At 68.1% G+C, this 54524-nt stretch carries 56 protein-coding genes (1 of these 56 running past the window's edge); 22 read left to right on the top strand and 34 right to left on the bottom strand.

All coding sequences use genetic code 11. The features are described 5' to 3' along the window. From ABIS05_RS28005 to ABIS05_RS27995, 3 genes are all read left to right on the top strand, one after another. Positions 1–172 carry the 3' portion of a DUF4136 domain-containing protein gene (locus ABIS05_RS28005; RefSeq protein WP_348012793.1) on the top strand. Its footprint begins 455 nt before the window's first position, so only the last 172 of its 627 coding nucleotides appear in the window; its start codon lies off the left edge, out of view; its stop codon occupies positions 170–172. 66 nt (positions 173–238) lie between these two features. Then, complete coding sequence (gene glmU / locus ABIS05_RS28000; protein ID WP_348012792.1) at positions 239–1618, top strand: bifunctional UDP-N-acetylglucosamine diphosphorylase/glucosamine-1-phosphate N-acetyltransferase GlmU; 1380 nt, start codon at positions 239–241, stop codon at positions 1616–1618. A gap of 118 nt (positions 1619–1736) precedes the next feature. Beyond that, positions 1737–2156: a hypothetical protein gene (locus ABIS05_RS27995; RefSeq protein ID WP_348012791.1), complete on the top strand. Its 420-nt coding sequence runs from the start codon at positions 1737–1739 to the stop codon at positions 2154–2156. A gap of 64 nt (positions 2157–2220) precedes the next feature. Here the strand turns inward: ABIS05_RS27995 and ABIS05_RS27990 are convergent, their stop codons facing one another. Together ABIS05_RS27990 and ABIS05_RS27985 are read right to left on the bottom strand one after the other, a co-directional pair. After that, positions 2221–3258, bottom strand: a complete 1038-nt coding sequence (locus tag ABIS05_RS27990; RefSeq protein WP_348012790.1) for a BON domain-containing protein — start codon at positions 3256–3258, stop codon at positions 2221–2223. A 286-nt stretch (positions 3259–3544) separates the two neighbouring features. Then, complete coding sequence (locus tag ABIS05_RS27985; protein WP_348063382.1) at positions 3545–4390, bottom strand: phytanoyl-CoA dioxygenase family protein; 846 nt, start codon at positions 4388–4390, stop codon at positions 3545–3547. Between the two features lie 95 nt (positions 4391–4485). Between ABIS05_RS27985 and ABIS05_RS27980 the strand changes: the two genes are divergently transcribed. Beyond that, positions 4486–5013, top strand: a complete 528-nt coding sequence (locus tag ABIS05_RS27980) for an SRPBCC family protein (RefSeq protein WP_348012788.1) — start codon at positions 4486–4488, stop codon at positions 5011–5013. 144 nt (positions 5014–5157) lie between these two features. On the opposite strand, the gene ABIS05_RS27975 is transcribed toward ABIS05_RS27980, so the two are convergent. Next, the gene (locus ABIS05_RS27975) at positions 5158–5856 is read right to left on the bottom strand and encodes a hypothetical protein (RefSeq protein ID WP_348012787.1); all 699 of its coding nucleotides are present in this window, start codon (positions 5854–5856) and stop codon (positions 5158–5160) included. A gap of 228 nt (positions 5857–6084) precedes the next feature. Here ABIS05_RS27975 and ABIS05_RS27970 point away from each other — a divergent pair, with 228 nt between their 5' ends. From ABIS05_RS27970 to ABIS05_RS27955, 4 genes are all read left to right on the top strand, one after another. Next, the gene (locus ABIS05_RS27970; RefSeq protein WP_348012786.1) at positions 6085–6600 is read left to right on the top strand and encodes a hypothetical protein; all 516 of its coding nucleotides are present in this window, start codon (positions 6085–6087) and stop codon (positions 6598–6600) included. Continuing rightward, positions 6597–7295, top strand: coding sequence for a DUF4386 domain-containing protein (locus tag ABIS05_RS27965; protein ID WP_348012785.1), 699 nt, complete (start codon positions 6597–6599; stop codon positions 7293–7295). Before ABIS05_RS27970 ends, ABIS05_RS27965 begins: the two co-directional genes overlap by 4 nt. A 62-nt stretch (positions 7296–7357) precedes the next feature. Next, entirely contained in the window at positions 7358–7738 is a 381-nt protein-coding gene (locus ABIS05_RS27960) for a hypothetical protein (RefSeq protein WP_348063380.1), read from the top strand. A gap of 105 nt (positions 7739–7843) precedes the next feature. After that, positions 7844–8314 carry a group II truncated hemoglobin gene (locus tag ABIS05_RS27955; RefSeq protein WP_348012783.1) on the top strand — a complete coding sequence of 157 codons (471 nt, stop codon included), beginning with the start codon at positions 7844–7846 and terminating at the stop codon, positions 8312–8314. Positions 8315–8327: 13 nt separating this feature from the next. On the opposite strand, the gene ABIS05_RS27950 is transcribed toward ABIS05_RS27955, so the two are convergent. Continuing rightward, positions 8328–10547 carry a PBP1A family penicillin-binding protein gene (locus ABIS05_RS27950; RefSeq protein WP_348012782.1) on the bottom strand — a complete coding sequence of 740 codons (2220 nt, stop codon included), beginning with the start codon at positions 10545–10547 and terminating at the stop codon, positions 8328–8330. Between the two features lie 63 nt (positions 10548–10610). Then, on the bottom strand, positions 10611–11456 hold the full coding sequence (locus ABIS05_RS27945; protein WP_348012781.1) for a transposase: 846 nt from the start codon (positions 11454–11456) through the stop codon (positions 10611–10613). Between the two features lie 44 nt (positions 11457–11500). Between ABIS05_RS27945 and ABIS05_RS27940 the strand changes: the two genes are divergently transcribed. The 3 genes from ABIS05_RS27940 to ABIS05_RS27930 all read left to right on the top strand — a co-directional run bounded on the left by ABIS05_RS27940 (position 11501) and on the right by ABIS05_RS27930 (position 12774). Further along, a complete protein-coding gene (locus ABIS05_RS27940; RefSeq protein ID WP_348012780.1) occupies positions 11501–11740 on the top strand; it encodes a hypothetical protein in 240 nt (79 codons plus the stop codon). Positions 11741–11763: 23 nt separating this feature from the next. After that, on the top strand, positions 11764–12393 hold the full coding sequence (locus ABIS05_RS27935) for a UPF0149 family protein (RefSeq protein ID WP_348012779.1): 630 nt from the start codon (positions 11764–11766) through the stop codon (positions 12391–12393). 63 nt (positions 12394–12456) lie between these two features. Beyond that, the gene (locus ABIS05_RS27930; protein WP_348012778.1) at positions 12457–12774 is read left to right on the top strand and encodes a hypothetical protein; all 318 of its coding nucleotides are present in this window, start codon (positions 12457–12459) and stop codon (positions 12772–12774) included. 6 nt (positions 12775–12780) lie between these two features. Here the strand turns inward: ABIS05_RS27930 and ABIS05_RS27925 are convergent, their stop codons facing one another. Next, positions 12781–14592: an ABC transporter ATP-binding protein/permease gene (locus ABIS05_RS27925; protein WP_348012777.1), complete on the bottom strand. Its 1812-nt coding sequence runs from the start codon at positions 14590–14592 to the stop codon at positions 12781–12783. Between the two features lie 296 nt (positions 14593–14888). On the opposite strand from ABIS05_RS27925, the gene ABIS05_RS27920 reads away from it, so the two are divergent. After that, the gene (locus ABIS05_RS27920) at positions 14889–15290 is read left to right on the top strand and encodes an acyl-CoA thioesterase (RefSeq protein WP_348012776.1); all 402 of its coding nucleotides are present in this window, start codon (positions 14889–14891) and stop codon (positions 15288–15290) included. Between the two features lie 150 nt (positions 15291–15440). Further along, positions 15441–15602, top strand: coding sequence for a DUF1328 domain-containing protein (locus ABIS05_RS27915; RefSeq protein WP_293800107.1), 162 nt, complete (start codon positions 15441–15443; stop codon positions 15600–15602). Positions 15603–15608: 6 nt separating this feature from the next. Here ABIS05_RS27915 and ABIS05_RS27910 read toward each other — a convergent pair whose 3' ends face one another. From ABIS05_RS27910 to ABIS05_RS27875, 8 genes are all read right to left on the bottom strand, one after another. Continuing rightward, positions 15609–16373 carry an enoyl-CoA hydratase gene (locus tag ABIS05_RS27910; protein ID WP_348012775.1) on the bottom strand — a complete coding sequence of 255 codons (765 nt, stop codon included), beginning with the start codon at positions 16371–16373 and terminating at the stop codon, positions 15609–15611. Between the two features lie 9 nt (positions 16374–16382). Further along, positions 16383–16916 (bottom strand): DUF1569 domain-containing protein, encoded by a 534-nt coding sequence (locus ABIS05_RS27905; protein WP_348012774.1) that lies wholly within the window; start codon positions 16914–16916, stop codon positions 16383–16385. Positions 16917–16919: 3 nt separating this feature from the next. Beyond that, positions 16920–18134, bottom strand: a complete 1215-nt coding sequence (locus ABIS05_RS27900) for an acetyl-CoA C-acyltransferase (RefSeq protein WP_348012773.1) — start codon at positions 18132–18134, stop codon at positions 16920–16922. 122 nt (positions 18135–18256) lie between these two features. Next, positions 18257–20659, bottom strand: a complete 2403-nt coding sequence (locus tag ABIS05_RS27895) for a 3-hydroxyacyl-CoA dehydrogenase/enoyl-CoA hydratase family protein (protein ID WP_348012772.1) — start codon at positions 20657–20659, stop codon at positions 18257–18259. A gap of 32 nt (positions 20660–20691) precedes the next feature. Next, positions 20692–21552, bottom strand: a complete 861-nt coding sequence (locus ABIS05_RS27890; RefSeq protein ID WP_348012771.1) for a serine aminopeptidase domain-containing protein — start codon at positions 21550–21552, stop codon at positions 20692–20694. A 6-nt stretch (positions 21553–21558) separates the two neighbouring features. Continuing rightward, a complete protein-coding gene (locus ABIS05_RS27885) occupies positions 21559–21984 on the bottom strand; it encodes a DUF2147 domain-containing protein (RefSeq protein ID WP_348012770.1) in 426 nt (141 codons plus the stop codon). Positions 21985–22010: 26 nt separating this feature from the next. Then, the gene (locus ABIS05_RS27880) at positions 22011–23801 is read right to left on the bottom strand and encodes an acyl-CoA dehydrogenase C-terminal domain-containing protein (protein WP_348012769.1); all 1791 of its coding nucleotides are present in this window, start codon (positions 23799–23801) and stop codon (positions 22011–22013) included. 37 nt (positions 23802–23838) lie between these two features. After that, complete coding sequence (locus ABIS05_RS27875) at positions 23839–24552, bottom strand: TetR/AcrR family transcriptional regulator (RefSeq protein ID WP_348012797.1); 714 nt, start codon at positions 24550–24552, stop codon at positions 23839–23841. 410 nt (positions 24553–24962) lie between these two features. Between ABIS05_RS27875 and ABIS05_RS27870 the strand changes: the two genes are divergently transcribed. The 5 genes from ABIS05_RS27870 (at position 24963) to ABIS05_RS27850 (ending at position 27453) form a co-directional block, all read left to right on the top strand. Then, positions 24963–25520, top strand: coding sequence for an HNH endonuclease (locus tag ABIS05_RS27870; protein WP_348012768.1), 558 nt, complete (start codon positions 24963–24965; stop codon positions 25518–25520). Between the two features lie 121 nt (positions 25521–25641). Then, positions 25642–26112, top strand: coding sequence for a glycine zipper domain-containing protein (locus ABIS05_RS27865; protein WP_348012767.1), 471 nt, complete (start codon positions 25642–25644; stop codon positions 26110–26112). Positions 26113–26157: 45 nt separating this feature from the next. Then, positions 26158–26433 (top strand): hypothetical protein, encoded by a 276-nt coding sequence (locus ABIS05_RS27860; RefSeq protein WP_348012766.1) that lies wholly within the window; start codon positions 26158–26160, stop codon positions 26431–26433. Further along, positions 26430–26912: a hypothetical protein gene (locus ABIS05_RS27855; RefSeq protein WP_348012765.1), complete on the top strand. Its 483-nt coding sequence runs from the start codon at positions 26430–26432 to the stop codon at positions 26910–26912. Before ABIS05_RS27860 ends, ABIS05_RS27855 begins: the two co-directional genes overlap by 4 nt. 82 nt (positions 26913–26994) lie before the next feature. Beyond that, a complete protein-coding gene (locus tag ABIS05_RS27850) occupies positions 26995–27453 on the top strand; it encodes a DUF1203 domain-containing protein (protein WP_348012764.1) in 459 nt (152 codons plus the stop codon). A 6-nt stretch (positions 27454–27459) separates the two neighbouring features. Here ABIS05_RS27850 and ABIS05_RS27845 read toward each other — a convergent pair whose 3' ends face one another. The 7 genes from ABIS05_RS27845 to ABIS05_RS27815 form a co-directional block, all read right to left on the bottom strand. Next, entirely contained in the window at positions 27460–28218 is a 759-nt protein-coding gene (locus ABIS05_RS27845) for a nitrilase-related carbon-nitrogen hydrolase (protein ID WP_348012763.1), read from the bottom strand. Next, positions 28215–29444, bottom strand: coding sequence for a saccharopine dehydrogenase NADP-binding domain-containing protein (locus tag ABIS05_RS27840; protein WP_348012762.1), 1230 nt, complete (start codon positions 29442–29444; stop codon positions 28215–28217). Before ABIS05_RS27840 ends, ABIS05_RS27845 begins: the two co-directional genes overlap by 4 nt. Next, on the bottom strand, positions 29441–29983 hold the full coding sequence (locus ABIS05_RS27835) for a GNAT family protein (protein WP_348012761.1): 543 nt from the start codon (positions 29981–29983) through the stop codon (positions 29441–29443). Before ABIS05_RS27835 ends, ABIS05_RS27840 begins: the two co-directional genes overlap by 4 nt. A gap of 154 nt (positions 29984–30137) precedes the next feature. Continuing rightward, positions 30138–30731 carry a hypothetical protein gene (locus ABIS05_RS27830; RefSeq protein WP_348012760.1) on the bottom strand — a complete coding sequence of 198 codons (594 nt, stop codon included), beginning with the start codon at positions 30729–30731 and terminating at the stop codon, positions 30138–30140. Positions 30732–30739: 8 nt separating this feature from the next. Next, positions 30740–32047 carry a lipase family protein gene (locus ABIS05_RS27825; RefSeq protein ID WP_348012759.1) on the bottom strand — a complete coding sequence of 436 codons (1308 nt, stop codon included), beginning with the start codon at positions 32045–32047 and terminating at the stop codon, positions 30740–30742. Between the two features lie 43 nt (positions 32048–32090). Then, a complete protein-coding gene (locus ABIS05_RS27820; protein ID WP_348012758.1) occupies positions 32091–33038 on the bottom strand; it encodes a hypothetical protein in 948 nt (315 codons plus the stop codon). Positions 33039–33241: 203 nt separating this feature from the next. Then, positions 33242–35236, bottom strand: a complete 1995-nt coding sequence (locus ABIS05_RS27815; protein WP_348012757.1) for an SDR family oxidoreductase — start codon at positions 35234–35236, stop codon at positions 33242–33244. Between the two features lie 223 nt (positions 35237–35459). On the opposite strand from ABIS05_RS27815, the gene ABIS05_RS27810 reads away from it, so the two are divergent. Next, complete coding sequence (locus ABIS05_RS27810) at positions 35460–36101, top strand: phasin family protein (RefSeq protein WP_348012756.1); 642 nt, start codon at positions 35460–35462, stop codon at positions 36099–36101. Between the two features lie 22 nt (positions 36102–36123). After that, positions 36124–37365, top strand: a complete 1242-nt coding sequence (locus ABIS05_RS27805) for a patatin-like phospholipase family protein (RefSeq protein WP_348012755.1) — start codon at positions 36124–36126, stop codon at positions 37363–37365. Here ABIS05_RS27805 and ABIS05_RS27800 read toward each other — a convergent pair. From ABIS05_RS27800 to ABIS05_RS27785, 4 genes are all read right to left on the bottom strand, one after another. Next, on the bottom strand, positions 37362–39122 hold the full coding sequence (locus ABIS05_RS27800; RefSeq protein WP_348012754.1) for an ABC transporter ATP-binding protein: 1761 nt from the start codon (positions 39120–39122) through the stop codon (positions 37362–37364). The genes ABIS05_RS27805 and ABIS05_RS27800 overlap by 4 nt on opposite strands. Positions 39123–39218: 96 nt before the next feature. Further along, positions 39219–40994, bottom strand: coding sequence for an ABC transporter transmembrane domain-containing protein (locus tag ABIS05_RS27795; protein ID WP_348012753.1), 1776 nt, complete (start codon positions 40992–40994; stop codon positions 39219–39221). Between the two features lie 52 nt (positions 40995–41046). Continuing rightward, on the bottom strand, positions 41047–41379 hold the full coding sequence (locus tag ABIS05_RS27790) for a hypothetical protein (protein WP_348012752.1): 333 nt from the start codon (positions 41377–41379) through the stop codon (positions 41047–41049). Then, the gene (locus tag ABIS05_RS27785) at positions 41376–42809 is read right to left on the bottom strand and encodes a sodium:solute symporter (RefSeq protein ID WP_348063379.1); all 1434 of its coding nucleotides are present in this window, start codon (positions 42807–42809) and stop codon (positions 41376–41378) included. The genes ABIS05_RS27790 and ABIS05_RS27785 overlap by 4 nt, the downstream gene beginning before the upstream one ends. Positions 42810–42914: 105 nt before the next feature. Here ABIS05_RS27785 and ABIS05_RS27780 point away from each other — a divergent pair, with 105 nt between their 5' ends. Together ABIS05_RS27780 and ABIS05_RS27775 are read left to right on the top strand one after the other, a co-directional pair. Continuing rightward, positions 42915–45935 (top strand): ExeM/NucH family extracellular endonuclease, encoded by a 3021-nt coding sequence (locus ABIS05_RS27780; RefSeq protein WP_348012750.1) that lies wholly within the window; start codon positions 42915–42917, stop codon positions 45933–45935. A gap of 20 nt (positions 45936–45955) precedes the next feature. Next, positions 45956–46453, top strand: a complete 498-nt coding sequence (locus tag ABIS05_RS27775) for a PEP-CTERM sorting domain-containing protein (protein ID WP_348012749.1) — start codon at positions 45956–45958, stop codon at positions 46451–46453. 47 nt (positions 46454–46500) lie between these two features. Here the strand turns inward: ABIS05_RS27775 and ruvC are convergent, their stop codons facing one another. The 9 genes from ruvC to ABIS05_RS27730 all read right to left on the bottom strand — a co-directional run bounded on the left by ruvC (position 46501) and on the right by ABIS05_RS27730 (position 54307). Further along, a complete protein-coding gene (ruvC, locus tag ABIS05_RS27770; protein ID WP_348012748.1) occupies positions 46501–47049 on the bottom strand; it encodes a crossover junction endodeoxyribonuclease RuvC in 549 nt (182 codons plus the stop codon). Between the two features lie 167 nt (positions 47050–47216). Next, positions 47217–48200, bottom strand: a complete 984-nt coding sequence (locus tag ABIS05_RS27765) for a phosphatidate cytidylyltransferase (RefSeq protein ID WP_348012747.1) — start codon at positions 48198–48200, stop codon at positions 47217–47219. Further along, complete coding sequence (locus ABIS05_RS27760) at positions 48200–48850, bottom strand: lysophospholipid acyltransferase family protein (protein ID WP_348012746.1); 651 nt, start codon at positions 48848–48850, stop codon at positions 48200–48202. Before ABIS05_RS27760 ends, ABIS05_RS27765 begins: the two co-directional genes overlap by 1 nt. Positions 48851–49015: 165 nt before the next feature. Beyond that, a complete protein-coding gene (locus ABIS05_RS27755; RefSeq protein WP_348012745.1) occupies positions 49016–49927 on the bottom strand; it encodes a tetratricopeptide repeat protein in 912 nt (303 codons plus the stop codon). Between the two features lie 108 nt (positions 49928–50035). Next, the gene (locus tag ABIS05_RS27750) at positions 50036–50425 is read right to left on the bottom strand and encodes a GFA family protein (protein ID WP_348012744.1); all 390 of its coding nucleotides are present in this window, start codon (positions 50423–50425) and stop codon (positions 50036–50038) included. Positions 50426–50441: 16 nt separating this feature from the next. Next, positions 50442–50957 (bottom strand): hypothetical protein, encoded by a 516-nt coding sequence (locus ABIS05_RS27745; protein ID WP_348012743.1) that lies wholly within the window; start codon positions 50955–50957, stop codon positions 50442–50444. A 19-nt stretch (positions 50958–50976) separates the two neighbouring features. Further along, the gene (locus tag ABIS05_RS27740) at positions 50977–51288 is read right to left on the bottom strand and encodes an antibiotic biosynthesis monooxygenase (protein WP_348012742.1); all 312 of its coding nucleotides are present in this window, start codon (positions 51286–51288) and stop codon (positions 50977–50979) included. Further along, positions 51285–52898: a GMC family oxidoreductase N-terminal domain-containing protein gene (locus ABIS05_RS27735; RefSeq protein ID WP_348012741.1), complete on the bottom strand. Its 1614-nt coding sequence runs from the start codon at positions 52896–52898 to the stop codon at positions 51285–51287. Before ABIS05_RS27735 ends, ABIS05_RS27740 begins: the two co-directional genes overlap by 4 nt. Continuing rightward, positions 52898–54307: a coniferyl aldehyde dehydrogenase gene (locus ABIS05_RS27730; RefSeq protein WP_348012740.1), complete on the bottom strand. Its 1410-nt coding sequence runs from the start codon at positions 54305–54307 to the stop codon at positions 52898–52900. Before ABIS05_RS27730 ends, ABIS05_RS27735 begins: the two co-directional genes overlap by 1 nt. Positions 54308–54524 lie beyond the last annotated feature (217 nt).

The raw sequence follows: 54524 nt of genomic DNA, 5'->3' as shown, positions 1-54524 counted from the left end.
CGTGCTGCTGCGCGACCGTGCCAGCGGCGAGGCGCTGTACGAGACGCATGCCAGCAACGAGGGCATCTCTGCCGGTGATGCGCTGCTGACGCCGCTGTTCGACGCGGCGCTGGCCGAGTTCCCCGCCGTCAACCCGAAATCGCATCGCGTGTCGGTGCAGGCGATTCGATAGCGGGAGCCCTCGCCCTGCCTGACCATAATCGCGACTTCGTTAAAACGCAGTCGCAACAAGGCAGGCATGGCGCTCAACATCGTGATCATGGCGGCGGGCAAGGGCACCCGCATGAAGTCCGCAACGCCCAAGGTGTTGCACAAGCTCGCGGGCCGCTCGCTGCTGGCCCATGTGCTCAAGAGCGGTGAGCCGTTGGCCGCCGAGGCGCGCATCGTCATCACCGGCCACGGCGCCGAGCAGGTCGAGGCCGCCGTCGCGGCGCCGGGCCTGTCATTCGTGCGCCAGATGCCCCAGCTCGGCACCGGCCACGCCATCCAGCAGGTCGTGCCCGTGCTCGCGGGCGAAGGCACCACGCTGATCCTCAATGGCGACGTGCCCCTGATCGCGACGGCCACCGCCAAGGCCCTCATCGACACCTGCGCCGGCCACGCTCTCGTGCTGCTGACGGTGGACCTCGCCGACCCGAGTGGCTACGGCCGCATCATTCGCAACCCCGATGACGGCGGCGTGCTCGCCATCGTCGAGCACAAGGACGCCACGCCGGCGCAGCGCCTCATCCACGAGGGTTACAGCGGCATGATGGCCGCGCCCACCGGCGCGCTCAAGCGCTGGGTCGGCCAGCTCAGCAACAACAACGCCCAGGGCGAGTACTACCTGACCGACATCGTCGCGATGGCCGTGGCCGAAGGCCTGCCCGTGCTGGGCATCAAGGCCGGCAGCGAGACCGAGGTGCTGGGCGTCAACGACCCCGTGCAGCTCGCGCAGCTGGAGCGTGCCTTCCAGGCCCAGCAGGCTGTTGAACTGATGCGCGCGGGCGTGCGCCTCGCCGACCCCGCCCGCTTCGACCTGCGCGGCACGCTGACGCACGGCCAGGATGTCGAGATCGACGTGAACTGCGTCTTCGAAGGCCATGTGACCCTCGGCGACGGCGTGCGCATCGGCGCCAACTGCGTCATCCGCAACGTGACGATCGGCGACGGCGTGCGCATCCACGAGTTCACGCACATCGACGGCGAGGCGGCCGGCGCCAGCGTCGGCGCGGGCTCGCTGATCGGGCCTTTCGCCCGCCTACGCCCCGGCGCGCAACTGGGCTCGGACGTCCACATCGGCAACTTCGTCGAGGTCAAGAATTCGACGCTCGCCAACGGCGCCAAGGCCAACCACCTTGCCTACCTGGGCGACGCGACGGTGGGCGAGCGCGTCAACTTCGGCGCGGGCAGCATCACCGCCAACTACGACGGCGCCAACAAGCACCGCACCACCATCGGCGACGACGTGCATGTGGGCTCCAACTGCGTGCTGGTGGCCCCGGTCACGCTGGGCAACGGTGCCACCATCGGTGGCGGGTCCACGATCACCAAAAGCGTTGCATCTGGTGACCTCGCCGTGGCCCGTGGCAAACAAGTTGCATTGCCTGGCTGGACCCGTCCGACCAAGAAGCGTTGAACAGGTGGGTCGTCGTGACTTAGTTCCGGCGATTGCTTCACGCCGCCCCAGGTAAGGGTGCACTCACCGTACCGGCCCGCCGTTAGGATGGCTCTGCCTCGCAACACCGCAGTACCTTATGGCCCACACACTCGACTTTGCCGCGCTCTCGCTTGACGATGCCGTCCCGGTTGACCTGGGCGCGTTCGAAGCGGTCCAGGCCCGGGATGAAGCAGACGCCCGCAACCGCGCGCTGGAACTCAAGGCCCAGGCCTGCGACAACGCGGCCGAAGCCTGCTGGTACCTGGCACGCAGCCTCGGCGCCGCGCGTGACCTGCCACAGGACGGCGAAGCCAGCCTGGAGCTGCTGTTCCAACTGATCGGCGCGCTGGCCGACCTGCCCGCCGACATCGCCGCTGCACCGCTGCCCGAAGTGGCGGGCGGCCGCGACGACGGCATCACCGAGCTCTGCCTGCAGCTCGAAGCTGCGCGCGACGTGACGGAAGAAGCACTGATCAAGGCCGAGCTGGCACCGGCCCGCAGCCAGTTCCGCCACTGACTTTCCACGCTTCCAAAACAAAAGGCGCCGTCTCAGGCGCCTTTTGCATTTCAGGGTTGTGCGATCAGAGGCCGCTCGGCGCCTGGCTCAGCAGCGGAGCCGGCGGCAGCGTCAGGCGGTTGTCGACGGCCTTGACGCCAGCGGCAGCCGAGGCCACCACCGTGGCGCGCTCACGCGTGGGGGCATCGGGCGCCTGGCCTTCGAGCTTCACGACGCCATGGTCGGTGCTGACGGCGATGGGCACCGCGGCCAGCGTCGAGTCAGACGCCAGGGCGCTGCGCACCTGCACCGTGATGCCGCTGTCTTCAGCCGACGGCATGGGGGCCTGGGCCAGCGGCGGCGTGCCGGGCGAGGTCGACAACGGCGCGGCGCTGTCGGTCGGCGCTGCGGCGACGGGCGGCGTGACCGGCTGCGGCGTCACTGCAGCCACTGTGGGCTGCTGCGGCATCGTCGTGGCGGCAGGGCCGGCGGCGGTGGGCGGCAGATTGATCGGCGCATTCCCCGGCGTCACCGCCAGCGGCTGCGTTTCCGCCACCGGAGCGGCCGGTGCGGCGGCGGCGATGGTGGTCGACGGCTGCAGGTACGGTGTCCGCTCGGGCGTTTCGCTGCGCGGGTTGGCGCGCACCACCAGGTCAGGGCGCGGTGCGGGCGCGGGGGCCTGCGCCACCACCTTGGGCGACTCAGCGGCCGGCTTCACCGTCGTGACCGGCAGGCCCAGATGGGCCGGCTCGGCGGCTTCGGGCGTCGCCGCAGGCGCGGCGGCCGTGGTGTCGTCGCGGTCGGCCGCCGGAGGCGGCTCGGGCGTGGCGGCGGCCACCTGGGTCGGTGCCTCGGTGCTACCAACAATGACGGCGGGTGATGTGCTCGGCGCTTGCGACGGCCGGTTCATCGACCACATGGCGACGGCGGCGATGACGGCGGCACCAGCACCGGCGGCAATCATCCAGCTCAGCTGGTTCTGGCGCTGCGGCGGCAGGGCAGCGGCGCGGTGCTGCGAGCGATCAGCGGCCGAACTTGAAGCCACGCGCGGTGTAGAAGTGGGCGCATCCACAGCGATGGGCGGGATCGTGCCCAGCGACGGCGAGACAGGTTCGTCATTCATGCGGATGTCGCTTGCATGAATCTTGGCGCCCCGCAGGGGGGATGCAGCGGATGCGGACTTGGGCGTAGCGGGCAGGGCACCCGGAGTCGTGTCGATGTGATCGCCCCAACCTTCGGCGTGAACTGATTTGGGAAACTTCATGTTGGCCTCCTGTCGTCGTTGCCGACGTTTACGATGAGCCAACTTTGCTCTCAACGGGGCCTGCGGCCTGCCGGTGCAAGGGCCCTCTCCCTGTAGGACACAGGGCGGGATGCGTATGCAGTTGTGAGCGCTGTGAGGAAGATGTTTAAAACCCGCGCACGGGCAACGTCTCGTCACGCTGCAGCCAGTTGCGCGGTGAGTAGCGGCTGCTCGCATCGGTCACATGCAGCGTGTAGGCATGGCGCGATTTCTCGGAGCGGTTGGCGGCCGAGTAGTGCGGCAGCAGCCCGTGGAAGACGACCAGCGAGCCCGCCGCCACTTCGAGCGGAATGGCTTCGCGCGAATCGGCGGCGGGCCAGGCCGTGGCGTCGACGGGCTCCATCCAGGCCTTGCCGCCCTCGCGCACAAAGCGCTCACGCAGCACGCCACGCGCGCCGCGGTGGCCGCCGGGCTCGGTCCACAGGCAGCCGTTCTGCAAGGTCGCGTCTTCCAGTGCGAACCAGAAGGTCGTCACGGTGAGGGGGTCGCTCTCGAAGAAGCTGGCGTCCTGGTGCCAGCGCACCTCGCCGCCGATGCCGGGCTGCTTGAAGATGAACATGCTCTGCCAGACCTGCGGCCGCGCCAGGCCCAGCTCGGCCGCGACGCCGCGCAGCGCGTCGCCCTTGGAGAAGGCGCTGAAGACCGGGTCCAGGTCATGCATGGCGTGGCCGATCTTGTTGATGGCCAGCGCCTTGTCGACACGCAGGCGGCCTTGATCGTCGAAGGCTTCCTCCTCGAAGAAGCAGCGCACCTGATCACCGCTGTCGAGGAAGTAGTCATCCACATGGCGCTGCTGCTCCTCGGTGGTGAAGACGGGGCGCTGCTCGCCGGGGTCGAAGGCGTCGACGATCTCGAGCGCGCGGGCACGCAGCGCGGCGATGTCGGCGGCGGGCTTGAAGCCGGGGATGACGAGGAAGCCTTGTTCGGCGTAGCGCGTGGCGTCAACAGTCATGAGGATGAGATTGATCTGCAAGGGAGTTGTGCGGATTGTGTGGCGACCAAGGCGTGCCCCACAGTCCCGCGCACACCACTTCCTGGAGAGACCCGATGAAAGCGCTGAAGATCCTGCTGATCGCCATCGTCGTGCTGCTGGCCCTGCTCATCGGCGGCGGGTTGCTGCTGTCGCCCAAGTTCAGCCTGTCGCGCACCGTGACCATCAACGCCGCGCCCGAGAAGATCTACGCCCTCATCGCCGACCCGCGCGGCTGGAAAGCCTGGAGCGCCTGGAACCAGCGCGACCCGGCCATGGCCATTGAGTACAGCGGCCCGGCCTCGGGCCCCGGCGCCGTCTGGGCCTGGAAGAGCAAGAGCCAGGGCGACGGCAAGATGACCTTCACCACCGCCGACGCGCCCACCCGCCTGGGCTACGAACTCTTCTTCCCCGACTTCGGCACCACGTCGACCGGTGAGTTCCGTCTCGACGCGAACGGTGGTGGCACCCAGGTCACGTGGACGATGGACGGCGACATGGGCGCCAACCCCGTCTACCGCTGGATGGGCCTGTTCATGGACAAGATGGTGGGGCCGGACTTCGACGCCGGCCTGGCCAATCTGAAGGCGCTGGCAGAAATTTGAAGCCCCTCGCCTGGCCCTGCCGCGCTGAACGCGGCCAGGCCCAGTCGGTCCCCCTGGGGGACGGCGATGCTTGCGGCATCGAGCCGCAAGCACATCGCCCAAGGCGGGCCGGCTTGGGAGCGGCCCGGCGCTCGGCCCGCAAGTTCAACCTGGGTCAGAGACAAGCGCCAGCGCCAGCGCCGCCTCGGTGACGGCGCGGCCCAGTGGTGTGGCCGGGTCGGGGCGGCGCAGACGCGGCACGGGGCCGCTCAGGTCCAGGCTGCCGACCACCGTGCCCTGGTGCAGCATCTCGTAGCCCACCGCTGTCGTCTGTGGCTGCGCGTTGCCGTCGAGCAGATGCGCCGAGCGCAGCCCCAGCGTCAGCTCGCCACGGCGATAGGCGCCTTCGCGGCTGAGCTTGCCGCGTTGCATCTGGCCCTCGCCGATCTGCAGCATGGCTGCGGGCGCGCTGCCCCAGCGGCAGCTCAGCACCCAGGGCTTGCTGTCGGTCAGGCGGCCGTTGGCGCTGGCCTCGGGCGTCCAGGATTCGCAGACGGCCGCGCTGTCGCCCGCAGGGCCGGCCCAGTTGAAGCGCAGCGGCGCGCGCACATTCACCGGCAGGGCCTCGAAGAGCGCCAGCCTGTCGGCCCCGCGCTCGTAGCGCACGCGCTGGGCGTGCAGCGTGAACTCGCCCTGCCGCCCCCAGGCCGGCTTGCCGAAGCTCTCCTGCGCAACGCCGGCCACGGAGGGCGCCTCGGCCATGCGCCGGTCGGCCCCTCGCGGCTCCCGCACGCTGGTGGCACAGCCGGCCAGCAGGGCCAGCAACAGAGACGAGACGACAGCGAGCGAAACGGGGCGGCGCATGGGCGAAGGCGAGGTCGTGGCAGAGAACCCGACTCTAGAGGCGGCTGGCGCCGTTAGCTGCCGTCATCTGTTACCCGGCGTAGCTTTCGTGTACCGCCGCACCGGTGGTCGAACGACGCTGCGGCTGATCGCCCCGAAACTCCCGCTGGTCGCAGCCCCGTCGCCGCCACGCGCCGGCTCCGGCAAGCTGCGAAGCTCCTCCTCTTGCGTACGTTGCGTGCCCACCCGATGCCCAGCCCATTCACATCGCGACTCATCCTCGTGTCCCTGGCCCTGCTGGCCGAAGCCTGTCACCTCGGCTGGGAGGCCCTGCACGGCGGCATCGTCAGCCACCACCTGATGCAAAGCGACGCCCTGCCCGGCCTGTCCAACGCCTGGGGCGTGCTCATCGTGCCGGCGCTGGCCGCCTGGGCCGCGGGCCGGCTGCTGCGGCCGGGCGTTGCGGCGCGCAACTGGTTGCCCGTGACGCTCGGCTTCGCGCTGCCGCTGCTGCTGGGCGCCGCGCTGTCGCTGGCCTTCCAGCTGAAGTTGCAGGCGCTGACCGAGGCCATCTTCTTCGGCCTGCTGTTGCTGGCGCTGCTGGTGCCCGCGCACCGGCCGGAAAGCCTGCTGGGCTTCGTGCTCGGCATGAGCTGGACCTTCGGCGCGGTCATCCCAACGCTGGTCGGCGGCGTCATCGCTGGCCTGTCGTGGCTGCTGCGCGGTGTCGCCCGCCAGGCGTGGCGGCTGGCGAGGCCGGCATGAGCGCCGTCACCCCACGCGAGCTGCGCCTCGCCGGCCTGTGCTACCTGGCCATCATTGCGCTGGGCCTGTGGACAGAAGTCTTCGTGCGCGGCAGCCTCGTCGTTGCCGGCGACGCGGCTGCCACGGCGCAGAACATCGCCGCCCAGCCGCAGCTCTGGCGCCTGGGCCTGGCGGCCGACCTGCTCATGCAGGTGCTGGACATCCCCGTCATCGTCGTGCTGTGGCGGCTGCTGCGGCCGGTGAACGAGACGCTGGCGCTCACGGCCACCGGCCTCAACCTCGTGCAGACGGCCGTGCTGGTGGCCAACCGCGTACAGTTGCTCGCGGCGCTGGAGTTCGCGACCGCACCGGCCTTCGGCGTCGCATTCCTGCCCGGCCAGCGCGAGGCGCTGGCGATGCTGGCCGTGCAACTGCACAGCCAGGGCTTTGGCATCGGCCTCATCTTCTTCGGCTTCGCCTGCGTCATCCGCGGCGCACTGATCGCGGCGAGCGGCGTGCTGCCGCGCCTGCTGGGCTGGGGGCTGGTGGCGGCGGGGCTGGCCTATCTCGTCAACAGCTTCGCGCTGCTGCTGGCGCCGTCGTTCGCGAAGTTGCTGTTCCCTGTCGTGCTGTTGCCGGCCTTCGTCGGCGAGTTGGCGTTTGCGCTGTGGTTGGTGCTGCGCCCCCGGTGGTCGCCTTCACAAGCGCAATACTAACTACCAGAATACGGGCCATGTCGCGCCACGCACGTTTCGCTGCAGTCCTGTCTTGGGTCGCCTTGTCCGGCACACCCGCGCTCGCCTTTGGCACGCTGGGTACGGACGATCTACTGCCGCTGCTGCAACAACGGCCCAAGCAGATGGCGGAAGTGCGGGCCGCATACGAGCTGTCGGATTCAGCGTTTGCCGAAACGCGCCTGGGATCGCATTTCCGGCACTTGAGCGGAGCGCGGATCGGCCCGTACACCGTGCAGCTACATCGCCGGGCAGCGCTGGAGCCGCGTGAGCGCCAGTTGCTGATCTGCACCAAGACGCGCTTCCTCGACCGCAAAGGCCGCGAGCTGCGGCAAGACGCAATTTTCGACGCCGTGCGAGTAAAGGAAGAGATCACGACCATGCTGATCCAGGACACCAGCGAGCCGGCGCGCTGCCCGACCTGACCCACCTGAGCCGACCGGCTCATCGGGCAAATACCGACGGCTGCGGCCTCTTGCCACCAGCGCGGCCAGCCCCATCTCTGATCCGCCATCACTTGGGCCCACGCCATGACCGACGTTGCCGTCCCCACCCTCTACGACTGGCTCGGCGGCATCGCTGCGCTGCAGCGGCTGACCGAGCGCTTCTACGAGCGTGTGAAAGACGACGTGCTGCTCGCACCCGTTTTCGCCCACATGAGCGGCGAGCACCCGGCGCACGTCGCCGCCTTTCTCGCCGAGGTGCTGGGCGGGCCGGCCGACTATTCGGCGCAGCACGGCGGCCACCTGCACATGATTCGCCAGCATCTCAACCGGCACCTGGGCCAGGACCAGCGCCGTGCCTGGGTGGCGCTGCTGCTGGACACGGCCGACGAGCTGGGCATGCCCGACGACCCGGAGTTCCGCTCCGCGCTGGTGGGCTATCTGGAATGGGGTTCGCGGCTGGCCGTCATCAACTCGCAGGCCGGCGCCGAGGTAAACGCCGATGCGCCCATGCCCAAGTGGGGCTGGGGCGAGGTCAAGGGGCCGTACAAAGGCTGAACCCTCGGTCGACTCAGGGCTGCTGCGGCTCGGAGGCGGCGTCCTCCGGCTGCGCCGCCGGCTCCGCCACGCCGATGCGGGCAATCGCCATGTCGCCGGCGTACTCGCTGTAGAACCAGTTGCCGTCCTGCTGCACCAGGCCATCGGTGGGCGGCGCGAGCTGGGTGTTGGGCTGGCCCTTCAGCGCCACGGCCATGGTCGCGGCCCAGACGGGCAGGGCCAGGCCGCCGCCGGTCTCGCGCTCGCCGAGCGATTTGGGCTGCGGGTAGCCAATCCACACCGCGCCCACGCGCGTGGCCTGGAAGCCGCAGAACCAGGCGTCGATGGCGTCGTTGGTCGTGCCCGTCTTGCCGTGCAGGTCCCAGCGGCCCAGCAGTGAGCTGGCCCGCGCGCCGGTGCCCTCGCGCGCCACGGCGGCGAGCAGTTGCGAGGTCATGAAGGCATTGCGTGCACTGATGGCCTGGCGAGGTTTGGGCGGGTCGGCCTGCCAGAGGGTGGCGCCCTGGGCGTCTTGCACGCGCTGGATCAGCCAGCCGGTGTTGAGCTGGCCGCCGTTGGCGAACACGCCGTAGGCCTGGGCCATCTGCAGCGGCGTGACGGCGCCCGTGCCCAGGGCGATGGTCAGGTTCAGCGGCTGGCGCTCTTCGTCCAGGCCGAACTTGCCGGCCCAGGCGCGCACGCGCTGGGGGCCCATGGCCTCCACCAAGCGGATGGTGACCATGTTCTTGGAGCGAGCCAGGGCCTGGCGCAGCGTCAGCGCCTCCTCGTACTGGCCGTCATAGTTGCGCGGCGACCAGTCGCCCACCGTGATGGGCTCATCGCTGACCAGAGTACCGGCCCAACCGCCCTGCTCGATGAGGGCCGAATAAACGAAGGGCTTGAAGGCCGAGCCGGGCTGCCGGAAGGCCTGGGTGGCGGAGTTGAACTGGTTGCGCGTGAAGTCGAAGCCGCCCACCAGCGCGCGGATGGCGCCGGTGGCCGGGTCCAGTGTGACGACGGCGCCCTCGGCCTGCGGCGTCTGGCTGAGCACCCATTGCTTGCCCGACTCCAGCACGCGCAACACGGCGCCGCGCTTGAGCGCCTGCAGTGGCCGCAGCGCCGCGCCCTTGAGCGTGATGCTTTCGCCATCGGCCAGCACGAGTTTGGCGGCGTTCTTATCCTGCGCCAGCAGCACGGCGGTGCGCAGCTCGCCGAGGTCGGGGTGGGCGTCGAAGGCGGCGTCCAATGCGTCGTCGGCGCCCTCTCCCTCGGGCAGATCGACAGTGGCCTCCGGCCCGCGGAAGGGCTGGCGGCGCTCAAGCTCGAACAGCGCGTGGCGCAGCGACTCCTGGGCCGCCGCCTGCTCGGCATAGAGCAGTGTCGTCGTCACCGTGAGGCCACGCGTGTAGGCCTCTTCGCCAAAGCGGGTCAGCATCTCCTGGCGCACCTGCTCGGCGGCGTGGTCGGCCACGCCTGACAGCCGGCGCGGCCGATGGATGTCGAGCGACTGCTCGCGGGCGGCCTTGGCCTGCTCGGGCGTCACCAGGCCCACAGCCGCCAGTCGCTCCAGCACGACGGCCTGGCGGCGCTTGGCGCGCTCGGGGTAGACGGCAGGGTTCAGTTTGTTGGGATCTTTCGGCAGGCCGATCAGCAGGGCGATCTCGCCGGTGTTGAGCTTGTCCAGCGTCTTGCCAAAGTAGCGTTCAGCCGCCGCCGCAAAGCCGTAGGCGCGGTTGCCGAGATAGATCTGGTTCATGTAGATCTCGAGGCTCTGCTCCTTGTTCAACGCGCGCTCGATCTTGAGGGCGAGCAGGCCTTCGACGACCTTGCGCGTCCAGCGCTGCTCCTTGGTGAGATAGGTGTCGCGCGCGAGCTGCTGCGTGATGGTGGACGCGCCATGCAACGGGCCGCGGTGGGTGAGGTTGCGCAGGAAGGCGCGCGCGATGCCGCCGAGGTCGATGCCCGAGTGGGTCCAGAAATCGCTGTCTTCCACGGCCAGCAGCGCGTCCTGCATGGGCTTGGGGATGTCCTTGAGCGGCACGAAACGACGCCGCTCGGCCCCGAACTCGCCGATCAACTGGCCGTCGGCGCTCAGCACGCGCAGCGGCTGGTGGGGCTGGTAGTCGGTCAGCGTGTCGAGCTCGGGCAGTTGCACCCAGACGATGGCCGCCACGATGGCGCCGAGCAACATGGCCGCCAGCGGCAACCCCACAAGCGCACCCAGCCAGGGGCGTTGGACGAAGAACTTGAACATGGCGCGCATCCTAGTGTGGTGTTGCGCGCTGTCCGTCAAGCACGCAACACCACGCCAGGGGCCTCACACCGCGCGCTCGGCCGCCGCGATGAGGCGGCTGATGCGCGACACCGACAGGCCGAGTTGCGCGGCCAGGTCGGTCATCGCCACACCGCCATCGGTGTGGGCCAGCCACAGGGCCTGCTCGCGGATGCCGCCGGCGCGCTTCAACCACGCGGGCCAACTCGTGCGGGGCGCGCGCCGGGGCACTGCGGCCGCAGCGCGCATGCGGGCGGCGAACTCGGCGTCACCGAGAAAGATCTGCTCGCGCAGCCGGCCCGGCCACAGCTCAAGGCCAGGCTCCGACGCGACAAGGCGGGCATAGCGGTCGCCCGCCAGCCGGTGCTGGGCCGCCGTGATGGCCGGGCGCTTCAGCAGGTGGCTGTGCAGGCCGTCCACGTCCAGCCACTCGGGCGCAGCCTCCAGCCCGGCCAGCGCGCGGAAGCTGGAGCCCGACCAGCCCGCCGCGCCACGCGCCAGACCCTCACGCACCGGGCCGAGGTCGACCCAGCGGCAGGCGTCCAGCAGATGGCGCTCACGGTCCACCAGCACGGCGTGGAAGCGGCCCTGGAACAGCGGCCCGCTGAAGCCGTCGCGGCGTTGGCGGTGCTGGGTGTAGACGCCGTTGATGTGCCGCATCAGCGCGGACAGATTGGCCCGGCGCGTGAACAGCAGCAGGTCGTAGTGGTCGGGCAACAACGCGTAGGCCAGCGCCTGGGCGTCGAAGCGGTGCAGCCCTTTAGCCAGCAGCGCGCGCATCTCGGCGCGGTCCAATTCGTCGGCAAAGGCAGGCCGGCCGCTCTCGAACGGGCAGTGGGCGCCGATCAGGTAGACCGCACCGGCAATCTCGAGTCGAGCGGGCCGAGCCATGCGCGGACCTTAGGGCCAGCGGCCAGGAATGGCAAGATGGCGGGATGAAGACGCATCAAGTCGAAATCCAGAAACTCAAGGCCGCGTCCACCAACCAGTACGGCCAGCTCATGTTCAAGGTGGACGCGCTGGTCACGGCCAAGACGCCGGTTGACGGCATCGAGCCGAGCAGCTTCATCGTCATGACCGAAGCCAACGCGCGCGTGCTGATGGCGCTGCTGAAGGCGCAGTTCACCGAAATCGACAGCAAGAAACCCAAGAGCCGCCACGGCCGCCCCGGCTGAACTCGGGCCAAAGAACGACACCTATGCAATACCCCAACTACAACCCTGCCTCCGACAACCGCCCGCTGTCCGACGACGAGCTGAACGACCTCGACGAGCTGCTGTCCATCCTGCCCACGGATGGCGCGCTGAACATCGAGGCGCTCGACGGCTACCTGGCTGGCCTGCTGCTGACGCCCGACCGCTCACTGGCCGATGTGCCCGGTGAAGCCTGGCTACCCGTCATCTGGGGCGGCGACGGCGCGGTGGACCCGGCACCCTTCGTCAGCGGCAAGCAGCGCAAGAAGGTCACCCTGCTGGTGCTGCGCCACCTCCAGTCCATCGCCACCGCCTGGACGAATCACCCCAAGGCCTGGGAGCCGATCTTCAGTTTTGCGGACGGCGACAGCGAGACCGCGGATGAAGACGAGGCGCCCGAATACGCCGACGCCGAGGACTGGGCCGCCGGCTTTCTGCTGGCCGTGAACCTGACGCCCGACGCCTGGGAGCCGCTGTTCGACAGCACCGAGACCGGCCCGTTGCTGGCGCCGCTCGCCGCACTGGGCGCCGAGGACGGCCCGCTCGCCGACGCCAGCGCCGAAGCGCGCGACGAGGCCAGCCGGACCATCCCTGACGCCATGCTGGCGCTGTGGGCGCTGCAACAGAAAGCCTGAGCGCCGGTCTTTATCCCCTCATCACAGGTGGCTGCCGGCGCAGCTTTGGTTCACACTCGCCCCATGCTTCACACCGTGCTCGCAGCCCTCGGCCTCGCTACCTGCATCGCGCTGGCCGTTCACATGGCCCTGCCCTACCGGGCGCGCAGTTCGGTGGACGCGGCGGTGGCCCGCCTGGGCGCCTGGCTGCAGGCGCAGTTCGACAGCGCCGTGGGCTGGCGCCGCCGCCAGCGCCAAACCCGCGCCGCCGCGCTGGAGGCCCAGCGTGCCATTCGTCGTGCACGGGAGTCGTCATCCAATGGCGACGGGCGGCCGGAAGGCGAATGGGACGGCAACGTGTACCGGCCCAAGAGCTTCGAGAAGCCCAAGAAGCCTCACTGACCCGGTTCAGTCCGCCGACTGCTGCAGCCGCCACATCTCGGCGTAGCGCCCACTGCGGGCCAGCAGCGTGTCGTGCCGGCCGCGCTCGATGATGCGGCCCTGCTCCAGCACCAGGATCTCGTGCGCGTCCACCACCGTCGACAGCCGGTGCGCGATGACGAGCACGGTCTTGTTCTGGCCGACCGCCTCCAGCTCGGCCTGGATGGCGCGCTCGTTGGTCGAGTCCAGCGCCGACGTGGCCTCATCAAAGATGAGGATGGGCGGGTTCTTCAGCAGCGTGCGAGCAATGGCCACGCGCTGCTTCTCGCCGCCCGACAGCTTCAGCCCACGCTCGCCCACCATCGTGTCGTAGCCCAGCGGCGTAGCACTGATGAAGCCGTGGATGTGCGCGGCGCGTGCGGCGCCCTCCACCTCGCCCTTGCCCGCGCCGGGCCGGCCGTAGGCGATGTTGTAGGCCACCGTGTCGTTGAACAGCACGGTGTCCTGCGGCACGATGCCGATGGACTTGCGCAGGCTGGACTGCGTCACCGCGCGGATGTCCTGGCCGTCGATGCGGATCTGGCCGCCGTCGATGTCGTAGAAGCGGTAGAGCAGGCGCGCCAGCGTGCTCTTGCCCGAGCCGCTGGGGCCGACGATGGCCACCTTCTTGCCGGCCGGGATCTCGAAGCTGACGCCGTGCAGGATGGGCCGCGCCGGGTCGTAGGCAAAGCGCACGTCGTCGAAGACAACGCTGGCACCACCCACCTGCAGTTCCGCCGCGCCGGGCGCATCGGCCACCTCGCGGTCGCGATCCAGCAGGACGAACAGCTTCTCGATGTCCGTGGTCGCCTGCTTGATCTCGCGGTAGATGACACCGAGGAAGTTCAGCGGGATGTACAGCTGGATCATGAAGGCGTTGACCATCACCAGGTCACCCAGGCTCATGCGCCCGTCCACCACGCCCTGCGTGGCCCGCCACAGCATCAGCACCAGCGCCGTGGCGATGATGAGCTGCTGGCCGGTGTTAAGCGCAGACAGCGTGCGCTGGCTCTTGAGCTGGGCCTTGCGCAGCTTCTCCAGGCTCTCGTCGTAGCGCGACGCCTCGAAGCCCTCGTTGTTGAAGTACTTGACCGTCTCGTAGTTCAGCAGCGAGTCGATGGCACGGCTGTGGGCCACCGAGTCCAGCTCGTTGAGCACCTTGCGGAACTGGGTGCGCCACTCGGTGACGACAATGGTGAAGCCGATGTAGACGGTCAATGCCGCAATGGTGATGCCGGCAAACCAGACGTCGTACCTGACGCCCAGCAGTGTGAGCACCAGCACGACCTCGATCAGTGTCGGCACGATGCTGTAGAGCGAGTAGCTGATGAGGGAATGCACGGCGCGCGTGCCGCGCTCGATGTCGCGCGTCATGCCACCGGTCTGCCGCTCCAGGTGAAAGCGCAGCGACAGGTCGTGCAGATGCCGGAACACCTGCAGCGAGATGCTGCGCGCCGTGCCCTCGGTGGCCTTGGCGAAGATCAGCTCGCGCAGCTCGGTGAACAGCGACGTCGACAGCCGCAGCGCGCCATAGGCCACCAGCAGGCCCAGCGGCACGACGAGCAGGGTGTGGGGGTCGCCCGGTTTCAGGTCCAGGTTGTCGATCAGGTTCTTCAGGAGCAGCGGCACGCCGACATTGCTGAGCTTGGCGCCCACCATGAAGGCCAGCGCCAGACCGACGCGCCAACGGTAGCGCCAGAGGTAGGGCAGCAGGCGGGCGACGGTGCCCCAGTCGCCACGTGGCGCAGCGGCAGTCCCGGCAGGGGCGGTTTCGGGGACTCGGGAAGCTAGGGAACGCATCGCGCCATTGTCCCGCCGCGCTCTTGCGGGTGCGGCACTGCGGAAATACGCCCCCGGCATGACGCAGCGCAAACCTTGCTGTGACGCGCGCTCCTAAGCTGGTTCCAGCGCCCAAACGCCGCCGCGATGGACCAGATCGGCGGCACGGTCAGGCAGACGTCTGACCTGACGCGGTGGAGTTGCGCCGGCAGGAGCGCAGCATCGCAAGCTGAGCCGCCGCCAGCCTCGCGTCGGCCACCCTGGCCGGTGCGCGAGTGAGGGGCGCGCTGCGGCCACCGGGCGGCGAGAATCGGCGCATGAGTTCAAACACCCCTGCACCCGCGCCCGAGCCCATCCGCGAACTGGTGCTGCGCGTGATGCCGATGCCGGCGGACTCGAATGCCAACGGCGACATCTTCGGCGGCTGGATCATGGCCCAGGTGGACATCGCCGGCTCCATCATGCCGGCCCGCCTGTCGCGCGGCCGCGTGGCGACGGTGGCCGTCAACGAGTTCGTCTTCAAGCAGCCCGTCTCCATCGGCGACCTGCTGAGCTTCTACGCCACCATCACCCGCGTGGGCCGCACGTCCATCACCGTGCATGTGGAGGTGATGGCCGAGCGCGACCCCGAGAACCCGCATGTCGTGAAGGTGACCGAGGCCAACCTGACCTACGTGGCCATCGACCGCGAAGGCAAGCCCAGGGTCATCGCAACCTGAGCCACGCCCGGCACGGGCAACCGGGCGACTTGTAACAACGTCAGCGGTGTCCCACTCCATACGCGTGCGTCGTCCGGCATGTGGAAAACGGCCCCGGCCCTAATCTTCACCTGTCCGCCATTCAGGCATCAACCCGTGAGGAGTCCAGCCATGCTGCGTTACGCCATCATCTTTTTTGTCATCGCCCTGATCGCCGCCGTGTTCGGCTTCACGGGCATCGCTGCCAGTGCAGCTGGCTTTGCCCAGATCCTGTTCTACGGCTTCCTGATCCTGGCCGTCATCGGCCTGCTGATCGGCTTGGTCCGCAGATAGGGCACGTCACTCGAACTTGGAGAAATCCGGCGCCCGCTTCTGGAAGAACGCCTGGAAGGCCTCCATGGCCTCAGGGCTGCGGAGTCGGGCACCGAAGATCTCCGCCTCACGCGCGATGGCCGCTTTGACGGCCTCGCGCTGAGGCTCGCGAATCAGCTTCTTGCTGTCGCGAACGGCGCCAGGCGCCAGATTGTTGAAACGCTCCGCGATGCGGCGCGCATGGTTCACCACTTCGCCAGCCGGCAGCACGCGGTTGGCGATTCCGCATTCCACGGCCTGTTCTGCCGTGAAAGGGTCGCCCAGCAGCAGCTTTTCAGCGGCGCGGCGGTTGCCGATCAATTGAGGCAGCACCACGCTGGACGCGAACTCGGGTACCAAGCCCAGCGCCACGAAGGGCATGGCCAGGCGCGCGTCGTCGGCCACGAACACCAGGTCGCAATGCAGCAGCATGGTCGTGCCGATGCCGATGGCCGCACCGGTCACGGCAGCGACGACGGGCTTGCCGCAGTCCAGTAGCGCGTGCATGAATTGGAAGGTCGGCGCGTCTTCACCCCGCGTGGGGCCGGCCATGAAGTCTTCCAGGTCGTTGCCCGACGTGAAGATGCCGGGCTGGCCGGTGATGAGCACCGCGCGCACGGCCTTGTCGGCATCGGCGGCGCGCAGCGCGTCGGCCATGTCCTGGTACATCACCTGCGTGATCGCGTTCTTCTTCTCGGGGCGGGCGATCTCGATGGTCGCGACGCCGTTGACGGTGTAGCTCTTGATGGTCATGGCGGGTCCTCAGGCGGTGGCGGTCTTGGCGTGGAACTGGGTCCAGTGATTCGCCAGGTGCATCAGATGGGCGCGCTCGTACTGCGGCTTGGTCAGCTCACCGTAGGCGAAGTGGGGCCGCAGCGTACCGTTGAATTGCGCAAACGCGTCCATCGCGGCCAGCAAGCGGTTCACTGACAGCTTGAGCGCCTGTGACGCGTCCAGCGTCGGCGCGCCGGGGATGGGCTCGTCCAGCGTGTGGCTCATCGTGCCGCGCGCGTTGAAAACGGCGAACGCCGCCGAGCCGATGCTGGAGCGGAACCACGCGCCCTTCAGCGCGGGGAAGCCCTGCATCGAATATTCGATGCTCTGGGCCAGATGCTGCATGACCTGGCTCAGGTTCCACGCGTTGCCCTCGACGACCTTCGGCGCGAACAGCAGGTCCAGCACGGCCTGCTGGGCCTGCTTCCATGTGACGAAGGTGGTCAGCCTGCCCGTGCAGGCGGCCAACGGCGCTGCCGCGAGCAACACCGCTGAGGTCTTGAGCGCGCGGCGGCGGTCCATCGCTTACAGCCTCTCGAAGATGCCAGCGGCACCTTGGCCGGCGCCCACGCACATCGTCACCATGCCGTACTTGCCGCCGGTGCGGCGCAGGCCGTGGATGACCGAGGCCGCGCGGATGGCTCCCGTAGCGCCCAGCGGGTGGCCCAGAGCAATCGCGCCGCCATTCGGGTTGACCTTGGCGCGGTCCAGCACGATGCCCTTGCTGTCGAGGTCGTTCAGCACGGCCAGCGACTGCGCAGCAAAGGCTTCGTTCAGCTCGATCCAGTCCAGGTCGGCGGCGGTGATGCCGGCGGCCTTCAGCGCGACCGGGATCGCCGCGATCGGGCCGATGCCCATGATCTCCGGCGGCACGCCGCGCACGGCGAACGACACGAAGCGGGCCAGCGGCGTCAGGTTGTAGCGCTTCAGCGCGGCTTCGCTGACGATCAGCAGGCCGCCCGAGCCGTCGGAGGTTTGCGAGCTGTTGCCGGCGGTCACGCTGCCCTTGGCGGCGAACACCGGCTTGAGCTTGGCCAGGCCCTCCAGCGAGGTGTCCGGGCGCGCGCCCTCGTCGAGCTTGACGGTGCGGGTCTTGGTGTTGACGGTGCCGTCGGTCAGGTTGGGCGTGCGCTCGATGACATCGAAAGGCGTCATCTCGGCGTCGAAGTGGCCAGCGGCCATGGCAGCGACGGCGCGGCGGTGCGATTCCACCGAGAACTCGTCCTGCGCTTCACGGCTGATCTTCCACTGCGCGGCGACCTTCTCGGCCGTCAGGCCCATGCCATAAGCGATGCCGATGTTCTCGTCGCGCTCGAAGATCAACGGGCTCAAGCTGGGCTTGTTGCCGCCCATCGGGATCATGGACATGGACTCGACGCCACCGGCGAACATCACGTCGGCCTCGCCGACGCGGATGCGGTCCGCTGCCATCTGGATGGCGGTGATGCCGGAGGCGCAGTAGCGGTTGACGGTCACGCCGCCGACGGTGGGGCCGAAGCCGGCCAGCACGGAGGCGACGCGGGCGATGTTCATGCCCTGCTCGCCTTCGGGGAAGGAGCAGCCAATGATGGCGTCTTCAATCGCGGCCGGGTCGATGCCCGGGGCTGCCGCCATCACGGCCTGCATGACCTTGACGAGCATCTCGTCGGGGCGGGTGTTCTTGTAGAAGCCACGGCCGCTCTTGCCGATGGGCAGACGGGTGGCGGAGACGATGTAGGCGTCTTGGACTTGCTTGGTCATATCGATTCCTTAGTCAGTTGGGGACAGAGCTACGCGCGGGTACGCGCTCCGGTCTGTCCCGCAAGATTGATCAGTCGAGGACAGAGCTTGCGCGACGCGCTTCGGTCTGTCCCGCGATGTCATTAGTTTCGAACCGGCTTGCCGGTCTGCAGCATGCCCATGATGCGTTCCTGAGTTTTCGGGTTGTCGAGCAGCGCGCAGAAGTGCTTGCGCTCCAGCGCCATCAGGTACTCCTCGGTGACGAGGGAGCCCGCCTCGACTTCGCCACCACAGACCACATCGGCAATCGCCGCAGCCAAGTCGAAATCGTGAGCGCTGACGAAGCCGCCGTCGCGCATGTTGGCGACCTGGCCCTTGATCGTCGCGATGCCGCTGCGGCCGGCAACCGGGAACATGGCCTTGTGCGGCGGGCGGTAGCCGGCTTCGGCCATGCCCAGCGCGGTGGCCGTGGCGACGTGTAGCAACTCGTCCTTGTGCGGCACGATGACGTCGCTATCGAGCAGGAAGCCATTCTTCTTCGCCTCGTGCGCGGAGGTCGCGACCTTGGCCGTCGCGGCGGTCAGGAAGCCGTCCTTCAGGAAGGCCAGGATGTCGGCGCCGGCATTGCCAGCGGCGGCCATCTCGGCGGCGCGGCGGGCGATGTAGGTGAGGCCGCCACCGCCGGGCACCAGGCCGACGCCGACTTCGACCAGGCCGACATAACTTTCCACATGAGCGACACGGCGCGAGCAGTAGACCGCCAGCTCAGCGCCACCGCCCAACGCCAGGCCGCGCATCGCGGCGACGACCGGCACGTTGGCGTAGCGCAGGCGCAGCATCATGTCCTGCAGCTTCTTCTCTTCCGGCGCGATGCCCTTGCTACCCATCTTCATGAAGACGGGCATCAGGGATTCGAGGTTGGCGCCGGCCGAGAACACATCGTCCGGCGACCAGATCACCAGGCCCTTGTAGTCGGATTCTGCGATCTCGACGGCCTTCAAGAGGCCCTCGGTCACGGCCGGGCTGATCAGGTGCAGCTTGGCGGTGATGGATGCGATGACGACGTTGCCGTCCAGCGTCCACACACGAACTTCGTCATTCTTGAACAGCTCGGTGCCCGACTTCAGCGGGTCGGCGGCGCCCGTGCCCAGCAGGGATTCACGGAAGGCCTGGCGGGCATAGACCGGCAGCTCGCTGCGCGGCTTGAACTTGCTCTCTGCTGCGCTCCACGAGCCTGCCGGCGTGTGCACACCACCGGCGTCGGCGACCGGGCCTTCCGTCACCCACGCGGGCAGTGGTGCGCTGGACAGCGTCTTGCCGTCGGCGATGTCTGCGGAGATCCACTCAGCGACCTGCTTCCAGCCGGCGGCCTGCCACAGCTCGAACGGGCCTTGGCTGGTGCCGAAACCCCAGCGCATCGCGAAGTCGATCTCGCGGGCCGTGTCGGCCACGGTATTCAGGTGCACGGCGGCGTAGTGGAAGCTGTCGCGCAGGATGGCCCACAGGAATTGGGCCTGCGGGTTGGTCGATTCGCGCAGCAGCTTCAGGCGGTCGGCGGGTTGCTTCTTCAGCATGCGGGCGACGATCTCGTCGGCCTTTTTGCCGCCGGCCACGTAGTCACCGGTTGCGAAATCGAGGCGCTGGATGTCCTTGCCCACCTTCTTGTAGAAACCGGCGCCGGTCTTCTGGCCCAGGGCACCCTTCTCGATCAGGCCGGCCAGCACCTTGGGCGTGGCGTAGGTCGAGTAGAACGGGTCGTCCTTCAGGTTGTCCTGCATCGTCTTGACGACGTGGGCCATGGTGTCCAGGCCGACGACGTCCGCGGTGCGGAAGGTGCCGCTAGACGCGCGGCCGAGCTTCTTGCCGGTCAGGTCGTCGACGACGTCCACCGACAGGCCGAACTTCTCAGCCTCGATCATCGTGGCCATCATGCCGGCGATGCCGACGCGGTTAGCGACGAAGTTGGGCGTGTCATGGGCGCGCACGACGCTCTTGCCCAGCGACGTGGTGACGAAGGCTTCGAGCTGGTCGAGGATTTCCGGTTGCGTGGTCGGCGTGTTGATCAGCTCGACCAGCGCCATGTAGCGCGGCGGGTTGAAGAAGTGGATGCCGCAGAAACGCGGCTTGATTTCTTCGGGCAGCACTTCGCTGAGCTTGGTGATCGACAAGCCCGACGTGTTCGACGCGACGATGGCGTGCGGCGCGATGAACGGCGCGATCTTGGTGTACAGGTCGAGCTTCCAGTCCATGCGCTCGGCGATGGCCTCGATGATGAGGTCGCAGCCCTTGAGCAGGTCGAGGTGCTCTTCGTAGTTGGCCTGCTGGATCAGCGCGGCTTCCGACGCATCGCCCAGCGGCGCAGGCTTGAGCTTCTTCAGGCCGTCGATAGCCTTGGTGACGATGCCGTTCTTGGCGCCTTCCTTGGCGGGCAGATCGAACAGAACGACCGGCACCTTGCAGTTGACGAGGTGGGCCGCGATCTGCGCGCCCATCACGCCGGCGCCGAGCACGGCGACCTTGCGGACTTGGAACTTGGAACTACTCATGGTGTCTCCTGTCTGAAGAGGGGGACTGCGGCTCACGCCGCGGTCAGAAAGTCATGCACGGCCGGCCAGTAAGCCTCGCGCTCATCGCGCATGCCGTGGGTGTGCTCAGCCCTGCCGAGCGTCAAGCGCTCGACATGCGCGCCGGCGGGCGCCGCAGCGGCCAGGCGGTCGCCATGGCTCGTGGGGGTCCAGTGGTCAGCCTCGCTGTGCACGAGCAGCAGCCGCACGTGGGCAGGCAGCCGCGTGATGGCCAGCTCAGGCCGCAGCCGGCGCTCGCCTTCGGGCGCGATGGCGCGGCTCAGGCGCAGCACGGCATGGGCGAAGGGGTAGCTCTTCCAGAACGCCGGCAGGCTGGAGGCACAGCCTTCGGCCACGATGCGCTGGAAGGGAAAATCCGCAGCGCCGAGTGCGTTCAACGTGTTCATCGCGCCGAACGAGGCGCACAGCGCATGCACCGGTAGGCCGCGGCAGAGCTGCCGCGCAGCCCGGCCGGCGGCCAGGCTGTCGGCCGCCCAGTCGAAGTTGGTGCAAGGGCTGTCGCCAAAGCCGTTGTAGTCGAAGGCCAGCACATGAAAGCCCGCCTGCAGCAGCGCATCGGCATGGCCGTTGCGCAGCCAGAAGCCCTTGGCTGCCAAGCCCATCGGGTGGGCACAGACAACGACGCCGCGCGGCGCGTCGACAGCCGTGCGCTTGAGCACGGCGGCCAGCGTCGAATGGCTGGCGCTCGGGATCGCCAGGCGCTCCCAGCCGTCGGCTGGCACGCCTTGCGGCCAGCGCCATGGCTTCATGAAGCGGCCGAAGAACGGCTTCTTGAGCTGGCGATGCCAGAACCACCGCGCATCCGGTGCGCCGGCGGTCAGGCCCAGCCATGCGCGGCCAGCGAGTTCACCCATTCTGCATCACTCCACGCGCTGCCACAGCTGGGTGCGGTAGAACGGCCCGATGTAGCCGCGCATCTCCAGTTTCTTGCCGCCGTCCACGGGCTTCAGGCGCGTGCGGTAGGTCTTGCCGTTATTCGGGTCGAGGATCTCGCCGCCGCCCCACACGCCGTCGCCCTCGGCCTTCACGCTGCGGATGATCTGCAGGCCGACGACGGGCTGGTCCTTGCGGTCGTCTTTGCACTTGTCGCACTTGGCGTTGGGCTCGGCGCTCGGGTCCAGCAGCTTGTCAATGCTGCCCACGAGGGTGCCCCCCTGCTCGCTGATGCGGACCAGCGACTTCGCGGTTTTGCCGTCGTCGTCGATGGTCTTCCACAGGCCCACGGGTGTTGATTGCGCGAACGCGATCACGGGCAAAAGCAGTGCAGCAGCGAACAGGGATTTCATCGGGCGTTCTCGTTGTTGAAGCGGTTTTAGAACAGCGCTTCTTCCATTTCCATCAGCGGCGCCAGACCGGCACGCGCGGTGCGGATCAGGCTCGCCGTCTCGGGCAGCAACTTGGCGAAGTAGAAGCGCGCCGTGGCCAGCTTGGCCTTGTAGAACGGGTCGGCGCTGTCCTTCTTGGCCAGTGCGATCTTGGCGGCCTGGGCGAAGAAATAGGCGAAGGTCATGTGGCCCACCACGCGCAGATAGTCCACCGCAGCGGCGCCCACTTCGTCGGGGTTGCCGAAGGCCTTCATGCCCAGTTCCTGCGTGAGCTTGTTGACCTTGTCGCCCAGGTCGGCGAGCGGGTTCACGAACTCCTGCATGGCTTCGTTGGTGCCCTCTTCCTCAATGAAGGCGGCGATCTTCTTGCCGAACTTCTTCAGCGTCGCACCGTTGTTGCCCAGCACCTTGCGGCCCAGCAGGTCCAGCGACTGGATGGTGTTGGTGCCCTCGTAGATCATGTTGATGCGCGCGTCGCGCACGTACTGCTCCATGCCCCACTCGTGGATGTAGCCGTGACCGCCGAACACCTGCATGCAGTGCGAGGTGGCGATCCAGCCGTTGTCGGTGATGAAGGCCTTGATGATGGGCGTCAGCAGCGCAACTTCGGCTTCGCAGTCCTTGCGCTCGTCCTCGTCGTCGCTCTTCAGCGCCTTGTCGAGTTGCAGCACCGTGTAGGCCTGCAGCATGCGGCCACCTTCGGCGAAGGCGCGGGCGGTCAGCAGCATCTTGCGCACGTCGGGGTGCACGATGATGGGATCGGCCGGCTTGTCCGGCGCCTTGGGGCCGGAAAGCGCCCGCATCTGCAGGCGGTCCTTCGCGTAGGCCACGGCGTTCTGGTAGGCCACCTCGGTCAGGCCGAGGGACTGGTTGCCCACGCCCAGCCGGGCGGCGTTCATCATGACGAACATCGCCGCCAGGCCCTTGTTGGGCTGGCCCACGAGCGTGCCGACTGCCCCCTCCAGCACGATCTGCGCGGTGGCGTTGCCGTGGATGCCCATCTTGTGCTCCAGGCCGGCGCAGAAGATGCCGTTGCGCGAGCCCAGGGAGCCATCCGCGTTGACGTTGAACTTGGGCACCAGGAAGAGCGAGATGCCCTTGGAGCCGACAGGCGCGTCCGGCAGGCGGGCCAGCACCAGGTGAATGATGTTCTCGGCCATGTCGTGCTCGCCGGCCGAGATGAAGATCTTGGCGCCGGTGAGCTTGTAGCTGCCATCCGCCTGCGGTTCGGCCTTGGTGCGCAGCATGCCGAGGTCGGTGCCGCATTGCGGCTCGGTCAGGCACATGGTGCCCGTCCAATCGCCGCTGGTCAGCTTGGGCAGATAGGTGGCTTGCTGCTCGGGCGTGCCGTGGGCGTGCAGGGCCTCGTAGGCACCGTGGCTCAGGCCCGGGTACATCGTCCAGGCCTGATTGGCCGAGTTCAGCATCTCGTAGAAGAACTGGTTCACCAGGTAGGGCAGGCCCTGGCCACCGAATTGGGTGTCGCAGCTCAACGCCGCCCAGCCGCCTTCGACATATTGCTTGTAGGCGCCCTTGAAACCCTTGGGCGTGCTCACCTCGTGGGTGGCCTTGTCGTGCACGCAACCTTCGGCGTCGCCGCTGAGGTTGAGGGGCGCGATGACTTCGGCAGCGAACTTGCCGCCTTCCTCAAGCACCGCGTTGATCGTGTCGGCGTCGATGTCGGCATGGGCCGGCAGCATCTTCAGCTCGTCGACAACGTTCAACAGCTCGTGCATGACGAATTGCATGTCACGCATGGGCGGGGTGTATTGGGGCATCGGGTACTCCTGGAACAGTCTGGGGAAAGTGGATCAATCAGCGCTTCGCGGCGCTGCTCTTGAGTGCCTTGCGGCTGCGCTCGATGTCGAGGCCGGCGGGCGTGGCGTAGAACTGGATGGTCCGGTCGAAGCCGACGCCGGCCCGTGCCAGCGCGCCGGGGATGCGCATGAAGCGCGCGTCGTGATGCAGGGACAGGATCAGGCCGTGCAGTTCGAAGACGATCTGGTCGATGTCGGCGTCGGTCCGCAGATGGCCTTCCTCGACGGACAGCCGAATCGCCTTGTGCAGCGCCGCATGCCAGGCCTTGACCATGGCGACGAGGGCGTCGCGCACGGGGCCGGGCCGGTCGTCGAACTCGACGGCTCCGCTGATGTAGATGCAGCCCGAGTCGACCTCGATGGACACGCGCCGCACCCAGCGCTCGAACATCGCGCGCAGGCGCGGCAGGCCGCGGGTCTCGCGGATGGCGGTGAAAAAGACTTCCTCTTCGAACTTGGCGTGGTACTCGGTGACGACCGCGATCTGCAGCTCCTCACGCGAGCCGAAGTGGGCAAACACGCCCGACTTGCTCATCTGCGTCACGTCGGCCAGCGCGCCGATCGACAGACCTTCCAGGCCCATGTGCGAGGCCAGGCCCAGCGCGGCGTCCAGGATGGCGGCACGGGTCTGCTGGCCTTTTTGCAGGGAACGCGCCACGCGCACCGGCTTGACGGCGCGCAGCGGGGCGACTTTCTTGGCAGAGGCGGGCAGCGTGGACACAGGGCGAGAATAAAACGAACGATCGTTCTATTTTGCAGGTCGCTCGCCGGGCAGCGCCAGCATGCCCCGTTGATTTCCTAGGGTGATGTGTCTAATACGCCCGACAACCTAGGGATGACCCTGACGGATTGAAGCCCTCGCCCAGCCTTGCCCCGCTGGACGCGGTCAAGTCTGGGCGGTCCCCTGTGGGGACGGCGATGTGCTTGACGGCGTGACCGTCAAGCACATCGCCCGACGGGCCGGCTTGGGAGCGGCCCAGGGTTACGGGAAACCGGGACGCCGTTGTCATGGCCCCACGCTTGAGCCTTGGCCCGGTTCTCGCTAGGCTCCGGTGCTGAAGAGGGGCTGTTCCCGAGTTGACCCGACACCCGTGGGGGCGCCCTTTCAGGAGGTTGACGCCTGTGGATGTTCTCCAACTCGATGTCTCCGGCCGGCCCCAGGCCTGGATCACCACGCGGGAAGCCGCGGTGATCTACGCCAGCGACGGCGTGGCCTGGACGCTTGGCGACCCCTGCCAGGTGCTGCGCGGCGGCTGGCAGCGCGCGAGCGGGCGGCAGTCGCGCATCGAGGTTCATTCCATCATCGCCGTGCGCGGCAGCGTGCCCAGCCGGGCCTGGCGCCAGGCGCCGGCGCTGACGAACAGCAAGCTCTTCGTGCGCGACCGCTTCATCTGCGCCTACTGCGGCCACCACGGCCTCGGCGAAGACCTGACACGCGAGCACATCCACCCGACCTCGCGCGGCGGCTACGACAGCTGGATGAACTGCATCACCGCCTGCCGGCCCTGCAACGGCCGCAAGGGCAGCCGCATGCCGGAGGAAGCGAACATGAGCCTGCTCTACCTGCCTTACGTGCCCAACCTGCACGAGGACATGATCCTGCGCGGCCGACGCATCCTGGTCGACCAGATGGAATTTCTGCTCGCCAGCGTGCCGCGCAGTTCACGCCTGCACGGTTGACCCGGGGAGCCCGTTCGGCGGTAAAGAGTTGTAGCTACGGGTCCCCAAGAGTCAACGGGCGGACAATTCGACACGTTGGGCAGCCGTTTTGCCCAAGGAGAAATCAATGTTGTCCAAGCTCATGACTTCCTTCACCCTGGCTGCGGCCCTGGTGCTCTCGGCCTGCTCGACGACCAGTCCCGACGTTGTCCAGCGCGGCGACGCGCAGCGTCTGTCGCAGGTGCAGGACGCGACCGTGCTGTCCTCCCGCCCGGTCACCGTCGACGGCTCGCAGAGCGGCGTTGGCGGCGTGGCCGGCGGTGTGGCCGGCGCCGTTGCCGGCAGCTCGGTCGGCGGCCGCCGTGAAGGCGCGATCGTCGGCGTCATCGGCGCCGTGGCCGGTGCGGTCATCGGCAACGCCATCGAGCGCTCGTCCACCCGCGAGGACGCGCTCGAAATCATCGTCCAGCTGCGCAACGGCGAGCGCCGCGCCATCATCCAGGCCAAGGGCGCGGAAGCCTTCAACAGCGGCGACCCCGTCGTCCTCGTCACCACCGGCGGCAAGACCCGCGTGACGCGCGCTCCGGCCATCGTGCCTGGCAGCAACGGCTGAAGGCCCGCTCGCGGGCCGGCGTCCCGAACAGGGACAATCCGGCCCATGAACATGAAGAAAACCGATCTGGAACGCCTTGCCGGCCTGAAGCTGGATAGCGCGATGCGCGGCAAGGCGACACCCGGCCGCTTCGGCCAAGCCGCTGCGGCGGTACCCGACCGCAAAGCCCAGCGCAAGCTGGACGCCGCCGCCGGCCTCGTCCCCTTCGCCTGCAAACTGCCTGCCGAGCTGACCGAGCAGTTGCGCGAGCGCGCCGCCAGCCATGAAGGCGGCCTGAACGCGCTGGTTGCCGAACTGCTGGCTGCGGGCCTGAAGGCATGAGCGAGGTCGACGAGCCCGTCTTCGAAGCCCGGCTGTGGCGCGACAACGGCTGGACCGCCCAGGTCATCAAGAACGAGGACGACGAGGGCTGGGCCGTCGCCATGTTCAAGGCCGGTGAGAGCGAGCCGGCGCTGGTCGGCCCCTGGACGATGGGGCGCGACAAAAAGAACCCCAAGCCGCTGGACGTCAACGCCTTCAACACGCTGGTCAAGACGGCCTCGGAAGTGCTGCGCCGCCACGAGCAGCAGCTGCACACCCAGCTCAACAAATCGCTCTACGTCGCCCGCGACGGTGCGTGGCTGAAGATCACGCTGGAGATCGTGCCCGCCGAGGACGACCCCTACGCCTGGCTAGCCGCCTTCGACGCGGCCGGTGAACAGCTCGCGAAGGTCAAGGTGGCGGCCGGCTTCAAGCTCAGCCAGTCAGCGGCCGAGGCCTGGGTGGACGCCGGTTACGAGCGGCCCGCCGGCCGGGACTGAGCGCGGCAACTGCAGGTCCGATTGCGGCCAGACACGCGCTGGCGGCTTGCAAAGAATGCGGGCATCCACCACGGAGCACGCCATGACCTTTCGCATCACCGGGCTGTCCGCGCAGCCCTTCGCCCACCTCTTCGGCCTCAGCGAGGCCGAGCTGGCCGCCCACGGCGCGCTGCGCTTCCAGGGCGAAGGCCTGCCGGACCGCGTCGAGCTGCGCGACACGGTGGGCGATGAAACCGTGCTGCTCATCAACCACGAGCACCAGCCCGCCGACACGCCCTTCCGTTCACGCCACGCCATCTTCGTTCGAGAGCACGCCGGCGCGCATTTCGACGCGGTCGACACCGTGCCCGAGGTGCTACGCAGCCGCCTGCTGTCGCTGCGTGCCTTCGACGCGACCGGCCTGATGGTCGATGCCGACGTTGTCGACGGCACGGCCATCGAGGGCCTCATCGAGCGGCTGCTGGCCCAGCCCGAGGTCGACTATGTCCACGCCCACTTTGCCCGCCGCGGCTGCTATGCCGCGCTGGTCCGGCGCGCCTGAACGCCGTCAGTGAAGCGTCACGAGCCGCAGCGCCGCTTCGTCGCGCGGCAAGGTCTCGATATGTCGGCCGCCTGGCGCGATGACGACGCTGGCGCCGAAGCCGCGCTGCCCCGGTGCGTTCAGCCCTTGTGGCCAATTGCTCTGCAGCACCCAAGCACCCAGCTCACGCGCCAGCGCCTCGGCGCCCGCCCGATACGCCTGGCACAAGGCCATCTGTTCAGGGTCGGACTCGGCGACATAGCTGGGCCAGAAAATCACCCGCGGAAGCGTCTGGCCCGCCGGCAGTGCCGCGCGCAGCTCAGGCAGCAGCGCCGCGCCATCCAGCATCTCGCGGCACAGCACCGAGGTCGCCAGCACGCCGGCAATCGCCGTCCAGCCCCGCGCGCCGCCTGGGGTGAAGAAGCCGGCCTCGCTCGGCGTCAGCCCGCGTTTGTCGATGCGGCCAAGGTCCTGGCCGCCGGCATCGATGTAGAGGTGGCTGTTGAAGACCGCGCCTCCCGCGTCGAGCGTCGGCAGACCGACGACGGCGGCAAGCTGTAGCCGGGCGCAGGCGGCACGCAGCTGGCCCTCGGCATCGGCCAGCACAGCGGGATTGAGCAGCTCGGGCAGGCGCCGATGAAAACCTGTGACCGCCAGTTCGGTGCAAACGCAGCCTGCCGCGCCGGCTGCCGCAGCGGCTTCCAGCGCCGCCAGTGTTTCGGCGAGGTTGTCGGCCAGCGTCCAGTGCATGCGCGGCTGGGCGATGGCCCAACGCGGCGCGCTCAAGCAGCGATCTCGAACGTCAGCCCCGCACGGTCCTGCAGCCGCCGCACGAGGGCCAGGCCCATCGCGCTGCCGGGCGTCCAGACACCGCCCGGCGTCGCGTCGCGGTCGACGTCCTGCAACAGGCAGAGAGCTGTCTCGCTGATCATCTTGCAGGTCGAGCCATAGCCGGGGTCGCGGTCACCCTTGACGATGGCGCGCAGCGTCTCGCCGCCGGCTGACTGGCCGGTGAACCAGAGCTCGTAGCGCCCCGCCTCGCGCGCGGCCTTGTCCGGGCCGTCGCCCGGCTGGGTCAGCACGAAGCGCCGCAGCAAAGCACGCGTGGGGGCCAGTCCCAACGCCAGGTTCTGCAGCCGGGTGAAGCAGGTCAACGCCCGCGCCTTCCTGCGGCCCTTGTCGCCCTGGCCCGGCCGGCCGGTCAGCAGCTTCTCGCTGTAGACGAAGCCCTCACCCCAGGGATGCCCGCGCAGCGCGTTGCTGCGGTGGACGTTCTTGGTGTTGATCGTCGCCATCATGAACGGGCCGGCCCAGGCATCGGCCCAGTCGTCGAAGTCGGCGCCTCGGTCATCGGGCTGGCGCGGGCCCTTGAAGCCCGGCGTCAGCGCGAACGGGTTGGCCATCACCTTGGCCAGAGCGGGCTCGCGCTTCACGGCGGCGACGGTTTCCATCATGCTGGCCAGCGTGCCGCCCGAGGCCGCGCCCTTGATGCGCGCGACCCGGCCGCGCACCTCCGGCAGCGGCGCGCCGAAGCGCGCTTTAGCCTCTGCCTGCAGGTAGACGACGCCGAGGTCGAAGGGGACGGAGTCGAAGCCGCAGGAGAAGACGATGCGTGCGCCGCTCGCCTGCGCCAGCGGCGTCAGCTTGGTCATCATGCGGGCCATCCAGAGCGGCTCGCCGCACAGGTCGACGTAGTCGGTGCCGCCCGCAGCGCAGGCGGTGGCGAGCGGCTCGCCGTGCAGTTGGTAAGGGCCGACCGTGGTGATGACGCAGCGGGTGCGCGCCAGCATCGCCTTCAGCACGGCGGCGTCGCTGGCGTCGGCCTTGAGCAGCGCGACCGACGGCGGCAGGTGCAGTGCGTCGCGTACCTTGGCCAGCTTGTCGAGGCTGCGGCCGGCGATGGCCCAGCGCGCGCCAGACGCGCCGCTGAGGTGCAGGTATTCGGCCACGAGGCGACCCGTGAAACCGGTCGCGCCGAAGACGATCAGGTCGAACTCCTTGTCGGTCGTCACGCCCTGCCCTTCATCGCCTCCCAGTCGCTGCGCAACAGGCCCAACGAATGGCAGTCCACGTACTCACCTCCCACGAAGACGACGCCACGCTGGATGCCCTCGTGTGTGAAGCCGCACTTTTCTGCCACGCGCCGCGACGCGTGGTTGTGCACGGACATGCCGCACGACAGCCGGTTCACCGGCCAGTTCTCGAACAGGTAGTCCACCAGCAGCCCGGCGGCCTCGGAAGTCAGCCCCTGGCCGCGCATCGAGATGTCGGCCAGCGTCCAGCCGATCTCTCGCGCCGTCGTGTAGCGCGCGGCGGCGAAGTGCACCACGTCACCGATGACGCTGCCGTCGATGAGGTGGCAGATCAGCAGGCGCTCGGCGTCCTCATTGGCAAAGCCGTTGTCCTTCCAGCGCTGCTCCACGGCGTGCGGCGTCATCATGCGCGAGCCCAGGAAGGGGCCGCGCACCTGCGGGTCACCGGTCGTGCGCTTGAGCCAGGGCAGGTCGTCTTCGGTGACGTAGCGCAGGCCGATGCGTTGTCCTCTGAGCATGAGGTTCTCTCAAAAAGTTAACCCGGCCAGCGCCGGAATCCGGCGCATTGTGGGTCAGTGCTGAGGCGACCTGAAGGAGGGGTGCTCGTGACCGAGGTGCAGGCGCCTGGCGGGCGGGCGCGGCCACCGCATCGTCACGGTGCCGGTCTCCACATCACTGCGGCGACAGCACGCCACCCAGCGGGGACGGATCGAAGCTGCGCACCCGTTGAACCACGAGTTGGACCGCTTCGTCTTGCCCCTCGTACCGGTCCAGCCACACGAGCAGTTGCGCGGGCGTGAGCGGCCCCTGCAAGGGTGCAGGGCTGGGGTCAATCACCATCAGCGCCGCATCGACCGATGGTTCGGCGGCGGCATGGTGCGCCGAGATGCGCTCGCGCAGCAGGGGCCCTGCGGCGTACAGATGCACGACGTAGGGTTCGAGTTCCGGGAACGTCTCGAAATCGTACGTGGCGCCGACAAGCTCCATCGCCTGCTCGAATGTTGGCCCAAGGTCCACCACAGGGACCGAGGTGCCCGAAGCCTCTTCGAGGCTGCTGGGTATCTCCATCCCGTCGAAAGCTGACCAGTCGAATTTTTCGGGATCGGGGTTCATGATGGCCTCGGCGAAGGCCGCTCTTTCTGCGAGCGCCTCAGGCGTCGGCTCGGCCTGGGCCGCAGCCGCCAGCGCCACCGATGCCCGAATGAATCCCAGCTCTGCCAGCGCGTTGGCATGCAGGTAAAGGTATTCGAAGGCCGTGCGGTCCATGCCGTGGCTCACCCCAGCACCGCACCAGTCACTGCAGTGGCACCACCGAGCAACAGAGGCAGCGGCATGCCCCGGCCTGCGGTGTTGACGATGGCCAGCGTCGCCAGGGGGCGCAGCACGCTCATCATCGCCATCAGGATGCCTCGGATCACCTTCCCCGTGATGTCGGCAGCGCCCACGATCACGATGCGCGCCCAGCCAGCGGCCTGCCTCAGCCAGCCCATCAACTCAGGGTTCGCCGCAGCCTGACGGGTCAGGTTGTGCGCCAGCGTCGCGCTAAAGAGGTCGATGGCGGTGAGCCCATGGACACCCGCGTAGCCGGCAACCTTGAGCACATGGCCGAACGCCTTCATCAGGTAGCTCAGCCCTTGCGCAGCGCTCTGCGTCATCCAGCCCGGGTTGTCGGAGCTGCGCAGCAGCCACTTGGCGAGCACCGCGTTGTCGCGGTCCACGGCCTGGCTGCCCAGCCGCACGTTGGCCCACGTCATACCGGTGCCGCCTACGCTGGTCACGTACTCGCGCATGTCGTGGTTCGCAACACTCAGCAGCTTGCCGGTGGGCGAGACGAGGATCATGTTGTTGTCGTCAGTGGGCAGGCCGTTGACGTGGCTAAATGGGTAGGGACCAACCATCGTCACCGGATCGAGGTCATGCGCCACACGGAAGATGTTGCGCTTGCCCAGCAATTGCTCCATCGCCGACGACGAGCCCAACGCTCCCACGCGTGGCGAGCCAAAGGTGTAGAGCTTCACGTCCTTGCCGCGCCCCCCGAAGTGCGCGGCAACGAGTGTGGCCACCGCGCCGCCCAGGCTGTGGCCGACGCAGTGCACCACGTCGGCGTCCATCACGCGCTTGTCGTCGCGCGCGAGGCCGATCTTCACGCTGTCGAAGGTATTGCGGAAGCCGTGGTGGACCGGGCCGATACCAGCCATCGACGTCATCGACGCACGCAGGTCGGTGTAAAGATCGGCCTTCGAATGCTCGGCACGCGTGCCGCGCGTGGCCACCACGACATGCCGACGGCCATCGCGGCTGAAGCTCAGCACGTAGCCGAAGCCGGTGGACGTGCCGTTGGTGCTGCCGGCGAACACGCGGTCGAGCTTGGCGCCTGCGAGACCGGTGCCTCGCAGCGAGGTGTTGTCGCCGCCGCCCTGCGCGGCCGCACCCATGCCGTCGCCCGTCACCATCTTGCGAACATTCGCCCGCGACTCCATGCCCACGGTGGGCTGGCCGGAGATCCAGTCCTTCAACGTGAAGTACGCGTTGTGCGCGATGTAGGAGGCCTCTTGGGGCGACAGGCAGTCTTGATCGATCATGGTTTTATGGCGCCGCAGGATGCTGCGGTCTCCCTGAAGTGATTCAAAGAACTGGGGCGAGGTCGAGCGACCAGATGAAGCGGCCAGCTTGACTGGCTCGGTCGTCGGCGGTCTCCAGCCACAGGCGGCTGCCCACCATGCCCCAGCGACGCACATGGCCGTCGTCCAGGCCCAGCGTCGCAATCTCGAGGCCGTCCGGATGACGGGGAGAGAAAAGCAAAATGTGCTCGAAATGATTCACGTACTGCTGCGTGCCGATGCGCTCCCTCTCCGCGCCATAACGGACCAGCGCCACGTCGGGGCGGACCTGCAGGCTATCGAGGTACTGAGGCGGCAGGCCGCGCGGCCAGTCAGGCTCCACATCGCCGAGTCGGCGTACGCGGTCCGAGGCCGTGTCGTAGAGGAATACGGCGTTCCTGGCGCGGGGGTCGTGGTAGCTCAGGTGAAACAGGATTCGGTCCACAGGCAGAGCAAGCGCCGCTTCGGACGCCCACATCAGCCACCTCGGCTGCGAGGCATCGAAGGTGGCCGTACGCGCTTTGCCAAAGCGTCTGCCGTCTACTTCCCAAAAGCCAGCGCTGCGCTTGTCGCCGTAGGTATTGACCAGCGCGACCGCCGGCCGCCCGGCAGCCCCATCGACGATGAAGGCTTCGGCAGGCGGGCGGTCACGCCGCTCGGCGGCGAGCGTGCCGCTCGGCGGCGGCGCGTCGGCACTGACGTTGCGGACGACCGGATAGGCCGGCTTGGGTTGCGGCTGAAACGCAGGCAAGGCCGACTCGCGCTTGAGTGCGCCGCCCAACTCGGGCCGCACCGTCGTGCGGTACTTGCTCTTGAAGAGACCAAAGACCATGCTGGAATTTCCGCCTTCGCCAGACACCGCCTGCTCACAACCGCCAAGCGCGGCGGCCATGAGCAGCACACCACATCCCTGTGCCGCGCGGCGCGCCATCGAACGAATGACGGCAGGGACGAAAGCAAGGCGTGCGGACATCGAGCAATATATTTTTCGATAAAAGACCGGCCGCATTGTGTCGAGTCGCCATGCTGCATCGCCACGCAAATGCGGGGATTTCTCTGTCGAATGCGCGGCTTCGTTGCATGTGGATACGAAGAAGGCGTGGCCGACGTGGCTGCCAAACCGAGGGCGTGCCGGTCGATGGCGCGACACGCCAGCTACGCCCACGCGCCCAATCCTCAGAAGTGGATGCCGCGCATCATCTGCTGCATCGCAATCGCCTCCGGCGACAGCCCCGACTTGCCCGACTTGTCGCCCTTGGCGGCCGAGCTGTCGGGGAACATGCGGAAGGTCGTGTTCATGACGATCTGCGCGATGCGCGGCGCGGCGGCATGCAGCATCTCGCCCGAGATGCCCAGGCGCGTGGCGATGCGCACCGGCTTGTTGATGCAGGCCTGCGCAATCATGTCGCCGGCCTCCTCCGGCGCCAGCGTCGGCACGTTCTTGTAGATCGCCGTGGGGGCAATCATGGGCGTGCGCACCAGCGGCATGTTGATGGTGGTGAAGGTCACGCCGGTGTCGGCGAACTCGCTGGAGGCGCAGCGCGTCCAGGCATCCAGCGCGGCCTTGCTGGCCACGTAGGCGCTGAAGCGCGGCGCATTGGTCAGCACGCCGATGGAGCTGATGTTGACGACATGACCCTTCTTCTTGGCCACCATGCCCGGGAGCAGGCCCATGGTCACGCGCAGGCAGCCGAAGTAGTTCAGGTCCATCGTGCGCTGGAAGTCGTGGAAGCGGTCGTAACTGCTCTCGATGGCGCGGCGGATGGAGCGGCCGGCGTTGTTGATGAGGAAGTCGACGCCGCCGAACTCGTCGTTGCACCACTGGATGAGCCCGGCGCAGCCGGCCTCGTCGGCGATGTCGCAGGCATAACTGTGAATCTGAGCGTCCTTGCCGGCCTTGTCCTTGATCTCCTTGACCGCGTCGGCCAGCTTCACCTCGTCACGCGCGCAGATCAGCGTGATCGCGCCGGCCTCGGCGAATTTGATCGCCGCGGCCAGGCCGATGCCAGATGACCCCCCGGTGACGAGCACCACCTTGCCGCCGGTCGCGCCGCGCAGCGAGCGGTCGATGAAGAGGGCCGGGTCGAGATGACGCTCCCAGTAGTCCCACAGCCGCCAGGCGTAGTCGTTCAGGTCCGGGCAGGCGATGCCCGAGCCCTTCAGCGCGGCCTCGGTGTCGCGGCAGTCGAAACGGGTCGGATAGTTGATGAAGGTGAACATGTCCTCGGGGATGCCGAGGTCCTTCATCACCGCGTTCTTGATGCGGCGCACCGGCGCGAGCGCCATCAGGCCCTTCTTGACGCTCTTGGGGATGAAGCCCATCAATGCCGCGTTGATGAACAGGTTCATCTTGGGCGCATGCGCGGCCTTGCTGAAGATGTCCAGTACATCGCCGACGCGGTAGCCCTGCGGGTCGACCAGGTGGTAGCAGCCCTGGCCCTTGCTGACCTTGTGCGAGATGTGATCCAGCGCGTCGACGACGAAGTCCACCGGCACGATGTTGATGCGGCCCCCTTCCAGGCCGACGCTGGGCATCCACGGCGGCAGGATCTGGCGCATGCGCTGGATCAGCTTGAAGAAGTAGTAAGGCCCGTCGATCTTGTCCATCTCGCCGGACTTCGAATCGCCCACGACCAGCGCCGGGCGATACACCGTCCACGGCCGCTTGCACTCCTTGCGAACGATCTTCTCGCTCTCGTGCTTGGTCATGAAGTAGGGGTGATCGAGGCCCTCGGCCTCCTCGAACATGTCCTCGCGGAACACGCCTTCGTACAGGCCTGCCGCCGCAATCGAGCTGACGTGGTGCACGTGGCCGGCGTCCACCGCCTGCGCAAACTCGACCATGCTGCGCGTGCCCTCGATGTTCACCGCGACCTGCGACTCCTCGTCGGCGCCCAGGTCGTAGACCGCAGCCAGGTGATAGAGGTGGTCGACCTTGCCCTTGAGGCTCTTGATCACGTCGCTGGCCACGCCGAGCTTCTTGCTCGTCAGGTCGCCGTAGACGGGAATCGCGCGGGTCTTGCTGACGCCCCAGTAGGCGAGCAGGTCGGGCAGCTTGGCCGCGCTTTCCTCGCGCATCAGGAAGTGGACCGTGCTGCCGCGCCGGGCCAGCAGCTTCTTGACGAGGCGCTTGCCGATGAAGCCTGTGGCGCCAGTGACGAAATACTGCATGCGGGTCTCCTGCTTTGGGGTTTCGCCTGATTCTTGACCAGCGCTTGAGGCGGCCTGCTGGGCACTTTCCCCAGGGCAGGGGGCCTGCACGGCAGCGGGCGTGGCCCGCGCCCGCTGCCGTGCAGGCTCCCCACGTAGAGCTTGCTCACTAGGAATGGACGCGCCAGCAGGCAAGCCCGCCGCTAAAGTCCGCCCGCACTCCGCACATTCGAAAGGACACCCCATGGTCAAGAAGCTTCAAAAGATGGCTGACAAGAAGAAGGCTGCTGCCGCCACCGGCTTCCCGGCTGGTCTGCTCGACAGCGCGATGGCACAGAACGTCAAGGACAGCGCCCAGCAGATCTGGGCCGCCGGTCTCGCCTCCTTCCACAAGGCCCAGGGCGAAGGCTCCAAGGTCTTCGAGGCCCTCGTCTCCGAAGGACAGAAATTGCAGAAGAAGACCCAATCCGCCGCTGAAGAGAAGTTCAGCGCCGTGGCCAGCAAGGTCAGCAGCGTCGCCGGCGACGTCGGCGCCAAGGCCGGCCAGCAATGGGACAAGCTGGAAACCATCTTCGAAGCCCGCGTGGCCAAGGCCCTGCAAGGCCTGGGCGTGCCGACCAAGGCCGACATCGACAGCCTGATCAAGCGCATCGACGCGCTGGCCGTGGCGACCGGCGTGCAGCCGGCCAAGAAGGCCGCTGCCAAGAAGGCTGCTGCTCCCGCTGCCAAGAAGGCCGCTCCGGCTGCCAAGCCCGTCACCGCACCAGCCAAGAAGACAGCTGCGGCCAAGCCCACCGCCAAGGCTGCTGCACCTGCCGCCAAGAAGGCCGCCCCGGCCAAGAAGACGCCTGCCGCCAAGAAGCCCGCACCTGCCGCGCAAGCTTGATCGACGTTAAATCTCTCTGACCATGAGCCAACCACGAATCGGGTTGGCCCTGGCAGGCGGAGGCCCACTGGGCGCCATCTATGAAGTTGGCGCCCTTTGTGCTTTGGAGGAGGCCGTTGATGGCCTGGACTTCACCGCCTGCGACGGCTACATCGGCGTCAGTGCGGGCGGCTTCATCGCTGCCGGCCTAGCCAACGGCATGACGCCGCGCCAGCTCTGCGCCGCCTTCATCGAGAACACCGCCGCAGCGCCCGACCGCTTCGACCCCGCCGAGCTGCTGCAGCCGGCCTGGGGCGAGTTCGGCCAGCGCCTGCGCCTGCTGCCGCAGCTGCTGGCCGACGCCGCCCGCGAGGTGCTGCTGGAAGGCCGCTCGCGCCTGAGCGCCGTCGAGCGCCTGGGCCGCGTGCTGCCCACCGGCCTGCTGAGCAGCGAGCGCTTCGGCGAGGCGCTCATGCGCGTGTTCGCCAAAGCAGGCCGCAGCAACGACTTCCGCGAGCTGGGCGGCCGCCTGGTGCTCGTCGCCACCGACCTCGACAGCGGCGAGGCCATCCCCTTCGGCACCGAGGGCTGGGACCACGTACCCATCTCCCAGGCCGTGCAGGCCAGCGCCGCGCTGCCCGGGCTGTTCCCGCCGGTCGAGATCGACGGCCGGCATTACGTGGACGGTGCGCTGAAGAAGACGCTGCACGCCTCCGTGCTGCTGGACCGCGGGCTGGATTTGCTGATCTGCCTCAACCCACTGGTGCCCTACGCCAGCGACCGCTTGTCGACCCGCGAGGCCCGCTCGCGCCGCGCGAAAAAGCTCGCCAGCAAGCTCGGCCGCCCCGCCGTGCGCGCGCTGCAGCCGCGCATCCACCGGCTGGTGGACGGCGGCCTGCCGCTGGTGCTGTCGCAGACCTTCCGCTCGCTGATCCACTCGCGGCTGGCGCTCGGCATGAAGGGCTATGAGCTGACGCACCCGCAGACCGACATCCTGCTGTTCGAACCCGACCCGCGCGACGCCGAGCTCTTCCTCGCCAACACCTTCAGCTACAGCCAGCGCCGCCGCTTGGCCGAGCACGCCTACCAGGCCACGCGCGAACTGCTGCGTGACCGCGCCGCCGTGCTGAAGCCGCAGTTCGCGCGTGCCGGGTTGACGCTGCGTGAAGACGTGCTGGCCAACCGCGAGGCCCGGCTGCTGCCCGCGCCGGGCGAGACGCCAATGGAGCAGGCGCTGCGTTCGCTGCGCGGCTCCTTGAGCGTGCTCGAAGCCCGCGCCCGCTAAGCGTCTTCTTCGACTTCTTCCAGCGTCTGCAGCTCGACGAGCCGGCGGTAGAGCCCGCCGGCTATCGCCATCAACGCCTCGTGCGTGCCGCGCTCCTGCAGGTGGCCGTGGTTGAGCACGAGGATCTGGTCGGCCGCGCGGATCGTCGACAGCCGGTGCGCGATGGCGATGACCGTCACGCGGCCGTGCAGCGCCGTCAGCGCAGCGCCGACGCGGGCCTCGGTCTCGCTGTCGACGTTGCTGGTCGCCTCGTCCAGGAAGAGGATGCGCGGCGACCCCGCCAGCGCGCGGGCCATGGCGAGCAGCTGCTTCTGGCCGGTGGACACGCGTGCGCCGCCTTCTCCGAGCTTGGTGTCATAACCCTGCGGCAAAGCGGTGATGAAGTCATGTGCCCGCGCGTCCCGAGCCGCGGCTTGAACCGCTTCGTCGGTGATGCCTGGCCGGCCCATCGCGATGTTCTCGCGCACGCTGGCCGCCAGCAGGAAGGGCTCCTGCGGCACCAGGCCCACCGCGTCTCGGAAGGCGGCGTCGGGCACGGCCTCCAGCGGCTGGCCGTCGACGGTGATGCGGCCCTGCTGCGCCGTGTAAAAGCGCAGCAGCAGCGACAGCAGCGTGCTCTTGCCGCTGCCCGTGTGGCCAACGATGCCGACAAAGCTGCCGGCCGGGATGTCCACGTCCACGCCATGCAGCACCGGCCGCGCGGGGTCGTAGCCGAAGCCCAGGCCCCCGATGCGGATAGCGCCGCGCGTGACGGGCGCGCCGTCTTGCGGCGGGCCACGAAACTCGTCCTCATCCAGCAGCGCCCGCACGCGCGATGCGGCGACCATGGACTGCTGAAGCTGGCCGAATTGCATGGTGATCTGGATCAGCGGCTCGACGACGCGGGCGATGTAGGCCAGGAAGGCGTAGAGCAAGCCAACCTCCATGCCCGACAGCTCGCGTCGCCCGAAGCCGTAGATGACGGTGACCAGCAACAGCACGTTGAGAAAATCCAGCGCTGGCCGAAGCAGCCAGGCGTTGGCGCGCAGCTCGGCGATGCGCGACAGCCGGTGCTCGCCGTTGACGGTCTCGAAGCGCGCGCCAAAGCACGCTGCCGCGCCCGCCGCCTGCAGCACGGCCATGCCGGCCATGCTCTCTGCCATCTGCGCGTTGATGTCGCTGCGCAACTGGCGTGTGCGCTGCACGGCTGGCGCGGACAGGCGCTGGTAGACGGTAATGATGACCACCATGGCCGGCACCAGCGTCGCGACGATGAGCATCAGCCGCCAGTCCAGAAACGCCATCGCGATCAACGAGCCGAAGACGACGATGGTCGAGTCCAGCATCACGTACAGCACCTGTCTATACAACTGGTTCACCGCCTCGGTGTCGTTGGTAACGCGGCTGACGAGCTGGCCGGTGATGGCCTTGTCGAAGAAGGCCATGGGCAGCGCAAGCACATGGGCATAGACCCGCTCGCGCAAGCGCAGCACCGAGCGTCGCGCAACACCGGCCATGCGGGAGAGCTGGGCGTAGCGGATCCAGCTCGACGCCCAGCCGGTCAGCAGCACGGTGGCGAGCAGCATCGCCATGGCGCCCAGGTCGTAGTGGCCGGGCAACAGGTAGTCGTCGATGTAGCGCTTGCCGAGGATGGGGGCGAGGACTTCGAGGCCGGCGGCGAGCAGCAGCCAGATGCCGCCGCGGATCAAGTTCGGGCGTTCGGGGCCTGCTGACTCCATCAGCAGGCCGACGCTTTGCCAGGGACGTTCGGTCTTCATACGAGTGCGATTGAACACAGCCACAGAGGCACAGAGACGCAGAGAGAGTGCGCTTGCTCTCTGTGCCTCTGTGTCTCTGTGGCTGTGTTGATTGCTTCAGGCTGCGTCAAGGCTGGCCTCGATTTGTTGATAGCGCCACTGCGCCGCGTACCAGCCGCCCAAGTCCAGCAGCTGTTCGTGCGTACCGCGTTCGATGACGTGACCTTGCTTCAGCACAATGACTTCGTCGGCATCCATGACCGCCGACAGCCGGTGGGCGACGACGATGACGCTGCTGTCGGGCCTTGCCGAACGCAGCTCGCGCAGGTGATCGAGGATGGCCGTCTCGGTACCGGTGTCGACAGCGGAGAGTGCGTCGTCCAGCACCAGCAGCGATGAGTCCGACAGCAGCGCCCGCGCGATGGCCACGCGCTGGCGCTGGCCACCGGAGAGCGTCACGCCGCGCTCGCCGACTTCGGTGGCGTAGCCGTTCGGCAACCGCGTGATGTCATCGTGCACGGCCGCCAGGCGGGCTGCGGCTTCGATGTCGGCCGGCGTGGCGCCAGGTCTTGCCAGGGCGATGTTGTCGGCCACCGAGGCCGAGAACAGGAAAGGCTCCTGCGGCACCCAGGCGACGTGGGCACGCAGCGCGGCCAGCGGCAACTCGGGCAGCGCCACGCCGCCGAGCGTCATGCGGCCGGCATCGGGCTCGGACTGGCGCAGCAGCAGCCGCACCAGCGTCGACTTGCCTGCGCCGGTGGCGCCGACAATGCCGAGTGTCCTGCCCGGCGCCAGTTCGAGGTCCAAGCCTTCCAGCGCCGGCCGCTTGGCACCGGGGAAGCCGAACGTCAGCCCCTCGGCGCGTAGCGTGGCCTGGGAGGGCAGCGCCGCCCTGCCCTCGTCGGCCAGGGTCAGCGGCGCGTCCAGCACCGGCGCCAGTCGCGTCCAGGCCGCGCGGCCGCGCTCCAGCAGCGCCAGCACCCAGCCGGCCGCAAACATCGGCCAGATCAACTGGCCGAGGTACATCGTGAACGCGGTCAGCTGGCCGATGCTGATCTCGCGCTGCGCCACCAGCCAGCCGCCCATGGCCAGCGCAATCGCCGTCGCCAGGCCCAGCGTCATGCCGACGGCGGGCTCGTAGGCCGCCTCCCAGCGCTGCGACCGGTAGGCCGCCTCGGCCGCATTCCCAGCCAGCTCGCCAAAGCGCGCCTCGCTCCTGCCGACGAGGCCTAACGCCCGCAATGTGCGCACGCCGGCCAGGCTCTCTTGCACCTGCTGGTTGAGGTCGCCAAAGCGGTTCAGCGAGTCCTGCGCGGCTTCGTGCAGGTGCTTGGAAATCCACCAGAACGCTGCAGCCATCAGCGGGAAGGGCACGAGGGCAGCAAGGCCGAGGCGCCAGTCGATGGCGACGGTCATCATGGCCAGCACCAGCAGCAGCGTCTGCGTGCCGTCGAAGCCGGCCAGCATCGCTTCGCCCGCCGCCTGCTCCACGGCGTCGATGTCGTTGGTCGCCAGCGCCATCAGGTCGCCGGTGCGCTGGCCCTGGAAGTAGGCCGGGCCCTGCAACGCCAATCGCGCGAACAGCCGCGTGCGCAGCCGGGCGCCGAGTTGGTAGGCGGCCTTGAACAGCGTCAGCCGCCAGCCGACGCGCAGCAGGTAGATGACGAGGCCGGCGGCGACGAGCAGCGCGAGTTGCTCGATGAGCGCGTTGCCCTTGAGACCGCCGGCCACCAGCGCATCGACGACATGGCCGACCTGGCGAGGGATCCAGACGGTCAGCGCGGCGATGCACGACAGCATCGCGCCCGCCGAAGCGTAGGCGCGCCAGTGCTCGCGCACGAAGGCGGCGAGCATGCGGGTGAGACTGAAGGAAGACGGGGCAGGTACGGACATGCGGCCAGCAGTGTCGCCGGGGCGGCGAACAGCCGTTTGCGAACGTCGGTCGCTAGAAAATCGACCAGCCGTTGGACGAGATCAGGTGGCCAAGGCCCAGGACGGCACCCAGCGCGACCAACATCCCCGCGAGCGCAACCAGCACACGAAGCCAGGAAAACTGCCGATGCTTGGTGCGGCGCTCAACGAATTGGCTGACGGGGTTGCGAAAGAGGACCTCACCAAGAAACTCACCGGCAAGCGTGATCGGGATGACCAGCACGAACATCAGGAGCCATCCGAGCCACGACGTGGGCAGGGCGGGAAACGACTGGATCAAGCTCAAACCACCCAGCAGACAAGACAGCAGGACGTAGGCCAGAACGAATTTCAACGCCGATTTCATGAAATGCTCTCGTCTGCCGTTTGGGCCTGCGCTGCACGCTGTTGTCCCGTTAGCAAGAGACCCACCCAGGTTAGCAGCCCATTGAGCAACAGCAGCTCCAACCCGATCCGATACCCACCCCACGGCTGCCCGAAATCCAGCACCGCGCACAGCAGCGGCGCCGCCACGCACACGGTCACCAGCGCACGACCTGACACCGCCCTTGGCGTGAACATCGCAAACGCAAACAGCCCCAGCAGCGGCCCGTAGGTATAGCCCGCGAGCTTCAGGATCAGATAGATCATGCTGGCGCTGTCCAGCGCCTTGAAGCCCAGCACGAGCACGAGAAACAGCACGGCAAAGCCGAGGTGAACGCGGCGGCGGGTGCGCACGTCCTCACGCGGCACACGCAGCAGGTCCAGGCAAGTGCTCGCCGTCAACGCCGTCAGCGCGCCGTCCGCGCTGGGCAAGAGCGCCGACACCAGCGCCAGCACGAACACGGCCTGCACCCACGCCGGCAGGTGCTGCATGACGACGGTCGGGAACAGCGCGTCGCCCTTGACCGCCAGGCCGTGCTCCTGCGCGAACAGCGTCAGCAGCCCGCCCAGCAGCAGGAAGGCCGCGACGACGACGAGCATCAGCACGGCCAGCACGAGCAGGTTCTTCTGCGCATCGCGCAGCTTCGCCACCGAGAGGCTTTTCTGCATCATTTCCTGGTCCAGCCCCGTCATCGCGATGGCAATGGACATGCCGGCGAGCAGCGCCTTGGCGGAGAAGTCGCGGCTCAACGGGTCGCCCACCCAGACGCGGCTCAGGCCCGCCGCGTCGAGCTGCGCGAACGCATCCGGCCGCCACAGCAGCGCCACGCAGACGACGAGGCCGGTCAGCATGCCGGCCGTCTGCAGCGTGTCCGTCCAGACCAGCGCCTTGACGCCGCCCTCCACGGTGTAGAGCAGGATCATCGCCAGCACGACGGCCGCGCCTACCGCAAAAGGCACGCCGAGCGGCTGCAGGATCAGCGTGTGCAGCACCGCCACGACAAGGTAGAGCCGCGCCGTGGCACCCAAGGTGCGGCTCAGCACGAAGTAGGCCGAGCCCAGCCGCTGCGCCGCCGGCCCCAGGCGCTCGCCGAGCAAGCCGTAGATGGAGGCAAGCTTCAGCCGGTGATAGGCCGGCAGCAGCACGCAGGCGATGACGGCGTAGCCCGCGACCTGGCCCAGCGCAATCTGCAAATAGGTGAAGCCGCTGGCGGCCACCGCGCCCGGCACGCTGATGAAGGTGACGCCTGACAGCGACGTGCCGACCATTCCGAAGGCGACGACCGGCCAGGGACTTTCCCTGCCCCCCACATAAAAACCCTCAGCGCCAGAACCGTGCGCCACGCACCGCGCCAGTACCAGTAGCCCGGCGAAGTAAGTGAGAACCCCGATCAAAAGTAGTGCGGGCGACATGGCGCAACAGTGTCTCCGAGGGCACCCCCCTCAAACGTGGTGGATCGAATCGTCACGAAGCCTCAATAGGATGCGCCCCGTTCCGGCAATTTTTACTAAATAGTCATGCAACTCAAACCCCTGGCTTTCCTCATTGCTGCGGCCTTCGCCGCGCCCGCCGCGCTGGCCTCGACCAGCGGGGTCGTGATCAGCCAGGTGTATGGGGGCGGCGGCAATTCCGGCGCGACCTACAGGCAGGACTTCATCGAACTGTTCAACGCTGGCGCGACACCGGTCGCGATCGGCGGCTGGTCGGTGCAGTACGCGTCGGCCACGGGCACGAGCTGGCAGGCGACGGCCATCCCGGCCGGCGTGACGCTGCAGCCGGGCCAGTACTACCTGGTGCGCGAATTGACCGGTGCGGGCGGCACGGTCGACGTGCTGGGCGACATCGCCGGCACGATCGCCCTGTCTGGCACGGCGGGCAAGTCGGCTCTCGTGAGGAGCACCACGACGCTGACGGGCGCCGCACCGACGGGCTATGAGGACCTGATCTCCTGGGGCCCGACAGGCACCGGCGCGGAAGGCAGCGGCCCGGCGCCCGTCCTGACCAATACAACCGCCAACCTGCGTGCGGCCAACGGCTGCACCGACACCGACAACAACGCGACCGACTTCGCTACCGGCGCGCCCGCCCCGCGCAACACCGCCAGCCCGCTGAACGTCTGCGGTGGCGGCAACGTCAACCAGCCCATCATCCCCAGCTGCCCCGACCAGGCCGCGGTGTCCGGCACCGCCTCGAGCTTCGTCGTCAGCGCGACCGACAGCGATAGCCGCGTCAACGCAGCCGGCGTCGTCGGCACCCTGCCTGCGGGCGTGAGCCTGGGCAGCTTCGTCGGTGCCAGCGCCCACGGCGTGGCCGCGACCCAGCAGCTCAATGTCGACAACACCCTGGCGACCGGCAACTACAACCTCGGCCTGAAGTGGGACAACGACCAAGCCCAGACCGCCAGCTGCACGTTCAAGCTGTCGGTCGGCGGCACGGTCACCATCCCGGCCATCCAGGGCTCGGGCGCCAAGAGCCTGATGGACGGCAACACCATCACCACCAGCGGCATCGTCACCAAACTGCTGAACAACGGCTTCTACCTGCAGGACCCAGACGGCGACAACGACACCACCACCTCCGACGGCATCTTCGTCTTCACGAGCACGGTGCCGACGGTGGCCGTCGGAGACAAGGTCAGCGTGACGGCCAAGGTGCAGGAGTACTCGGTGTCCACGAGCGCGGCCAGCCAGGCCAGCCCGCTGACCGAACTGAGCAGCGTCACCAACGTCACCATCGTCAGCAGCAACAACCAGCTGCCGCAGCCGGTCGAGGTGAGCCTCGCCGCGCTGACCGGCCAGGCCGACATGGAACGCTACGAGGGCATGCTGGTCCGCATCATCGACCCGCTGACCGTCAACCAGACCAACTTCGTCGGCAGCTACGGCCAGCTGACGGTGTCCGCCGGCGGCCGCACGCTGACGCCCACCAACGTGCTGCGCCCGGGTGCCGATGCGCAGGTCCTGCTGGCCGCCAACCTGGCCCGCAGCGTCCTGCTGGACGACGGCAGCTCCCTCAAGTTCCCCAACCCGACGCCCTACCTCTGGCAGGACAGCACGGTGCGTGGCGGTGACACGCTGGAAGGCGTGATCGGTGTCGTTGACTTCGGGCCGACAACCGATTCCGCAAGCGGCCCGCTGTCGTACAAGATCCACCCGACCGCAGCCCCCGTGTTCGCCCGCACTATCGCCCGCCCCACCGCACCGCCGGCCGTGGGCGGCAACATCCGCGTGGCCAGCTCCAACGTGCTGAACTTCTTCACGACGTTCACCGACGGTACCTCGGTGCCCGGTGGCGGCGCCTGCCCGAGCGCCGGCTGCCGTGGCGCGGATAACCTGGCCGAGTTCAACCGCCAGCGCACCAAGATCGTCGCCGCGCTGGTCGGCCTCAACGCCGACGTTGTCGGCCTGATGGAGATCCAGAACAGCGGCAACTTCGCAGTGCAGAACCTGGTGGACGGCCTGAACGCCGTGCTGGGCGCCAACACCTACGCCGCAGTGCCCCTGCCGGCGAGCGGCACGGGCACGGACGCCATCCGCGTGGCGCTGATCTACAAGCCCGCCAAGCTGGCGCTGATGGGCGCATCGATGTCCGACCCCGCCAGCATCAACGACCGCCCCACCTTCGCGCAGGGCTTCCAGGCCCCCAACGGCGAGAAGTTCGCCGTCGTGGTGAACCACCTGAAGTCCAAGGGCAGTTGCGGCAGCGGCGTCAACGGCGACACCGGTGACCTGCAAGGCTGCTGGAACGCCAAGCGCGTACAGCAGGCCCAGCGCCTGCTGGCCTGGCTGCCCACGGTCAAGTCCACGGCCGGCACCGACGACGTCATCATGCTCGGCGACTTCAACTCCTACGCCAAGGAAGACCCGATCGAAACGCTGACGGCCGCCGGCATCGTCGACCTCGTCGCCAAGTTCGACCCGGCCGACTACAGCTACGTCTTCGACGCTGGCGCCGGCCGCCTGGATCACGGCCTGGGCACGCCAACCCTTGCGGCCAAGGTGACGGGTGCCACGAGCTGGCACATCAACGCCGACGAACCCGAGTGGATCGACTACAACACCAACGACAAGCAGGCCGGCAACGACTGGTACCAGCCCAACGCCTTCCGCGCGTCGGACCATGACCCGATGCTCATCGGCCTGAACCTGGTCAAGAGCGTCACCGGCACCGCCGGCCGCGACACCATCGTCGGCACGGCCGGTGACGACGTCATCGAAGGCGGTGCGGGCGCCGACACGCTGACGGGCGGTGGCGGCAACAACCAGTTCGTGTACAGCAAGATGTCGGACGCCGGTGACGTCATCACCGACTTCGTGCCGGGCAAGGACACGCTTGTACTGACCAAGCTGCTGGCCTCGCTGGGCATCGTGAGCGCCAACCCGCTGACCAGCGGCCATGTCACCTGCACGACCTTGGCGGCAGGCGCCGTCATCAACATTGACGCCGACGGCAGGACCGGCCCGCAACGCGCCCTTGCGCTGTTGCAGCTGAAGGGCGTGGCGTGCAGCGCCGTGACCGCCAGCATCTTCAAGTTCTGAACATCCAGAGGACAACAACCATGATCCGCAAAACCCTCCTCGCCGCTGTCCTCACCGGCTTTGCGTTGCAAGCCCAGGCCGCCACCGTCGCCGTCAATGTCAGCACCGACGAATTCACCGCCGGCCCGCTGGCCGGCCAGACGCTGACCGGCCAGCTCAACTACGACGACAGCACGCTCACGACGGTGACGGCCTGGCTGCCGCTGCTGAGCTTCAGCTTCACAGTGAACGGGCTGAGCTACACGCTGGCCGGCACGGAACTCGGCGACGCCGTCGTGACCTTCACGGCCGGCTCGCTGACGGGACTGGATGCGGCCCAGGCCAATCCGGCCACCTACGACTTCACCTTCTCCAGCGGCTTCGGTTCGCCCTACGTGTTCTATCAAAGCGGCAATGACACCGGCGATGCCGTCGTGAGCTTCGACGCAGTGGGCAACACCGTGCCCGAGCCCGCCAGCTATGCGCTGGTCGTGGCCGCGCTGGGCGGCGGCCTCTTCGCCCGCCGCCGCAAGGCCTGAGCGACCTGTCGCATCGCCAAACGGCTCGCTTAGGCGGGCCGTTTTTCTTAGTACGTCCGCCCGCCCTTGAACTGCGCGTGCTGGCGCCTCTGTAGCGTCGTGCTGCGCGCCATCGCCTCGAAACTCGTGCGCGCATGGGCATGCATGATGGCAATGCCCAGCGCGTCGGCTGCGTCCTTGCCCGGCAAGCCGGGCAGCGTCAGCAGGCGCTGCACCATGGCCTGGATCTGCTCCTTGGTGGCGTGGCCGTGGCCGACGATGGCCTTCTTCATCTGCAGCGCCGTGTACTCGCTGACGGGCAGGTCCGTAGACACCAGCGCCGTGATAGCCGCGCCGCGCGCCTGGCCCAGCAGCAGCGTGGACTGCGGGTTCACGTTGACGAAGACGATCTCCACCGCCGCGCACTGCGGCTGGTAGCGCGCCGTGACTTCGCGGATGCCGTCGAACAGGATCTTCAGCCGCGCCGGCAGGTCGCCGACGGCCACGGCATTCGTCTTGATGGTGCCGCTGGCCACGTAGGCCAGCCGCGGGCCGTCGGCGTCGATGACGCCGAAGCCCGTCGTCTGCAGGCCGGGATCAATGCCGAGAATTCTCATGTCAGATATCCATCACCTCGGTTTTCGGGCCGAGCGCCGGGCCGCTCCCAAGCCGGCCCGGCGGGCGATGTGCTTGCGGCTCGATGCCGCAAGCATCGCCGTCCCCCTGGGGGACCGACCGGGGTTGCCCGCGTACAGCGGGGCGAGGCTGGGCGAGGGGCGTCACCTCACCTCCCGAAGTACCAACGTGCCGAATGGAAGAACACCGGCGCCGCAAAGCACAGCACCGCGATGCGGTCCAGCAGGCCGACGGCGCCGGTGACGGAACTGCGGTTGCCCCAGTAGCGCACGCCTGCGTCCTTCTTCAGCGCCTTCATCACCAGGCCACCAAAACCCGCCGCAGCCGCCGTCAGGAAAGCCATCGCCAGCGCCTGCCCGACCTTGAACGGCGTGATCCAGAACAGTAGGCCGCCGGCGACTGAGCCGGTCAGCGTGCCTATCCACCAGGCGCGCATCGAGAAGCTGCGGCTGATGTGCCGCGCCACGGGCCGGCGGCGCAGCGTGCGGGTCGCGATCTCCTGGGCGATCTGCGAGGACGCCACCACCATGACGAGGAAGAACAGCAGGAAGGCGCCTCGGCCGGTGTAGCCGGGGAAGTCCAACAGCAGCAGCGCCGGTGCGTGCGACAGGCCGTAGACGCAGACCATGACGCCCCACTGGATCTTGGCGTTACGTTCGAGGAAGCGGTTGGGGTCGTCCGCCAGGGCGCTGACGATGGGCAGCACGAGGAAACCGTAGACGGGCAGAAAGACGGTGAACAGGTCGAAGAAGCGCGTGCCGCAGATCATGTACTGCACGGGCAGCAGCACGAAGAAGGCGACGATCAGCGTGCGGTGGTCGCTGCGCTGCGTGTGCATGAGGGTGATGAACTCGCGCAGCGCCAGGAAGGAGAACAGCGCGAACAGCAGCGTCGCGCCCAGCGGCCCCGAGATCCAGGCGACCCAGAAGATGCAGCCGCCCACCCAGGCGGCGCGCAGGTCGCGGCGCACGCGCTCCCAGGTCAGCTCGGAGGCACGGCGGGCCTCCTCATCCTCGCGCTCGCGCAGCGAGTTCAGGAACAGGCCGACCGTCAGCAGGATCAGGAAGCCGAACAGCACGACGAAGAGCAGGGCCACCTGCTCGCTGGCGTTGAGTTGCTTGAGCCAGCGCATCAGTCGGCCTCGGCGGGACGGCCGACCACGGTGAGGTCGGGTCGCTGCTCCATGACGGCCTCGCGGGCGCGGCACAGGAAGTCGGCCTTGCTCTCGCCCTGCTGCAACTGGATGGGTGCGCCGAACGTGACCATGCACAGGATGGGCACCGGCACGACCTCGCCCTTGGGCATGACGCGCTGCACGTTGTCTATCCAGGTGGGGATCAGCGGCACGTCAGGGAACTGCTGGGCCAGGTGGTAGATGCCGCTCTTGAACGCCTGCGGGTTGCCTTTGTTGGAGCGCGTGCCCTCGGGAAATATGACCAGCGAGTCACCATTGGCCAGTGCCTCGACGAGGGGCTCCAGCGGGTCCTCGTCGGGCGTGGCGCGCGAGCGGCTGACGTAGATGGCGTTGAAGACCTCGGTCGTCAGCCAGCGCTTGAAGGCGCTCTTGGTCCAGTAGTCGCGCGCGGCGATGGCGCGGGTCTGCGCGCGCAGTTCATGCGGGAAGGCGGCCCAGATCAGGACGAGATCGAAGTGACTCTGGTGGTTGGCGATGTAGATGCGCTGCTCGGCTTTTGGCGGGCAGCCCTTCCAGTGGCCTTGCGCGCCCGTGATGAGACGGGCGATGAAGGCAAGCAACTGGCCGGTAAAGGCGGCTGGCGTCATGCGGGTGATTATCGGGGCCCGAAACACATGAAACCTGCGGGCCGAGCGCCGGGCCGCTCCCAAGCCGGCCCGTCGTGGCGATGTGCTTGCCGGTCAATCCGTTGAGCATCGCCGCCCCCTTGGAGGGACCGGCCAACGTACTCGTTGGACGAGGGGCTTCCGTGACTACCAGTCGCCGCCACCGTCGCTGCTGCTGCCGAAGTCGCCGCCGCCGGCATCACCGCCGCCCCAGCCGTCACCGCTGCCGAAGTCGATGTCGCGACGGGTCAGCTCATCGGCAGCGCCACTGCCACCGTCGAAGCTGCCGGGGATCAGACCGCCGGCATGACTGCCCGCGTCGGCACTGTTCGGCAAATTGCCTTGGTCGTGGCCGCCATGCAGCAGGCGCTCGGCCAACATGCCGGCCGCGAGACCGCCGGCCACACCCAGACCGACGCCGAGCATGCCCGGCCCGCCGGACGAGGGCTGCTGCGGCATGCCGTAGCCACCTTGACCGAAGCCAGCCGGGCCTCCGCCGTAACCACCCCCCGCAAAGGCCGGTTGACTCTGAGCGGCGCTGCGGCGGCGCATGAAACGAGCGGCCAACCCGATGAAGAAGATGGCTCCGGCCACCAGCAGCCAGATGGGCACGCCGCCGAACGAACCTGCGCGTTCGACACGCTCGACGGGGGCATCCCGCAGAGCGGGCGGCACCGGCTCCAGCGCCGCAGGAACAGTGGCTTTCGCAGCCGCCGCCTGCTGGCGCTGCAAGGCCTGTTCGAAGGCGCTGAACTTGGCGGCATCGGCGAACTTGATGGCCGGGTCCAAAGCACGGGCACGGCGGGTGTGCTCGGCGGCCTCGTCGAACTGCTTCTGGTGGGCCAGCAGTTCGGCCAGCACGTAGTGCGCGCGGGCGCTGTCGGGCTTGGCAGTGACCACCTCGCGCATCATCTTCTCGGCCCTGGCGTAGTCACCGCTCTTGGCGGCAGCCTGCACCTGGTCGACCGTCGGCAAGGCCTGCGCCGCACCCATCCACAGCGTGGACAGCAGGGCCAAGCACAGCAGCAGCAATCGGGGGAACGTCAGGGGGAACTTCATCGCAACTCTCCTCAGGTCACTGCCCGTCCAGCGTGCGGCCGGGCGCATGACAGTTTGCGCTCCTGATCTGACGCCGAGGTGTCCGCCTTCAAGAGCCGGTGCGTAGGACTAGAACCAATAGTCCTTCACGCAGCGCCCGTCGCGCGGCAGGTCGTCGAAGGTATCGAAGCCGTCGAAGTGGTCAATGGGAATGGCCGCCACGGCCTCGGGTTCAGCCAGGCGCAGGTTGACCGCAATGCGCCGCCGGCCTAGCTCGTCGAGCCGCAAGCCGCGCCAATGCGTCACACAGGCGCAGGTCGGGCAGAAGTGGAATTCAAGCGCCGTGCCACGCGCATAGGCCTGCGTCGGGCCGGTCACATGAATGCCTTCGTCCACGTAGTCATAGGCCCACAGCGCGCCGAAGCGGCGGCAGGCGGTGCAGTTGCAGGCCGTGGCGCCCTCGGGCTGGCCGTCGAAACGCCAGCGGACGCTGCCACAAAGACAGGCACCTTCGATCATGGCAACTCCTCAAGTGTCACGGCATAGATGGGATCGATGTAGAGCCTGCCGCCGAACAGGAACTCCTTGTCGCCGACCTGCGCAAAGCCGAAGCGCCCGTAGAACTCGACGGCACGCACATTGCGGTCGTAGACGCCGAGCCACAGCGTGCACGCGCCACGGCGCCGCGCCTCGCGGCGTTCACCTCGGCCATCAGCCGCGCGCCCAGGCCCTGGCCGATGAAGCACAGGCCGAGGTAAAGGCGCCACAGCTGCAGCGGCTCGGGGCCCGTGACGCAGCCGGGTGCCGGCGCGGCGCGCAGTACGGCATAACCCGCCAACTGCTCGCCTACCCAGGCCAGCAGCGTCGTGCAGGCCGGGTCCCGGATGACACCGGCGACGACCTCGGGCGGGAAGTGCTCGGCGACGTAGTCGGCGATCTCCTGCGGGTCGTCCAGGCCCCGGTAGGTATCGGTGAAGGCCTGGGCCGCGAAGGCCGCCAGCGTGGCGGCGTCTTCAGGCTGGGCGGGGCGGATCAGGGGCGCGATCGACATGCACGCATGTTCGCATCGGTCAGCCGTCTTGCAATCCCGGGCCGGTGACGAGCTCATAGTGCAGCACCGTCGGGAAGGGGTCGTAGAAGTGGTGCAGCAGCTGGCGCCACCGCTGGTACCCGGCGGACTGGCGAAAGCCGATCTCGTGATCCTCGACGGTCCGCCAGCGCACCAGCAGCATGTAGTGGCCGGGCCGCTCCAGGCAGCGCTGCAGCTCGTGGCCGAGGTAGCCGGGCATGGCCGAGATGATCGCTTGCGCGCTGACGAACGCGGCTTCGAACTCGGCGCCCTGGCCGTCGCGAACCTGCAGCTGGGCGATCTCGAGAATCATGCGGCGCGCATCATCTGCGCGGCCTTCTCGCCGATCATCATCGCCGGCGCATTGGTGTTGCCGCTGATCAGCGTGGGCATGATGGATGCATCCACCACACGCAGGCCCTGCAGGCCATGCACGCGCAGTTCGGCGTCGACGACAGCCATGTCGTCCATGCCCATCTTGCAGGTGCCCACCGGGTGGTAGATGGTGTCCACGCGCTGGCGAAGCAGGGCTTCGATGTCGGCATCGGAGCCCGTCTCGGTGCTCCACAGTTCGCGGCTCCACTGCGCGCGCAGCGAGGGCTGCTGCAGCATCGAGCGCGTGAGCTTGAAGCCGACCACCATCTGCGCGAGGTCGTCGGGATGCTGGAAGAACGCGGGATCGATGTGCGGTGCGGTACTCGCGTCGCGGCCCCCCAGCGTCAACGTGCCGCGGCTGCGCGGGCGCAGAAGGCAGACGTGGCAGGACAGGCCCTGGCCCCAGCGCAGCTTGCGCGCGTGGTCCTCCACGGCGGCGACGACGAAGTGCAGTTGCACGTCGGGCCGCACCTGCGCCGCGCTCGTGCGCAGGAAGCCGCCGCCCTCGGCGAAATTGCTGGTCAGCATGCCGCGACGCTCGGCGCGGTAGCGTCGGATGGCGCGCCAGAACGCCAGTCCGCCGCGCAGCGACACGCCGAAGCTGTGTGGGCTGTCGGTGCGCATGCCGAACACGAAGTCGGGGTGGTCCTGCAGGTTGGCGCCCACGCCGGGCAGGTGGTGGAGCACGTCGATGCCCTGCGCCTGCAGCTGAGCCGCATTCCCCACGCCGGACAGCATCAACAGCTGCGGCGACTGGATGGCGCCGGCCGCCAGCACGACCTCTCGGCGGGCCTGCAGACGGCGCAGCACGCCGCCCACCTTGACCTCCACGCCCACGGCACGGCGGCCGTCGAACAGGATGCGCTGCACCTGGGCCCGCGTCGTCACGCGCAGGTTGGGCCGGCCCAGGTGCGGGCGCAGATAGGCGCGCGCCGCGTTGCAGCGCTCGCCGCCGTCCTGCGTCACCTGGTAGATGCCGACGCCTTCCTGCACGTCGCCGTTGAAGTCGGCGTTGATCGGGTGCCCCGCCTCGCGGCCGGCAGCCAGCCAGGCCTCCTGCAGCGGGTTGTCGGTGCGCAGCCGGCTGACCTTGAGCGGGCCCGCCTGCCCGTGCAGCGGCGCGCCGAAGCTGTCGTTGCACTCGCTCTTGATGAAATAGGGCAGGACGTCGCTCCAGCCCCAGCCGGGGTTGCCGAGCGCGGCCCAGTGGTCGTAGTCCTCGCGCTGGCCGCGCGTGTAGACCATCGCGTTGATGCCCGACGAGCCGCCCAGCATCTTGCCGCGCGGCACGTAGCCGCGGCGGCCGTTCAGGCCTGACTGCGGCACCGTCTCGAACGCCCAGTTGTGCAGCTTGCTGGGCACCATCAGCACCGCGGCCGTGGGCACGGTGCCGAGCCAGTTGTTCACGTCGGCGCCGGCCTCCAGCACCAGCACGCTTGTACCGGCGTCTTCGCTGAGCCGCCCGGCCAGCGCCGAGCCGGAGGAGCCGCCACCGATGACGATGACGTCGTGGGTTTCGTCGAAGCGGATCGTGTCGTTCACGGGCATCAGCCGATCCGCTTGAGCAGGGCCATCAGGCGCTCGAACGTCTTGCCATAGGGCGGCTGGAAGAGCTTGGTGCCGGCAAAGCGCGACTGGATGAACAGCGGCTTCTCCTTGCTGAAGGTGCGAAAGCCCCATTCGCCGTGGTACGAGCCCATGCCGCTAGCGCCGACGCCGCCGAAGGGCTGCTCCTCCTGGCCGAGGTGCCAGAGGCAGTCGTTGATGGTCACGCCGCCGGCATGGGTCTGCTGCATGACGTGGTCGCGCGCGGCGCTGTCGGAGCCGAACCAGTACAGCGCCAGCGGGCGCTCGCCGCGGTTGATGTGGGCCAACGCTTCGTCCACGCTGTCGTAGCCGACGATGGGCAGCAGCGGGCCGAAGATTTCTTCCTGCATAACGGTGGCCTCGGGCGGCACGTCGAGCAGCAACGCGGGCACCAGGCGGCGGTCTGTCGGTTGGTCGTCATGACTGCGCAGCACGCGCGCACCGCGCTCGGCGGCATCGGCAATCAGGCCTTGCAGCCGCGCGTGATGGCGCGGTGTGGCGATGCTGGTGTAGTCCGCATTGCCGGCAATGCGCGGGTACATGCGGCGCATCTCGGCAAGGATCTGCTGGCTCAGCGGCTCGACCAGCTCGCGCGGCACGAGCAGATAGTCGGGCGCCACACAGGTCTGGCCGGCGTTGAAGAGCTTGCCGAATGCCAGGCGCGAGGCGGTGAGCGTGAGGTCGCAACTGCGGTCGACGACGGCGGGCGACTTGCCGCCCAGTTCGAGCGTTACGGGCGTCAGGTTCTTCGCTGCGGCTTGCGCCACGTGGCGCCCGACGGCGGTGGAGCCGGTGAAGAAGAGATGGTCGAACGGAAGCGCGGTGAAAGCCTTGCCGACCTCGGCGTCGCCCGTGATGACCTGCATCTCCTCGGGCGCGAAGTGTTCGGCCACGATGCGCGCCATCAGCTCACTGGTGGCGGGCGTCAGCTCCGACGGCTTGATCAGCACGCGGTTGCCGGCGGCCAGCGCGGCGATGGCGGGCTCCATGGCGAGGTAGTAGGGGTAGTTCCAGGGCGAGACGATGCCGACGACGCCGAGCGGTTGGCGCATCAACACATTGCGGCCGGGCAGGAAGTGCAGCGGCGTGGCGACGCGGCGGGCCTTCATCCAGCCGCGCAGGTGCTTCAGCGCATGCCGCGCGCCGGACTCGACGGTGAAGATGTCGGCAAGCAGCGACTCCTGGCGCGCGCGGTGGCCAAAGTCCTGCGCCATCGCGGCGGCGAGAGCTTCGCCATGCTGGCGTGTCATGGCCAGCAGCCGCTCCAGGCGGTCACGGCGCGCTTCGTAGCTGGGCATGCGCTCAGCGTCAAAGGCGCGGCGCTGGCTCAGCAGCGCCAGATGCAGTCGTTCCTGCAGCGCGATGTCCATGGCTTGTCTCCGGCTCTTTTCTGAAAGACGGAGGCTAACCCCAAGCCCGCCCCCAACCATCGGGGCGGGCCCTGGACTAGAGGCGTACGTCTAAGAGGTTATCCGTAAATAGTAAACTCTCGTCCCGAACCGCCATTCACGCGGTGGTTGGGTTAAGGCATGGCGACACGCAAGAGAGTTGAGTCGTGGGTGGTGACCGATGATTTCTGGCAACGCG

The sequence above is a fragment of the Roseateles sp. genome (assembly GCF_039929605.1).
In the GTDB taxonomy this organism is placed as follows: domain Bacteria; phylum Pseudomonadota; class Gammaproteobacteria; order Burkholderiales; family Burkholderiaceae_C; genus Pelomonas.
Note: the sequence above shows the minus strand (reverse complement) of the source record. Positions and strands in the feature narration are given on the sequence as shown.

Bases quoted from the DNA above. Each gene is read 5' to 3' on its own strand.
- ABIS05_RS27930 (WP_348012778.1), top strand. From the start codon at position 12,457: ATGCTTCACACCGTGCTCGCAGCCCTCGGCCTCGCTACCTGCATCGCG.
- ABIS05_RS27920 (WP_348012776.1), top strand. From the start codon at position 14,889: ATGAGTTCAAACACCCCTGCACCCGCGCCCGAGCCCATCCGCGAACTG.
- ABIS05_RS27795 (WP_348012753.1), bottom strand. From the start codon at position 40,994: ATGTCCGTACCTGCCCCGTCTTCCTTCAGTCTCACCCGCATGCTCGCC.
- ABIS05_RS27760 (WP_348012746.1), bottom strand. From the start codon at position 48,850: ATGACGCCAGCCGCCTTTACCGGCCAGTTGCTTGCCTTCATCGCCCGT.
- ABIS05_RS27775 (WP_348012749.1), top strand. From the start codon at position 45,956: ATGATCCGCAAAACCCTCCTCGCCGCTGTCCTCACCGGCTTTGCGTTG.
- ABIS05_RS27865 (WP_348012767.1), top strand. From the start codon at position 25,642: ATGACTTCCTTCACCCTGGCTGCGGCCCTGGTGCTCTCGGCCTGCTCG.
- ABIS05_RS27950 (WP_348012782.1), bottom strand. From the start codon at position 10,547: ATGTTCAAGTTCTTCGTCCAACGCCCCTGGCTGGGTGCGCTTGTGGGG.
- ABIS05_RS27990 (WP_348012790.1), bottom strand. From the start codon at position 3,258: ATGAATGACGAACCTGTCTCGCCGTCGCTGGGCACGATCCCGCCCATC.
- ABIS05_RS27780 (WP_348012750.1), top strand. From the start codon at position 42,915: ATGCAACTCAAACCCCTGGCTTTCCTCATTGCTGCGGCCTTCGCCGCG.
- ABIS05_RS27785 (WP_348063379.1), bottom strand. From the start codon at position 42,809: ATGTCGCCCGCACTACTTTTGATCGGGGTTCTCACTTACTTCGCCGGG.
- ABIS05_RS27945 (WP_348012781.1), bottom strand. From the start codon at position 11,456: ATGGCTCGGCCCGCTCGACTCGAGATTGCCGGTGCGGTCTACCTGATC.
- ABIS05_RS27915 (WP_293800107.1), top strand. From the start codon at position 15,441: ATGCTGCGTTACGCCATCATCTTTTTTGTCATCGCCCTGATCGCCGCC.
- ABIS05_RS27815 (WP_348012757.1), bottom strand. From the start codon at position 35,236: ATGCAGTATTTCGTCACTGGCGCCACAGGCTTCATCGGCAAGCGCCTC.
- ABIS05_RS27750 (WP_348012744.1), bottom strand. From the start codon at position 50,425: ATGATCGAAGGTGCCTGTCTTTGTGGCAGCGTCCGCTGGCGTTTCGAC.
- ABIS05_RS27885 (WP_348012770.1), bottom strand. From the start codon at position 21,984: ATGAAATCCCTGTTCGCTGCTGCACTGCTTTTGCCCGTGATCGCGTTC.
- ABIS05_RS27985 (WP_348063382.1), bottom strand. From the start codon at position 4,390: ATGACTGTTGACGCCACGCGCTACGCCGAACAAGGCTTCCTCGTCATC.
- ABIS05_RS27835 (WP_348012761.1), bottom strand. From the start codon at position 29,983: ATGCTCAGAGGACAACGCATCGGCCTGCGCTACGTCACCGAAGACGAC.
- ABIS05_RS27855 (WP_348012765.1), top strand. From the start codon at position 26,430: ATGAGCGAGGTCGACGAGCCCGTCTTCGAAGCCCGGCTGTGGCGCGAC.
- ABIS05_RS27800 (WP_348012754.1), bottom strand. From the start codon at position 39,122: ATGAAGACCGAACGTCCCTGGCAAAGCGTCGGCCTGCTGATGGAGTCA.
- ABIS05_RS27975 (WP_348012787.1), bottom strand. From the start codon at position 5,856: ATGCGCCGCCCCGTTTCGCTCGCTGTCGTCTCGTCTCTGTTGCTGGCC.
- ABIS05_RS27890 (WP_348012771.1), bottom strand. From the start codon at position 21,552: ATGGGTGAACTCGCTGGCCGCGCATGGCTGGGCCTGACCGCCGGCGCA.
- ABIS05_RS27790 (WP_348012752.1), bottom strand. From the start codon at position 41,379: ATGAAATCGGCGTTGAAATTCGTTCTGGCCTACGTCCTGCTGTCTTGT.
- ABIS05_RS27980 (WP_348012788.1), top strand. From the start codon at position 4,486: ATGAAAGCGCTGAAGATCCTGCTGATCGCCATCGTCGTGCTGCTGGCC.
- ABIS05_RS27895 (WP_348012772.1), bottom strand. From the start codon at position 20,659: ATGAGTAGTTCCAAGTTCCAAGTCCGCAAGGTCGCCGTGCTCGGCGCC.
- ABIS05_RS27995 (WP_348012791.1), top strand. From the start codon at position 1,737: ATGGCCCACACACTCGACTTTGCCGCGCTCTCGCTTGACGATGCCGTC.
- ABIS05_RS27805 (WP_348012755.1), top strand. From the start codon at position 36,124: ATGAGCCAACCACGAATCGGGTTGGCCCTGGCAGGCGGAGGCCCACTG.
- ABIS05_RS27735 (WP_348012741.1), bottom strand. From the start codon at position 52,898: ATGCCCGTGAACGACACGATCCGCTTCGACGAAACCCACGACGTCATC.
- ABIS05_RS27925 (WP_348012777.1), bottom strand. From the start codon at position 14,592: ATGCGTTCCCTAGCTTCCCGAGTCCCCGAAACCGCCCCTGCCGGGACT.
- ABIS05_RS27900 (WP_348012773.1), bottom strand. From the start codon at position 18,134: ATGACCAAGCAAGTCCAAGACGCCTACATCGTCTCCGCCACCCGTCTG.
- ABIS05_RS27965 (WP_348012785.1), top strand. From the start codon at position 6,597: ATGAGCGCCGTCACCCCACGCGAGCTGCGCCTCGCCGGCCTGTGCTAC.
- ABIS05_RS27940 (WP_348012780.1), top strand. From the start codon at position 11,501: ATGAAGACGCATCAAGTCGAAATCCAGAAACTCAAGGCCGCGTCCACC.
- ABIS05_RS27905 (WP_348012774.1), bottom strand. From the start codon at position 16,916: ATGGACCGCCGCCGCGCGCTCAAGACCTCAGCGGTGTTGCTCGCGGCA.
- ABIS05_RS27825 (WP_348012759.1), bottom strand. From the start codon at position 32,047: ATGATCGATCAAGACTGCCTGTCGCCCCAAGAGGCCTCCTACATCGCG.
- ABIS05_RS27830 (WP_348012760.1), bottom strand. From the start codon at position 30,731: ATGGACCGCACGGCCTTCGAATACCTTTACCTGCATGCCAACGCGCTG.
- ABIS05_RS27860 (WP_348012766.1), top strand. From the start codon at position 26,158: ATGAACATGAAGAAAACCGATCTGGAACGCCTTGCCGGCCTGAAGCTG.
- ABIS05_RS27910 (WP_348012775.1), bottom strand. From the start codon at position 16,373: ATGACCATCAAGAGCTACACCGTCAACGGCGTCGCGACCATCGAGATC.
- ABIS05_RS27810 (WP_348012756.1), top strand. From the start codon at position 35,460: ATGGTCAAGAAGCTTCAAAAGATGGCTGACAAGAAGAAGGCTGCTGCC.
- ABIS05_RS27935 (WP_348012779.1), top strand. From the start codon at position 11,764: ATGCAATACCCCAACTACAACCCTGCCTCCGACAACCGCCCGCTGTCC.
- glmU (WP_348012792.1), top strand. From the start codon at position 239: ATGGCGCTCAACATCGTGATCATGGCGGCGGGCAAGGGCACCCGCATG.
- ABIS05_RS27740 (WP_348012742.1), bottom strand. From the start codon at position 51,288: ATGATTCTCGAGATCGCCCAGCTGCAGGTTCGCGACGGCCAGGGCGCC.
- ABIS05_RS27970 (WP_348012786.1), top strand. From the start codon at position 6,085: ATGCCCAGCCCATTCACATCGCGACTCATCCTCGTGTCCCTGGCCCTG.
- ABIS05_RS27755 (WP_348012745.1), bottom strand. From the start codon at position 49,927: ATGAAGTTCCCCCTGACGTTCCCCCGATTGCTGCTGCTGTGCTTGGCC.
- ABIS05_RS27745 (WP_348012743.1), bottom strand. From the start codon at position 50,957: ATGTCGATCGCGCCCCTGATCCGCCCCGCCCAGCCTGAAGACGCCGCC.
- ABIS05_RS27955 (WP_348012783.1), top strand. From the start codon at position 7,844: ATGACCGACGTTGCCGTCCCCACCCTCTACGACTGGCTCGGCGGCATC.
- ABIS05_RS27765 (WP_348012747.1), bottom strand. From the start codon at position 48,200: ATGCGCTGGCTCAAGCAACTCAACGCCAGCGAGCAGGTGGCCCTGCTC.
- ABIS05_RS27880 (WP_348012769.1), bottom strand. From the start codon at position 23,801: ATGCCCCAATACACCCCGCCCATGCGTGACATGCAATTCGTCATGCAC.
- ABIS05_RS27850 (WP_348012764.1), top strand. From the start codon at position 26,995: ATGACCTTTCGCATCACCGGGCTGTCCGCGCAGCCCTTCGCCCACCTC.
- ruvC (WP_348012748.1), bottom strand. From the start codon at position 47,049: ATGAGAATTCTCGGCATTGATCCCGGCCTGCAGACGACGGGCTTCGGC.
- ABIS05_RS27730 (WP_348012740.1), bottom strand. From the start codon at position 54,307: ATGGACATCGCGCTGCAGGAACGACTGCATCTGGCGCTGCTGAGCCAG.
- ABIS05_RS27820 (WP_348012758.1), bottom strand. From the start codon at position 33,038: ATGTCCGCACGCCTTGCTTTCGTCCCTGCCGTCATTCGTTCGATGGCG.